This window comes from Arthrobacter sp. MYb227 (assembly GCF_002975435.1).
GTDB lineage: Bacteria > Actinomycetota > Actinomycetes > Actinomycetales > Micrococcaceae > Paeniglutamicibacter.
In genome coordinates this window covers 575,188-632,858 of record NZ_PCPT01000002.1, presented here as the reverse complement: position 1 = coordinate 632,858, position 57,671 = coordinate 575,188, and the positions used below count along the sequence as shown (strand labels likewise).

Sequence of the window (57,671 nt, the reverse complement as noted above, 5' to 3'; positions counted from 1 at the left end):
CCACACATTGCTGCAACGGTTCCGGCAAGCAGCGCCCAGGTAGTAGGGATGGCGCGGAAGCCGAGGCCCACCGCTAACACGCTCAATGCCAGCATGATGGTTCCGGCTAGTCCTATGCGCCGTGCAATCCATGCCGTTCCCGCCCCAGCCACGGCAAAGACAAGCGTGGGGATGGAGGGTAGCAACGCGGCGATCAGTGGACCATAGCCCAAGAAGAGCTGCAGGTCGTGGAACAGTGCCGAAGCACTGGTAATACCGGCGCGTAGATTGAGCCCCACCAGCACCACTGCGGCAAGGGAAAGCAGGGTGAAACCCGTGCGTGAGGTCATGGGCGTTACCGAGGTTGAGGCGTTGGGCATCTTCACAGATTACGACCCTTGCAGGTCTCTCAAGCACGAAGTTACGCGTATGGAGGTCAAACTCACGCACTTACAACCCCCAACTAGCGCGCCGGAGCGTACTCGGTGTTGCCTGTGGCACTAGATACTTGGTTGGCACCGGGTGCATAGTTGAGTGCTAAAGGGTCAGGACCACCACGAGGAAGGGCGCACCACTATGTTGATTATTTCGGTAGTGCTGGGCGGATTGGCAGCATTGATCCATCTATATATTTTTGCGCTCGAGTCCCTGTTCTGGGACAAGGAATCAACTCACAAGATCTTTGGAATCCGCAGCACCGAACAGGCCGCATACACCCGTCAGTTGGCATTCAACCAGGGTTTTTACAACCTATTTCTTGCCATCATGACGGTGGTGGGTGGGGTTCTCTTGTTGCAAGGAACCCTTGGGGCCGGGGCCGCATTGTTCTTGGCAGGTACCGGCTCAATGGTTGCCTCCGGGTTAATTTTGATGATTTCAGCACCAAATATGCTCCGAGCCGCGCTGATCCAACTGGTGGTTCCCGCGTTGGCCGGTGGCTGGTGCATTATTTATCTACGTTCTTAGCTACGGGCACGCATCGGCTCGCGGCACATCAAAATATCTTTTAGAGCTTGTGGGATTGGTTATAGAACCACTGAATGTGTTCTCGCAATCGCTGTGCCGCCTCGGGTCCGTTCCCCACGGCAACCGCCGCATGGATCGCGTGGTGCTGGGTACGTAGCACCGCTGCAATGCGTTCCCAGCTTGCGTCGTCCTCAATTGAATCGCTGACGTAATCACTAATGGATAGGCGCAAGGATTCCATCATTGCCTCGATGACAGCATTTCCTGCCAACGAGGAAAGCAATACATGGAATTGGGAGTCAAGATCGTGGAATTCTTCGCGGTCAAGGCTCGGGTCGTCCATGGCAATTAAGAGTTCGGCGGTACGTTCAAGTACAGCCTTGCTACGCTCCGGATCTGTTCCAAGATCCGCGGATTCCGCTGCCCAGGTTTCTAGCAGTATGCGGGATTCGACGATGTCCCCAACCGAGAGTTGGCGTGAGGCAACATGCAGGCGTAAGGCGGCGGAGAGCCCCACCGCTGGGTTGGAAATGATCACGGCCCCGGAGTTGGGCCCCGAGCCGGTGGAGGTGCGTATAACGCCCATGGCATCAAGGATGCGGATGGCATCGCGCACTGAGGCACGAGAGATTCCGTGGCGTTCGGCCAAGATCCGCTCACCGGGAAGCTGGTCGCCAAGTTTGATCTTCCCCGCGAGTAGGTCTGCCTCGACACTCTTGAGCACCACTTCATAGGCGCGTGCGGGGAGCGCGGGTGTGTTTACGTTGTTTGCCACACAGATTATGTTCGCACGCTTCTTGAAGTTCAAGGAATATCTTGCTGCTTCGGCGATCACAGAATTTCGGAGCCTGGCTCCAGCAGGTCTTTGCCATTACTACCGACAGACAGAGGAACTTACGTCATATTTACGGACTTGCACGCATCGTCAAATGCATATCGCGTGTTCTTCCTACTGTGAAGCCATGAATGCATCACAAGTTGTCAAAGTGGCCGCAGTGCATGCGGCAGCACCTTTCTTGGACCTTTCCGCTGGCGTCGCAAAGACCTGCGAATTTATTCGAGAAGCCGGTCAGAATGGTGCTCGGCTCGTTGCTTTTCCCGAAACGTTCTTGCCGGGTTATCCGTGCTGGATTTGGTCTCACACGGCCAAATATTCCGCTCCATTGTTCGCGCAGTTGCACCACAACTCCATGGAGCTCCCAGGCGTATTTCTCCCCGTCGGGCCAACTCGTTGCCAAACATCGAAAGCTTCACCCCACCAATGCGGAACGAACGATTTGGGGTCGTGGAGATGGTCGCGATGTTTTCGTGGTTGATACGGGATTTGCCAAGGTTGGTGGACTCATCTGCTTTGAGCACAGCATGGATCTAAACCGCTATGCGTTAGCTACTCTGGGTGAACAGATTCATATCGCCGCGTGGCCGGCTATCAATGCCACGCATGCGGATCCCAACGCTGGCGATTTCGATCATTATTCCTCCACGTTGGCTCAGGCCCATGCCATTTCCGCGCAGACCTACGTCATAGTTGTGCAGGGTCGGATCAGTCGGGAAATCGTTGACCGCTTGGATGTACCTGCTGGTCCGGATGCACCGGTAGTGGGTGGTGGAATGACCGGGTTCATTGCCCCCAATGGAAAATGGCTGTCCGAACCTCACCGCGACGACGAAGCAATTATCTACGCAGACCTCGATTTAGGCATCATTCCCTTTGCGAAGTTCTTTACCGATGGTGCAGGCCACTACGCACGGCCCGATGTCTTCTCCTTCGGTATCGATCGCAGGTCCCAGGAACCGTTGACTAACCAGAGCATTGGTGAAATCGCGCCGCTGGTTGCTCGTTGGCAGTCATAGAACACCGCCAGCGAGTAACCCCGGCGGCTTACCTAATGACGATTCAGCCCGTTAGGGACGTGGAATATACAGAGAACTTCGACGGAGCGCATCCGTAGGCGCTTCGGAAAAGTCTACTGAAATTGGCCAGATCCTTGGATCCGCATTCCGTGACGATCTCCGTGATCGTGGTGCCAATACGCTCCCGATCCGTCCTCGGCAAATGCCGAATAAAGGGTACGCCGGGATACACCTAGCAGACCGGCAAGATACTCCGGGATAGTTCCCCATAACGCAATCTGGACGAGGCCATGGCCATGGCGATGGCCTGTTCTCTGAGCACTCGTGGATCACTACGAGGTGATAAACGTGGCCGAACCACCGCTGTAGTCCTCGCGAGGCGGTCCAGAGCGTATTCGTAGTCTGTTGCGGGTAATCCCTCGGCTAATCAATGACGAGCAGACAGATTCGGTGCCCTCTGCGCGTAGTGATGTTGCAGCTATTCGTGCAACCCGTGATGGGGATAGACCCAAAACATCATGTGGAACACGCATGATCACCAGATCCAGGGGCCGGTTGCCGCCTACGCTGTATGGCTCTGAGGTGTCATAATTAGCGATGCTCAGACACATTTCACTTCGTTTTTATGCTCGGTGGACGTACTTCGCTCTACGACCTACTATGGTCTGACCACACAAAAGTCTTCGGCAACGCAGCCGGAAGGGCCACACATGAAAATCGCACTTTTCGCAACATGCATCGTCGATGCTATGTATCCGCAAACCGCGCGTGCCACAGTCAAGATTCTTGAGCACCTGGGCCACGAGGTTATCTTCCCCACCGGCCAGGCCTGCTGCGGACAGATGCACATCAACTCCGGCTACATGGATGAAGCGCTACCGGTTGTCACCAACCACGTCGAGGCCTTCGAAGCCGATCACTACGACGTTGCCGTAGCCCCCTCGGGCTCCTGCGTTGCCTCGGTCAAGCACCAGCACCCCATCCTCGCCGAACGCTGCGGAGATGCAGCACTGAAGGCACGCGCCGAGGCAGTTGGCGCCAAAACCTACGAACTTTCCCAGCTGTTGGTTGACGTTCTGGGTGTCACCAATGCAGCCGAGCAGCTCGGCTCACACTTCCCTCACAAGGTCACCTATCACCCCTCCTGTCACGGCATGCGCTCGCTGGGCTTGGGCGATCGCCAACTCGATCTGCTCAAATCCGTTGGCGGCATCGAATTCACCGATCTTCCCGAGGCCGACCAATGCTGCGGCTTTGGCGGAACCTTCTCCATGAAGAATGCGGATGTTTCCTCGGCAATGCTTGAGGACAAGACCAAAAACATTGAATCGACAGGTGCCTCGCTGTGTTCCGGCGGAGACGCATCCTGCCTCATGCACATTGGCGGCGGGCTCTCGCGCACCAAATCCGACACGACAACACTGCACTTCGCAGAAATCCTCGCAAGCACCATCGATGAGCCAGTCTCGGTCACCGGCGAGGTATTTGTAGGAAAGGGCGGCAAGTAAATGAGCAACGTCTTCATGGGAATGCCCTCATTGCCGGTCTTTGGCGATGGAAACCTGCACATCGATGAGCCATTCCCGGATGCAGCGCACCGCGAACTTGGCAACACGCAAATGCGCGCCAACCTACGCCACGCAACCCACACCATTAGAGATAAGCGCCTGAAGGTCGTTGGCGAACTTCCCGACTGGGAGGAACTACGTGATGCAGGTGCGGCAACCAAGAATCACGTCATGGCCAATCTTCCAGCGCTGCTTGAAGAGTTCGAGAAGAACTTCACGGCACGTGGCGGCGTGATCCATTGGGCCCGCGATTCACACGAGGCAAACAAAATTGTTGCCCAGCTGATCAAGGAACAAGAAACAGACGAGGTGGTCAAGGTCAAGTCAATGGCCACCCAGGAAATAGGGCTCAACGAATACCTCGAAGAACAGGGAATCTCCGCCCTGGAGACAGACCTTGCCGAGCTGATCGTCCAGCTGGGCCACGACAAACCAAGCCATATCCTGGTCCCTGCAATCCATAAGAACCGCACCGAGGTGCGCGACATCTTCCTTGCCGAAATGCCGAACGTGGATCCAAACCTGACCGATGAACCGCGCCTGTTGGCCATGGCCGCGCGTGAACATCTGCGCCGTAAATTCCTCGCCGCCAAGGTCGCCATCTCCGGTGCCAACTTCGCCCTCGCCGATTCCGGAACCCTTGCCGTGGTTGAATCCGAGGGCAACGGACGGATGTGCTTGACGCTGCCCGAAACCCTGATCACCGTCATGGGAATCGAGAAGCTGCTGCCGGGTAAGGAAGACCTCGAAGTCTTTATGCAGCTACTGCCACGCTCCTCAACCGGTGAACGCATGAACCCGTACACCTCGTTGTGGACCGGTGTCACCGAGGGCGACGGACCGCAAAACGTGCACCTAGTCATGCTCGATAACGGCCGCACCGCCGCACTTGCGGATAAGTACGGGCGCACCGCACTGAACTGTATCCGCTGCTCGGCCTGCATGAACGTGTGCCCGGTCTACGAGCGCACCGGCGGTCACGCCTATGGTTCGACCTACCCGGGGCCGATCGGTGCCATCCTCACCCCGCTGCTCACCGGCATTAAGTCCGAGGAAAACAGCTCACTACCCTACGCCTCCTCACTCTGTGGCGCTTGCTATGATGCCTGCCCGGTGAAGATCAATATCCCCGAAATCCTTGTCCATTTACGTGGCGAGGATGTGGATTCCAAGCGTGGTAAGAAGAAGCTCCCAACTCAGATGGATCTGATGATGAAGGGTGCCGGGTGGGCATTCTCTTCGGGGAAGAACCTCGCTCTGTTGGAGAAGGGGCTTCCCTTGGGCAAGCTCGCGGCCGGACGGGATAAGAAAATCAAGCGTCTCCCCGGTATTGCAGCGGGCTGGACCCAGTCCCGAGATATCCCTGCTCCCCCCTCCCAGTCATTCCGTGACTGGTGGAAAAAGGAACACCAGAGCCCAGCTAAGACCGAGCAGGAGAAGTAAAAACGATGAGCGCCAAGGAAGAAATTCTCTCCCGCATCACCTCCGCCCTGCGCGATGCCCCAACTCCGGAACCTGTCCCCCGCGAATACCGCAGGACCTCTGATATGCCAGAAGCCGAGCTCATCGAATTGCTTGTCGACAGGATCGAGGACTACAAGGCACACGTTGATGTCGTTGACTCGGCTCAGCTTGCAGCAACTATTGCCGAACGTCTGAAGGATGCAACAAGCTTTGTGGTGCCGCACGGCATCAACGAAGACTGGCTTGTTGAGGCAGCCCCGGCAAACGATGCGCGTCGCCGCGTCGATGCACCGGGTGCCATTTTGAGCATTCCCGAGCTTGATTCGACCGATGCAGTCTTGACGTCCTCGGCGGTTTCCATTGCCGAGTCCGGAACCATTGTTCTTGACGGAACACCCGATCAGGGCCGCCGCGCCATCTCATTGGTTCCTGATCACCACGTGTGCGTGGTTCCGGTTTCGACGATTGTTCGTTTGCTGCCCGAGGCGCTGCCGCGCATGGATATCACCCGTCCGTTGACCTGGATTTCCGGCCCGAGCGCCACAAGCGACATTGAGCTTGAGCGAGTTGAGGGTGTGCACGGCCCGCGTCAGCTGGACGTCATTGTCGTCAAGGGACTCTAGTACCCCCAGCAAGGCATCCTTCGGGATCGGGCTCCGAGAATGAGTTCTCGATCCCGAAGGGAGCCACACTTCAGGATCGAAGAAACAACTTCGATTCGTTCGCCAACGCTCCAACGAATCCCGATGCCACACCGGCGGACGTATTGCTATGGATGCCCCGCATCTCTCAGGCAACAAAGCCACTACCTGAAGTTGGGCGCCTTTTATGGTGGTCGGACCCGGTTTCGTTCTGATGCCCATACACGCGCGAGACCTCCGCCACACTTCAAGAATACGGCTACGTACATCCAGCTCCGCATAGACTAAGAGTTCCTCAGGAGCCAGAAGCAAGGATGACTATCGTGATTCCGCCGGGACCGCTTGGCACAAGTGGAGGGTCGATCGCGCACCTGCGAGAACACAATCTTTCACGAATTCTATTGGTGCTCGCCACTGATTCTCCACTGTCCCGCGCCCAGATCGCGGGACGCACTGGTCTCGGAATCACGGCAATGACCAAACTCATTGCGGAGTTGCGCGACAGACAGCTCGTAATGGAAGTTGCCGACACCAACCCAGCAACCATGGGCCGCCCGACAAGCCTCATTACTTTGGCCCGGCATTACTGGGCTACCGCGTCTCTGAGTCTGGACAATGGTTCAATCTATGCATCCATTGGTGGGATCGACGGAAAATACAGCACCTCATTTACGGTTGCCACACCAATATCCTTGGAAATCGACGCGTATATCAAGTATGTTGGCTTGGCTCTTGATCGAATCGCCGAGGAATGTCGCAGTGCTGGGCAAATATTACTTGCCGTTGAGGCGTCAGTCCCCGGAGCCGTGAATAACTCTTCGGGAGTCATGATGCGCTCCGTGCTTAATGGCTGGTTCCGCCCATATCCGCTTCGACAGGTGCTCTCGGAGTTGGTTTCGGCCATCGATGCCGGGGTCTCGCCCTCGATACTGGTAGGTATTGACCGCGCCACCAATTACTCATTGCTCTCCCGTTTACAGGATTTGGACTTGCCCGGTGACTTCGAGACCGTGGCGCACCTAGGCGGCCTTTACGCGGTCAGCGGCGGAATCTATAGCCGGTCAGCGCTCGAGCATGGCTCCACCGGGCTTGCCGGAGAATTCGGACACTTCGTCATCGATCCCACCGGCGCCCAATGCTGGTGCGGCAGACGAGGTTGCGTGGAAACTCAGCTGGGCCTGGCCGGCATCTATTCCAGATGCAGCATCATGGACTCCGTCGAGGCCGACCTCGTTCCCCAACTTGCACGGCGACACGAAGAAATGGTCGAAGAGCTCCTAACACGAGCGCGGTCCGGTGAGCAGCAGGTGCTCAAAGCATTGGATCAGGCCGGGTATTGGCTCGGCATTGCGGTCGACACCATCGCCGCAGTAGTCAATCCACGGGTTCTCATTATCGATGGATACCTTGCTGCGCTCCAGGAATACCTTCAGCCGGAGATGCGAAAGCAGCTGGCTTCCATTGGAGCGTTGCCATCCATCACTGACCTAAACATCATCTTCGCAGAAGATCCTTTCACCCCGGTAAACCGTGGCATGCATATTGCCGCGGGACTCGCCGTGGCGCATCACCCAGGCTCGGCCGTGCACTGATTTCTCCCTCAAATGTCATATTAGAAAAACAGTCTCGACATTATCCACGCCGTGGAATAAGCTAACTGTGACGCGCGGCACCCACCTCTTCCGTTTAGAGCCGGGCCCGCAAACTAGATCCCAGCTCACAAGGACCCGGCGATGGACACCCGCATAACTCTCCCGCGCGCTACTGCGCACAAGGCAACCATGACACCTATTGATACTCCCACCGAACAAAAATGGCCGACGCACCGACTGCTGGCTCGCAAACCGGTCATGGCAGCAATGATTTGTATTGCGCTAATTGGAGGAATGCAGGGAGTTGACCCGGCATTACATTCAGTTGCAATGCCGGCAGCGGCAAAAGCCCTTGGTATGAACCCTTCGCTGGCAGCGTTTCTCAAGAGTATTGGAACCATTGTTCTTGCCGCCAGCATGCTCGGCGTTGGAATCATCGGGGATCGACACGGACGCAAGAAAATCCTAGTTGCAGGAATCCTTCTGATGGGCGTCGCGGCACTAGTCACCGCGGCAGCACCAACCCCTATGATCTTCGGAGCAGGCCGTGTACTGATGGGCATCTCCACGGCTATGTCCTTCGCAATGTGTCTGGCACTGATCCCAACTCTTTTTGAAAAGAAGGATTTACCTAAGGCTTTCGGACTCTTCTTCGGTGCTGGTGCCACGTTGATCGTGATTGCAACATCCCTTTCCGGAACAATCCAGAGCGCACTCGGCTGGCGCGCAACTTACGTCAGCACTGCCGTATTGTGCTTGGTCCTGACGCTTATTGCGATCCGGCTCCTGCCAGAAAACCGTTCCGCAGCTCAACGAAAGTTCGATACAGTCGGTGTCCTACTTGCTGCAGCAGGACTCATCGCACTTGTCTACTCAATCGGACAAGCTTCCACTCGTGGTTGGGGAAGTCCTCTGGTCATTGGGGGAATTTTCCTGGCACTGGTAGTTCTTGGCGGATTCGCCTTGTGGGAACGTCGAATTGAAAATCCAGCCTTCCCAGTTGAACTTTTCAAAAAACCGGCGTTCGCGGCAGCATGCCTAGCTGGTGTGCTGTTCAACTGGGCGGATGCATCCTTGTTGGGCCAGTACCCTGCTTTGGCACTGCCCGCCGGTGTTCCGGCTTCGGCCGTCTCGGTGGTTGTCGCGGTCATGTACATCGGGATGATCTGCGGCGCCCCCATGGCAGGTATCGCACAGAAGCGCTTCGGCGCAACGAACCGCACCATGTTCACTAGCGGTCTGCTGCTGTGTGCCGCAGGGCTGGCGAGCCAGATTTTCATGCGAGACCCGCACAATATCGTGTTGCCGGCCTTTGGCCTGTTCGTGGTGGGATTTGCCGTCATGTGGATGCAAAACCCGCAAAGCGCCATCATCATGGGGTCGGCTCCCGCCGACCAGCTTGGTGCTGTGGGCGCGGTCAAGCCCGCCGTTGGACAGTTCGGTTTTGGCTTGGGCTTCGCCCTCGCTGGCCCCATGTCCACCATTTTCATGACCGACGGTGTGATGACCGCTCATGCTTACGGTCTGGGACTCGCGGTCCAGTCCATCATCTTTGTAGTCGCCGCAGGACTGATTTTCCTGCTGTTGACCCCGCGCAACCGCCGTGCAACGGCCTAGTTAGAGAGGCACAACCATGAACGCAACTACCATTCTCCACAATGCCACCATCATCACCGTCGACGAGGATTTCAGTACCGCGGAGGCAATTGCTTTCAAGGATGGCATGATCGTCGCCATCGGTTCGACAGAAAAGGTGATGGGCTTCGCAGGACCGGCCACCGAGATCCACAATATGGAAGGTAGCACCGTCCTGCCAGGATTTGTGGAAGCTCACGGGCACCCTACCGCGGAAATGAACTTCATCGGCCCCGACGCCATAGACATCAGGGCCTCACTTTGCGGAAGCGCAGAGGTAGTGTTGGAGAAACTGCGTGATGCTGTTGCCGAGGCCGAAGCTTCTGGTCCTGGAGCCTGGGTTGCGGCCTTTGGCTGGGATCCACTACTGTTGCCGGATCTCCCCCGCATCAGCGGTGCGTGGCTGACGGAGTTTTCGCCGACGGTTCCTCTGTCGATCATGCATTACTCCGCACATTCGGCGTGGGCCAACGACGCGGCTCTGCTGGAACTAGGGCTCGACCGCAATTCGGAAGATCCCGGTGCCTCGCAATACCTGCGAGATGAGACCGGTGAACTGACCGGTGAAGCCCTGGAAATCCCGGCCGTCATGAACTTCATGGGTCCCAAGATGCATGCGGGTGCAGAGAAGTTTTCGGAGTTTTTGGACTTCGAACTCTATCGCATGGCCGCTGCCGGCGTCACCACCACCGGTGATCTTGCATTCCACCCGGATTCGTATCCACTCATGCAGGAATACCAGCGCACGCACGAGCCACCTGCACGCATCCGGTCCTATGAGATGTCGGGTATCCGCGCAAACATCCCGGCGCCGGGCACCGATCCTTTGATGGGGACCAGTACAGCCATGTTTCGTCCCACTGGGGTCAAGGTGTGGACTGATGGGTCGCCATGGGTCGGCAATATCGAGACGAGCTTCGGCTATGAGGACAGCATTCAAACCGAGGCGATCGGGCTCAACGCCGGTCATCAGGGATGTTCCAACTACACAGAAGAACAGTTGCTGACCATTTGCCGTCAGCACTATGCAAACGGTTGGCAAATGGCATGCCACGTGCACGGAGATATCGCAGTTGACACGGTACTTAGCGTTTTTGAGCAGGTGCAACGTGAATTCCCGCGTGCCGACGGTCGGCTGCGGATGGAGCACTGCGGTTCCATCACCCCGCAACAGGTAAAGCGTGCTTGGGAGCTGGGAGTAGGTATTTCCTTCTTTGTGGCGCACATCCATTACTACGGCGATATCCTCGCCGGACTTTTCGGCGAGAATGCCGAAGCGTGGACACCTGCCGGCGCCGCTGCAGAGGCTGGCATGCGCTTCTCGCTGCACAACGATCCCCCGGTGACCCCGGAATCGCCATTGATTAACATGCAGGCGGCTATTCTCCGGCAAACTCCATCCGGCAAGGTCCTGGGCCCGGAATTCCGTATTGACATTCGTGACGCTATTAAGGCGCAGACCATCGATGCGGCATGGCAGCTCTTCTCGGATCATGAGGTTGGTTCACTGGAGATCGGGAAATTCGCCGACATCGTAGTTTTGGAACGTAATCCACTGGATGTTTCGGCTCACGAGTTGGGAAACATACGGATCCAAGAAACGTGGATTGATGGACGTCGCGTTCGGGCCCACGTCCCAGTAGGAGCCACATCGGACTAAGCGTCCATTCAAGTTCCAGTCATGAGACTTCTTCCAGAGATCGATCTAACGCCAGATTTGACACGAAATTTGCTTTATTCGTCATGTTCTCTCGCAGTTGACGATGGACCACGACGAAGAGCATCTCCTGCACGGTCTACCAGTGGCTAGCTTCACCGGTCTTTGCAGTACGTTTGGTTGCCAAGCCAAGCGTACTCACTATGTCTCGAGGCTAAGACGTAGCTAGGGGGGTGGCCACCAAGAATTTCTTCCGGTGGCCACCCTTCTCGCCATTTTTGGGTTGGAATCGTACGGACTAGTGTCCGTCAATCACTCCCTTTTCGATGGCCTTGGTGACTGCGTCGGCTTCGGCCTGAGTCAGCTTTCCGTCGCTTACAGCGGCATCAAGCTTCCATTTCAGCTCCGTATTCCGTTCAGTCTTTGCTTCTGTGCGAAGTTCTTCCAAGGCGGTGGTGACCTTGGCTTCATCTACACCAAGTGACTTAGCAAGGGATTGCGCAAGTGCCTCACTTCGCTTGGCGAAATCAGGCTTTGCGCCAGCTTCACCACGCTTTGCAGGCTTGTTTACTTTCTTGAAGTCAGCGAGTGCTTCCTTCACCTTTGCTTGGTCCACGCCGAGCTTTTCAGCAAGGGTGGACGCCAAATTGGTCTTTTCGCCGCGTTGCTCACCGTGGTCACCATGTCGGCCGTGCTCTGACGGCGCAGAATTGGTGGTGCTGGTGGTCGTGGTGTCCGAAGAAGGACCCGACGCATTGGCAGTGCTGGCAACTCCCGTGAAACCAATCCCAGCGATCAACGCCAAGGCAGCCGCGGAAGTCCCTAAAGCGATTGTCTTTTTCTTAGCCATGAATTTTCCTTTCGGTGGCCGCCCGCGCGGTACCACTTGGTGGCCCGGCATACACCGCCGGCACTCTTCAAGGATGTGCGTCATTCTTATGACAGAGCTATTTTTGTGCCGCTAAGGGGCTGTGACAGTCCTGCCAATACGCCGATAGCAAGCAGCCAGCTTCATGCGCCCGCTGACTCATGAGGCTGGCTGCTTTGACTTATTCCACGAGCTTGCCAGCTGTTGAAACTTCCTTGATCAGCTCGGCAATTTCGGCAGGAACCTCGGGGATTTCTTCACGAGTAACCCCGCTCTTTGGCGACCATACAAGGTTGACCTCCAATGTGGGATCCATTTCTGGGAAGTCACTGCGGTTATGGCAACCACGAGTTTCTCGGCGTTCAAGTGCAGCTTCCAAAGTGGCACGAGCTGCAAGGGCTGAGCCCAAGAGATCAAAGGCATGAGCCAAGTCTTGGAAACCTGCAATATCAGGATGGATTCCAACTTCCTTAATGCGCGCCTCGATCGCATCAAGCTCGACAAGTCCAGCGTTAAGCCCGTCTTCGTCGCGTACTACTCCGGCGTGGTCGGTCATCACGTTGCGGATGGCTCGCTGTAGTGCACGTACATTTTCCTGCCCATCTGCCGCCAAGAGATTATCGATTTCTGCTCGGGCGTCGGCCAGCGCTTGAGCAGAACGTGGTTGGGAGTCGAGTCCCGAGGAGTATTTGGCCGCGGCGCGTGCCACGATGCGTCCGAAAACCAACAACTCGATTAGCGAGTTGCCACCCAGGCGGTTTGCACCGTGTAATCCGCTTGAGGCTTCACCGATTGCATAGAGCCCCTCGACATCGGTGCTGTGGTCCTCTGGCCGAACCCAAACCCCACCCATCGAGTAGTGAGCGGTGGGCGCGATCTCGATGGGTTCGGCGGTGATATCAAGCATCTGAACTTCCAACATGGTCTGGTAAACCCGCGGCAGGCGTTCCATGATGGTTTGTCGTGGCAGGTGGGAAATATCCAGCCAGACTCCGCCGTTCTCGGTGCCGCGGCCTTCCTTGATTTCCGTGTAGGCTGCAAGTGCCACGCGGTCTCGGGTGGAAAGTTCCTTTCGAATCGGGTCATAACGTTCCATGAAGCGTTCACCAAGGCCGTTGCGAAGAATGCCACCCTCGCCACGGGCTGCCTCGGAAATTAGTGTTCCGGCAGCATTCTCGGGCTCAATAATGCCCGATGGGTGGAACTGGACAAGCTCTGGGTCGCGCAGGCGTGCTCCCGCCTCGACGGCAAGACGGAACGCATCACCGGTGTTCTCATCACGGCGTGAGGAAGTGCGGCGCCAAATGCGAGTGTGTCCACCGGCGGCGATGATTACCGAATCCGCATGGATCAGGTAGCGCTTGCCGCTATTGATATCGAACCCGTAGGCGCCGAAGACTTTGTTGTCCTTGACCAAGAGTTTGGTGATGTAAACGGAATCAAGGATGGAAACTTTTAGCTGCTCAGCCCGGCTGACCAAGCTGCGCTGGATTTCCAGCCCCGTATAGTCCCCGGCGAAGGCGGTGCGGCGGAAGGTGTGTGCACCAAAGAAGCGTTGGGAGATGCGGCCATCGTCTTCACGGGCAAAGCCCATTCCGTAGCGCTCAAGATCTGCAATTCCCTGGGCGGCGCCGCGAGCAACAATTTCTACAGTGCGCGGGTTCGCCAAGAAGTAGCTTTCTTTGATGGTGTCTGCAGCGTGCTGTTGCCAGGAGTCTTCCTTATCCATGGTTCCCAGTGCCGCGTTGATACCGCCTGCGGCTAGCGAGGTGTGTGCGTCGTTGCGTGGGCGTTTGCCCACTGCAAGTACATCCACTCCCATTTCTGCCAATTCAATGGCGGCTCGAAGGCCGGAGCCTCCGGTGCCAATCACTAGGACGGTGGTGGAGATCTGCTGTTCATTGATGATTTTTGCGCTCATGTTTTCAACTATGAGAACTCAGTGACAATACGTCCAATGAATTGTTTGAGTCGTTTCGATGCAGATATGCTATCGGTCATGAACTTGGAACAGCTTCAAAGTTTCGTGGAAGTCGCACGGATCGGTCATTTCACGCGTGCTGCCGCGCATTTGCATTTGGCTCAGCCCTCACTGAGCCGGCAAATTTCAACCCTTGAATCCGACCTAGGTGCGGAGCTTTTTCATCGTGCCCGGGGCAACATCACACTCACCGATGCCGGAGAATCGCTACTTCCATTGGCAAAACGCATGCTTGCCGATGCAGAAACAGTGAGACATGAGATGCAAGAACTTGCTGGTCTGAGAAAAGGACGAGTTCGCATTGGTGCCACCCCCACGTTGTGCCTCAGCCTAGTTCCGGACGTCGTGACTGCATTCCATGCCGCGTACCCGGGAATCGATCTGCATCTGACGGAACAAGGCTCGCGCGGTCTGCTTGAGGAACTTGCCGGCGGCACGCTCGATCTTGCGCTCATTGTCACCGATGAAGATCGATCAGCTCAAACGAGTAGCTTGCAGCGTATTCCACTGCTCACCGAAGAGTTAGTCGTAGTCACCGCAGCCTCCGGCGATCGACTATCCGGACGTATTTCCTTGACCCTTGCCGAGCTGGCCACACTTCCACAGATCACTTACCACCAGAGCTACGACCTGAGAGAAGCAACAACTCAGGCGTTCGCCTCTGCGGGCCTACGTCCAAACATCATTTTGGAAGGCTCGGAAATGGATGCGGTACTCCGTTGCGTCGAACGTGGACTTGGCGTTGCCGTGGTTCCGGCGATGGTCTTGCTTGATCGTCCGGCGCTTCGCTCCATCAGGCTCGAATCCCCCGCACTAAGTCGAACGATCAGTCTTGCGCGTCGCAGCGATGTCTCGGTAACAAAAGCTGCAAAGGCTATGCAGAGAATCATCATGGACACCGCGCATACCTTGGCTGGCTCTTCTGATTCCATGTGCTCTTTGTATGGTGCGGGGTAACTTCGCCCGGGACAAGACGATTGCGCGGCCACAACTTGAAAAGCTGTCACTCGTGTCTTTGCAGATCATCTTTGTTGGGTACGAAAGTACAAGTTTTTAGATCATGAGAATCACAAATTTATGGGGCATGCTCCAAGCAAAGGATGCCGAATCAAGGGGTAAGTCGGTGCCATGATCGGTAACTGACTTGTCGGAGGCATCGGCTAGATTCATTTTTAGGCTCCAATCCAAAGAACGAAGGACGACTCCCTTGATTTCGGATGGCGAATCTTCTAGTGACGACGCTGTCGTGCAGTTTGCCAGTACACCACCAGTCGCTGATCTTCCCCAGTGGTACTCCGAAATGCTCGATTCTGTCAGCGTGATTGTTTCTCAAGGCCAGCAACGTGCCATCCGCACTGCCAATCAAGAATTGGTGAGCACTTATTGGCATATCAGCCAGGAGATTCTCGTTCGCCAAGCGGAACAAGGGTGGGGCACCAAGGTCATCGATCGGCTCTCTGCGGACCTTCGAGACCGTAATCCGGGTATCAATGGATTCTAACCTCGAAACTTGAAGTACATGCGGTCTTTCGCGGAAGCATGGTCTTCGACGGCAATTGTGCAACAGGCTGTTGCACAATTGCCATGGGGTCATATCCTGATTCTGCTGGATAAGCTCAGCGAAGCACCTGAACGTCTTTGGTATGCCCGGCATGCCATCTCTGAAGGCTGGTCCCGCAACGTCAAAGTCCACCAGATTGAAACTCGCTAGCATCAACGTTCAGGCCAGACAGTATCCAATTTCCAAAGAACCCTGCCCCCTTTATCTTCGGACCTCGCACAGAACGCAACCAAGGATCCCAACGTCTTTGATTTCCTGACGATGAGTGATGCCTATGGCGAGCGTGAACTTGAATCCCAGCTCTTGCAACACGTCGAACGATTCATGTTGGAGCTTGGACGCGGGTTCGCCTTCGTGGGACGACAACTACGACTGGACGTGGCCGGAGATGAGTTCTTCCCGGACTTGGTCTTCTATAATTTCATGCTCCGGCGTTTCGTTGTCATTGAATTGAAAGCTACAAAGTTCGAGCTAGGCTTTCTCGGTCAGTTGGGCATGTATATGAGCGCGGTCGACGATCTACTGGCCCAACCCGGCGACGAACCCACCATCGGGCTGCTGCTTTGCAAGACCAAGAACTCGCTCGTGGCCGAGTATGCACTGCGCGGCTACAAATCTCCGATCGGCGTGGCCGAATGGGCAACAGCGATCAAAGACTCGTATCCGGATGAGGTCGCTCAGGCTCTGCCAACCATCGAAGAGCTGGAAGACGAGCTGGTTGGCAGAGAACCCCGCACGAGGCAAGGAACAATGAAATGCTGTGCGATGGTTGCGGCCGCGATGCCGACGAAACAACGTTTGTCCATTTCTTCCGGCTGCCCGATGGAAATCTCAGCTGGGGTATTCAGGATCATGTTGATGATGTTGGGCTGCTTTGACGCGATGTCCATGCCTTGGTCCATGGACCCTACGAAGGCTCGGCTTTGTCAGATAGTTTCGCTCCTGTCCCCGAACGCGGCGAAGGCACCCGTGAAAAGCCTTTGGGGCATGCCTCCCGGTGATCCTTCGACGACTACGCCGTGATGGAATCTGTCCTGCCGATAGGCCCGTTGACCGAGTGGTTCTGTCGCCGTTGCGATACACCGTATGCCGTCGTAGCTAATCCTGAGGACATGGTGGAAAACGACTTGATCGACCCAGTCTCTCTATCGGAGCAGTAGAAGGTTATCCTTCGTTTCAATAATGCTGTGCCCAGCGCAACATCAATCCGGCGCAAACACCCAGCGAAACCCATTAAGCTTGTTGTTGATCCCATACGCACGATGAGGTTTCTGCACCGTGGGCTCCGAGCCGACTTTTGAAGGATTCTCTTGCCGTTCACTCTGGCCCATCCGGCCGCAATCTTGCCGTTCATGCGTCAGCCATTTGTGCCAATAGCCTTGGTTGCCGGCGCGATGGCTCCCGATCTTCCTTATTTCCTGAAGTTACCTGTCAATGGTGGCGGATGGTATGAAGCCCTTTTTGAGCGCAATAATACTCACGACATGGCTCAGATCCTGACCTTTGGCCTTCCGCTGGCGATCGTTCTTGCCGGATTCCTATGGCTGGTCGTTGAACCCATGCGTTGGGCAACGCCAGATAAGTGGCTACCGAACCACAAGAAGCTGGGTCGGGACCCGAGCGCCGCTCGCGTTGCCCTATGGATCTTTTATTCGCTCATGGTTGGACTGTTCACGCATATTGCGTGGGATTCGTTCACCCATGCCAGCGGCTGGGTAGTCCAACAGCTGCCATTCTTATCTTCTGAAGTCATTGCCGGCATTCCGCTGTTCAAGATTTTGCAGCACGGTAGCACCCTCGCTGGTGCGCTCATCTTGATTATTTGGTATCTCAAGCGGCTCAAGGCCAACCCTGCCAAGAACCCCCGCACTCAGGGCAACGGAGTTCGCCTAGCTCTACTAGCAGCGGTTCTCATCATCCCTACAGCAATCACTGCAGGTCTTGCTTTGGCAAATGAAACAGCAACCGGTGCGGCTTCGGTCTTGTGGACCGGAATAACGTATGGCGGGATGGGACTACTGATTTCGCTGACCGTATACGGTGCGATCTGGCAGCTGATCGCGCTGGCCAAGCGCATGTCTGTGGCCAAATAGTTTCTGATTTTGCCGGTGGGAAGCACAACGCATCCCACCGGCATTTTTATGCCCAAAATCAGCGACGAAGCCACCGTCGGTACATTGATTGACTCACTCGTTCCCTCAAGCGTTGGGAAAATCTTCAGCATCCTCATTGATCTGTGGTTTTATGATTTCCACCGCATCAACCCGGACCGAGATGAACTCTTGGCGACACCAGTCCATAAACAAAATTTCACGATGTAGATAAATTATTCCACAAAACTAGTGGCGCAAGTCACTTTTTGTTGCTATGTTGGTGTCTGCCAAAGGCGGACGTCCCCCCTCAACCGGGGGAAGTTAACAACCAGGCGCAACTAATCCATCAGCCGTTTCGAAGGCTGCGGAGTGTCGCCAGGGGCAAAACAATCCACGGCTTCCATACTCCCGACCTTCGTCTGGAGCATAAGGAAGTCGCACCATGATTAGCAACACCCTTTCCGCAGAAAACCTCGCAGAAGCTGTAGCCATTGCCACGGACAATGTCCGCAATGCAGGTGGCCCCTTCGGAGCCCTGATCGTCACCGCTGACGGATCACGCTTCCCAGGCGTCAACCGGGTCACCGCAAATAACGACCCCACAGCCCATGCCGAAGTTACAGCAATCCGCAATGCCTGTGCCGCACTTGGCACCTTCGACCTTTCCGGAGCTGTGCTCTACACCAGCTGCGAGCCCTGCCCCATGTGCCTAGCCTCGGCGCTGTGGGCCCGAGTCTCAAGCGTTGTCTATGCCGCAGATCGGCATGAGGCGGCAGCCGCTGGCTTCGACGATGCGGCATTCTATGAGTTCTTCGAAGGCAGCCCGGCCGAGCGCGACGCGCTCTTGCCGGTGCAGCGCCTTGCCGATAATGGCTTTGACCGCAGTGAACCATTCACGCTCTGGTCAAGCCTCGACACCCGCATCGAATACTAGGGGTCCGGTGAGTCCCATGACCATCACCAATTCAAACCGCAAACAAACCCAAACGCCAGCTAAACCGCCGGTCATCCGCAACACATTGCTGGAGCGCACCTTCAAGATCGGCGAGCGCGGGTCCACCGTCAAACGGGAAATCCGTGGCGGGGTAGTCACCTTTTTCACCATGGCTTACATCGTGGTGCTCAACCCGCTGATCCTTGGAGGATTTAGCCCAGATGCCGCACCGGTAGATGTGGCGGGGAATTTCTTGCCCGCCGCCGCGGTGGGAGCAGCAACCGGCTTGGCCGCCGGTGTCATGACGATTGCCTTTGGCATCTTTGCCAACCTTCCCTTTGGGTTAGCCGCCGGGCTTGGCATTAACTCGTTCCTTGCCGTCTCCGTCATTGGGGATGTCACCTGGCCCGAGGCCATGGGGCTGGTGCTGATCAATGGCATAGTCATCGTGATCTTTGGGCTGACCGGCGCGCGCACAGCGATCTTCCGGGCCATTCCCAAGGATCTGAAGGCAGCCATTACCGTGGGCATTGGTCTGTTTATCACCTTCATTGGTTTTGTCGATTCGGGTTTTGTTACCCGTACCCCGGCAGGCCCGCCCGTACAGCTGGGCAATGACGGTTCCATTTCTTCCCTCCCCACCGTCATCTTTGTCATCGGCGTGGTGGTCATGGGTGGTCTGGTGGCGCGCAAGGTCCAAGGCGGGCTACTGATTGGCATTATCGCCACCACGGTCTTGGCAGTCATTGCCGAGAAGGTCTTGCGCATCGGGGCTTCCTCGGAGGCTAATCCCGGGGGCTGGCACCTGAACGTTCCTGAGCTTTCCGGGCACTTGTTCTCCATCCCCGATTTTTCAATCATTGGGCAGTTCGATCCGTTTGGAGCCTTTAGCCGTATTGGCCCACTTGCAGCGACAATGTTGGTCTTTACCTTGGTGTTCACGAACTTCTTTGATGCCATGGGAACCATGACCGGTTTGGCTAAGAGCGCCAAGCTCTCGAACAAGGACGGCACGTTCCCGCGCTTGAAGTCCGCCTTCGTCATTGAGGGTGCCGGGGCGATCTTCGGCGGGATGACAAGTACCTCGTCGAACACCGTCTATGTTGATTCCGCGGCCGGCATTGGCGAGGGTGCGCGCACCGGGCTGGCCTCGGTGGTCACCGGAACGCTGTTCCTGGGGGCCATGTTCTTGACCCCGTTGACCTCCGTGGTTCCCATCGAAGTTGCTGCCTCCGCGCTGGTGGTGGTTGGCACCATGATGGCCGGTCAGATTCGGGCCATCAACTTCAAACGATTCTCCAGCGGCATGCCGGCGTTCCTAACATTGGTGACCATGCCACTGACCTACTCGATCGCCAATGGCATCGGCGTCGGCTTTGTCTCCTGGGTACTGATCAACACCTTGGCCGGTCGCGGAGCAAAGATCCACCCGCTGATGTGGGTTGTTTCGGCAGGGTTCCTTGTCTACTTTGCGCGCGGCCCCATCTCCCTGATCATGGGCGCCTAGCTTCACACGCAACAACATCCACCCCCCTTGTTTGATAAAGGATGCAAGAAAATGCTCAACCTCCATACGGAGTTGAACACCGCGTTGGTGGCCGCTGGCGAATCATTCGCCGTGGCCACCATCGTGGGCACCGAAGGTTCAACACCACATCCGCTTGGTACCTCAATGCTGATCCACCGGGATGGAACGATCACCGGATCGCTCTCTGGCGGCTGCATTGAAGGTGCGGTGCATGCCGCTGCCTTAGACGCCCTGGAGCACAATCTGCCGCGCCGTGAACACTATGGCTATTCATCCGCCGATGCTTTTGCCGTCGGCTTGACCTGTGGAGGGAACATCGACGTGCATATCGCACCGTTCACCGAGCACTCACCCATGCACCAGATGTTAGAAACCTATTCAAGCTTCAATGCCACCGATCCGGTGGCGATGATCCGCCGCATCGACTTGGGCTCCAGCGGCTCCACCCTCATCCCCAACCCTTCACACTTATCGCTAACCGAACTCGCCCAACTATTGATCCCCGTGGTGGGTAAGGCCGGTAGCTCTTTGGCGGCAACGCTGTGCTATTCACTGATAGTTTCCGGACGCACCGGCACCATCAATCTTGCCCAAGACACTGGTTCCTGTGCCACCGATTCATTAGAGTTGCTCGTTGAGTCCCGGCTCAGCCCACCACGGATGCTGATCTTTGGTGCCAATACCTTTGCCGAAGAACTACTTAAGCTCGCTCCGATGCTCGGGTACACCTCGACGCTGTGTGATGCCCGGTCCTCGTTCACCCTGCAACCACGTTTCAATGCGGCACATGAGATTTCCACGCAATGGCCGCACCTATACCTCGGCGCAGAAATCGCCGCCGGGCGGATCGATTCACGCACGGTGATCTGTGTACTGACTCACGACCCCAAATTTGATATCCCCTTACTCACTCTGGCACTTGCCCAACGAGTTGCCTACCTCGGGGCCATGGGCTCACGCACCAGCCACGATTCACGCATGCGAGATCTTCGCGCCGGAAGCACGCCCGAGTCGGCGCTGCGGGCCTTGCACTCCCCCATAGGTCTTGACCTGCAGGCAATCACCCCGGGAGAGGTTGCCATCAGCATCGCCGCAGAGATCATTGCCCGCCGCTCCTCCAGTGCAACGGGCCAATCACTCAAAAGCATTGCGGGTCCCATTCACGGCAGAGCCAAACCAACCATCAACGCTCCCGAGCGTACTCAGCACCTTACAGACATCGAGGTTCCCTCATGGACATGAACACCATCTCAGCCATGGTGCCCACCACCGATCCCAACGATTTCCGTGACGGGGATGCCTGGCTAGCCGGTGGAACAGTGCTGTTCTCCTACGGTTCCCATTCCCTTAGTCGGCTCCTCGATATCACCGCCGCCGGTTGGGAACCTGTAACCATCACCGAAGCAGGCATCGAGTTCGCTGCCACCTGCACCATTGCCCAGCTCTACGCACTGGCCCAAGACCCCGCGTTACCCACTGCTTGGAGTGCAGCTGACTTGTTCCGCCCGGCCTGCGATTCATTCGTTGCCTCCTTCAAAATCTGGAATCTTTCAACAATGGGCGGGAACATCGCCACCTCATTGCCGGCCGGCCCCATCATTTCGCTGTGTTCGGCACTCGATGCACGCTTGTTGATCCTCTCCCCCGGTGGAAAACAACGCCACGAACCAGTTGCCGAGTTCATCCAGGGGGAGGCCAAGAATTCCTTAGCACCCGGTGAATTGATTCGCTCGATCCTTGTCCCAGCCCACGCGTTAGCCGCCAAAACCGCATTTCGCAGACTCTCACTGAACAATCTGGGACGCACCGGGGTCATGCTCATCGGACGCGTCGACCCCGATGGTCTTTTCACGCTCACCGTCTCTGGCTCCACGCCACGGCCACATCAATTCCGATTCCCCGTTGGAGATTATCCAAGCCCGGCCAAACTCGTGAATTGCCTTGAGGAGAGACTCTCCCCAGACGATTATCACGATGACATTCATGGTCGTCAGCCTTGGCGTCGAGCCATGACCCTACGCCTCGGTGTCGAAATCCTCAACGAATTATTCTCGGCCTCCGGCCCCGGAATCGAAAGGTAGCCAGCCATGTCCATTCAGATTAATGGGATCCCTGCCAGTAACACTCCGGAACCTAGCCAATGCCTACGCACCTTCCTGCGCTCCGAAGGCGCCATGGGAGTCAAGAAGGGTTGCGATGGAGGCGATTGTGGTGCCTGCACGGTTCACGTCGATGGACTGCCCGTGCATTCGTGCATCTACCCAGCGGCCCGGGCCACGGGACACAGCATCACCACCATTGAGGGCCTTGCAGCTGTCCAGGGCGTGGAGGGTTCGCTGGCTCCCATGCAGGAGCAGGTAGTCAAGGCGCAGGGCTACCAATGTGGGTTCTGCACCGCCGGTTTGATCATGACTGCATCAACATTCGATGATGAGCAACTAGAAAACCTGCCACGAAACCTCAAAGGTAATCTGTGCCGTTGCACCGGGTACCGTTCGATCGAGGATGCGGTGCTGGGCCGCTCCGGCGACGACTGTTCACACCCTCCGCAGGAAAGCTGTGCCTTAGACCAGCTACCCGAGGAGCAATCCGATGAGGTAGGTAGCAACGTTCCGGCACCGGCGGCACGGGCAATTGTTACCGGCACCGCCCGCTACACCATGGATATCCCCGAGAAGGAACTGCCCGGGTTATTGCACCTAAAATTGGCCCGCTCACCACATGCTCATGCAAGAATCTTGTCAATTGACGCTTCCGCGGCTCTGGCAATCCAGGGAGTGCATGGGGTGCTGAGTTACCTCGATGATCCCGGGATTCTCTATTCGGCCGCTCAGCACGAAATAGTCGAGGATGATCCCGATGATTCGGTGGTCTTTGATCGTATCGTTCGTTTTATAGGCCAACGCGTCGCCTGTGTCATCGCTGATTCCGTGGCGTTGGCTGAGGCTGGCGTCAGGGCATTGGAGATCGAATACGAGCTATTCGAAGCCGTTCTAACACCCGCCGCCGCACTATTACCCGATGCGCCGCGCATCCATGGAGATAAGGGCGCAGCATCGCGTATTGCCGACCCAGAGCAAAACATCGTTGCCCAGGTACACCACGAGATTGGTAACGTGGCCCAGGCCCTTGCAACAAGCGATGCCGCTTACGCCGAAACTTTCAACACCCAGCGAGTACAACACGTCGCGTTGGAAACCCACGGCGCCACCGCGTGGTTCGATGAGGAAAACGTGCTCAATGTACGTTCCTCAACTCAGGTGCCGTTCTTGGTCAAGCGCACACTTCAACGGATTTTTGCGCTGCCCACCGAGTCGTTGCGGGTGGTTGCGGGGCGCGTTGGTGGCGGGTTCGGCGGCAAACAAGAAGTTCTGGTTGAGGACGTGCTCGCCCTTGCAGCATTGCGTTTTAGGCGGCCGGTGCGCCTAGAATTTACGCGCAGTGAGGTCATGACCGCGACCACCACACGTCATCCCTTTGCGGTGAAGGTGAGCGTTGCGGGAAACAAAAACGGCAAACTCACGGCCCTAGCCATCGAGGTACTCACCGATACCGGTGCCTACGGAAACCATGCGCCAGGAGTGATGTTCCACGGTTGCTCGGAATCCATCGCCATCTACAACGCACCAAACAAACGCGTTGACGCGGTTTCCGTGTACACAAATACCGTCCCGGCCGGGGCCTTTCGTGGATACGGACTGAGCCAAACCATCTTCGCAGTTGAGTCGGCTCTCGATGAGTTGGCACGAAAGCTAGAGATTGATCCGTTGGAGTTCAAGGCACAGGCAATGCTCCGCGAGGGCGAACCAATCCTCTCGCTTCACCCCGAGCCCGAAGAGGACCTCATCTATGGCTCCTACGGCCTTGATCAATGTGTTGATTTGGCACGGAATGCCCTTGAACGCGGTGCCGCACGCGGCGCCGACGGAAGTGAATTAGATGATCAGTGGCTCATTGGGGAGGGCTTTGCCCTGTCAATGATTGCCACGGTGCCCCCGCGTGGACACTATTCGCATTCAAGTATTGAATCTTTAGGAGATGGAACCTTCAACCTTCTGGTGGGCACAGCGGAATTCGGCAATGGCACCTCGACCGTTCACACCCAGCTTGCGGCCGATGCCTTGGGCACCAGCGCCCAAGCCATGATGTTAGGGCAATCTGATACAGCACTGACCGAGCATGACACCGGTGCCTTTGGGTCGGCCGGAACCGTTGTGGCAGGTAAGGCAACATTCGCCGCAGCCACCGACCTGGCACTTGCCTTGCGCAACGTTGCCGCCGAACTCAGCGGCAACAGCCTTGCCGAATGCACACTGGTACCCGAAGGGGTACTGTGTGATGGACAGCTTCTCACCCACCACGAGGTATTGGCTAGGGCTCGACTTGATGGCAGGCATCGTGCCGAGGGACGTTGGGGAGGAACTCCGCGATCTGTGGCATTCAACGTCCATGGTTTCAGGGTTGCGGTAGACCCTCGCACCGGTGAAATACGGATATTGCAGAGTGTTCAATCCGCAGATGCGGGAGTTGTTGTTAATCCGCGCCAGTGCCGCGGCCAGATTGAGGGTGGCATTGCCCAAGCCTTGGGGGCCACACTCTTTGAGGAAGTTCTCATAGATGACACCGGAATGATCGAGACCGATGTGCTGCGTTCCTATCACATCCCCACTTTTGCAGACGTCCCACGCAGCGAAATTTACTTCGCCTCAACCAGTGATGCGTTAGGTCCGCGTGGGGCTAAATCGATGAGTGAAAGTCCCTTCAATCCGGTAGCTCCGGCGTTTGCCAACGCCTTACGTGATGCAACGGGTCTACGTTTTACCCGGACCCCGTTCCGGCGAGATGACATTTACCTTGCGTTGGAGGCAGCGGGTCAGGTCCCTGTTTTATTTGATGCCCAACAAATGGAGGTCATCAATGGTGTCAATATCTAATCCGGAGTCCAAGTCCGAGCAATCGAGAAGGTCAATAAGATCTTCATGCGCGGCCAGATAGGCACGGGCGCCAGCATCTCTGCTGGCCGCCGACGCCGCCGGTCCACGGTGTTCCGGAGCAAAAAGCACCGGGTGCCCGCGACCTAGCTGCGTACCGGCGCGACGGTACCCGGCAGCGGTGATCCGTCCGTCGCGGTGCGCTTGCACTAAGCGTTGGACCAGTTCGGGATTCAGGCCCGGCTGGTCCACCAGTGCGACTAACACCGGTGACTTAGCTGGTGTTTTGGACATGCCTAAGGCAAAGGAAGATCCCATCCCACTGGACCACGCAGCATTGATCAACACCGTGATGCGCTCATCTTTTTCCAGCTGCGCCGAGACTTGCTCGGCTCCGGCACCCAGAACTACCACCACATGGTGGCAGCCACCAGCAAGAAGTGCAAAAAGGGCTGTGGCCAGCAGTGTCTCACCGTTTTTCTTACGCAACAGGGCCTTGGGCCCTAAGCCCAGGCGTGATCCGGAACCGGCAGCCAGCAGTACTCCGGTCACCTGCGCACTGGTGCTGGGCATTTAGGAAAACCTTCGTCGGGGACGTGTAGAGCTCTTGTCTCAAAGCTATGGGGTGCGTCGCGACCTGGCAATCCCACCGAAACGATTAAGGGGCGGGTTGTGGTTTCACATGAAACCACAACCCGCCCCTTGAACATCGCTGAGTAACGCTTACGGCTTTGAAATAAAGCCCTGCGCGACCATCCAGTCAAAGGCAACCTGTGCAGGTTCCTCACCGTAGACATCAACTTGGAGGTTCATTGACTGCATTTCCTCATCGGTCAACAATGGGGAAATCTCGGCAAAGACCTTTTCGATTCCCGGGTTCTCTTCAAGGAATTTTCCGTTGAAGACAGGAACGACGTTATATGCAGGGAAGTATCCGAGGTCATCTTCCAGCACCGTCAAATCCAATGCCTTGATACGACCATCGGTGGTGAAAACTTCACCGAAGTTACAGGCTCCGGCATCGGTGGCGCTGTAGATGGCACCCGTGTCATAAAGACCAACGTTTGAGTCCGGAACCGAATCTGCCGAACCACGCTTGAGCCCGTAGAGCTCTAGCATGGGGTTTAGCCCATCGGAGCGCGAGTTGAACTCCGCATCCACACAGAAGGTCAGGTCCTTGGATGGGAGATCCTTGAGCTGGGAAAGCTTGGTGATATTTCCCAAATCTGACAGTGCTTCGGAACGCACCGCCATGGCATAGGTATTATTTAGCGGAGCACGCTGGCCCCACACAACACCATTGCCGGCATCTTGCGCCTTGACCTTTTCCCACATTTCTTGCTGATCGGAAATGCCGTCTTCATGACCCAAGTAGGTCATCCATGCGGTGCCCGTGTATTCCCACATCATGGACGCCTGACCGGATTTCAGCAGTTCACGTGCGGGCTGGGAGCCTGGCACGTTGGTGAGGTCAACTACCTTAAACCCGGCGGCTTGCCCGGCAAGCACAGCAATCTTTCCAAGCACCAACTGTTCGGTGTAGTTCTTGGACGTAATGGTCATTGTCGCGTTATCCGGCAGGTCAGGAAGCTGTTGAATGCTCCCGGGACCGGCAGGCGGCACGTAGGCTGTGGCCGAGGCCAGCCCACACCCGGTCAGCGCCAGGCCCGCAATGGCTAGCAACGCGGTTGTTTTGAAACGTTTTCCTAATCGCATCTCTAGAGTCCTTTCGGACGGGCAAGCTGTTCAATGGCTCGGCCAATCCAGTCAATGAGCAACGCCAGCAATGCAACTAGCAGGGATCCGAAGATCAGTACCGTGGTCAGGCTCAGGTTCACACCAGTGGTGATCAGAATTCCAAGTCCACCGCCGTTAATGAAAACGGCCAGCGTGGCGGTACCTACAAGAAGCACCAATGCGGTGCGGATACCGGAGAGCATTACCGGAACCGCCAAGGGCAGTTCAACCTTGAAAAGCACCGCCCAGGAACTCATTCCCATACCGCGACCGGCTTCAACAAGCCGTTCATCAACCTGGTTCAGGCCCACCATGGTGTTGGTCAGTACCGGCAAGATTGCGTAGGCAACCAAGGAACCGATGGCTGCCCAGAAACCAAAGCCCAGCCAAAATGCCAAGATGACAATCAGGCCGATGGCCGGAGCAGCCTGGCCGACGTTGGCAATTGCCATGACCGGTCCGCTGTATCGACGCATTGAAGGTCGGGTAAGTAGGATACCCAGTGGCATGGCGATGATCAGCACGATGAGTGCCGCCACCAGGGTCAGCCGGACATGTTCAATCGTGTATCCCCACAGGACACCCGGGGCTAGAGTCATGCGTTCGGTTTCGGTGAGATCTGCATTGTTCAGCCAAATCACCAAGGCTAGGAAGGCAAGCCCAATGCCACCAAGTTGTAGCCAGAGGGCGCGCCAGGGGTGTTCGACCCGCAGCGTCGGAACCTTATCCTGGGCTAGTTCGGTAGTTGCAGCAGTGGAACTCATCGTAAGTCCTCCACGCTTTCCAGCTTATCTTCCGCGCCCCCTCCGCCTTGGCCGTTGGCAGCGATAACGCTTTCAACGGATATTGACGGAATGGCACCGGAGTTCAATCCAACGGGTGCATCACCCTCAGATTCGGCTGCTGCAGCGTGTGCAGCGGAGATGGCTTCCATAATGGTCTTCACATTGATCACGCCCAAGAACGTATCGCGGCGCCCGGTAACAACGGCTGTTTCCGAGCTTGCCACCAGCATGGTGTCAAGTGCGTCATTGAGTGTCGCCTGGTTACCAACCACCGGCATTGAGTCATCAATGGTGTCATCGATGACCTGCAAGCGAGAAAGCTGGCGGCGGGTCAGTCGGCGGATGGGGCGGCGGCGCTTATCAAGAATGACTGCCAGTGATTCTCCGGCACCCTGTACGCGGGAGAGCACGTCACTGGCGAGTTCGCCGGGCAATGCGGTGACAGCTTCGTTAAGCTTGACCTGGTTGACGCGGGTCAATGTGAGCTGCTTGAGCCCGGCACCGGAACCAATGAAGTTTTCAACAAATTCGTTGGCGGGGTTGGCCAGCACGCGTTCCGGGGAATCGTACTGGACCAGCTGTGCGCCTTCATCGAAGACTGCAATCCAGTCGCCGAGCTTCACTGCCTCATCGAAGTCGTGGGTGACCATGACGATTGTCTTTTGCACCTCGGACTGAATGTTGAGCAGTTCGTCCTGCAGTCGCTGGCGAGTGATCGGGTCAACAGCACCGAACGGCTCATCCATGAGCAGTACCGGTGGGTCGGCAGCAAGTGCGCGGGCCACGCCTACACGCTGCTGTTGTCCGCCGGAGAGCTCCTTGGGGTAACGATCGCGGTAGACGCTCGGATCCAACGAGACAAGCTCTAGCAGTTCATCAACGCGCGCTGCGATCTTTGCCTTGTCCCAGCCAAGCATCTTGGGAACGATTGCAATATTCGCGGCAACTGTCATGTGTGGGAAGAGCCCGCCGGCCTGGATCACGTAACCGATGCGCCGGCGCAAGGTATCGCCATCCATCTTGGTGACGTCTTCACCATTGATCACAATTTTGCCGCTGCTGGGCTCGATCAGGCGGTTGATCATCTTCAGGGTGGTGGTCTTGCCACAGCCCGAGGGACCAACGAACATGACGATGCTGCCGGCAGGGATTTCTAGGGTCAAGCCGCCCACTGCGGGCTTTGTTTGACCTGGGTATTGCTTGGTTACTTCATCAAGCAGAATGGATGCGCCAGTAATAGCGCCGTTGGACTCAGACACGGATACCTCGCGGAGTTGTGAGTCGGCCAATGCCGACCAGGATGAGATCGAGAATGAAGGCCAAAATGACTACGCCAATCACGCCGACGAGCACTGATTCGAAGGCTTTGGCACCGCCGGAACGCGATAGTCCGGAGAAAATGAATCCGCCAAGGCCAGGGCCCAGTGCGTAGGCGGCAACTGCTGCAACGCCCATGACCATCTGGGCCGAGACGCGAATTCCTGAAAGGATGACCGGCCAGGCCATGGGAAGTTCGATGGTGGCCAGGGTGCGCATACGACTGATGCCGATACCTCGGGCCGACTCTACGATTGATGGCTCGATTCCTGCGAGCCCGACGATTGCGTTGCGAATGATGGGCAACGCGGCAAAAAAGGTGACGATAATGACCGTCGGTGTCACACCGAATCCGAACGGCACAATGAGAAGGCCGATGGCTGCAAATGAAGGAACCGTCAGACCAATGGCTGAAACGCCGTTAGCCAAAGAAGAAAGAGATTTACTGCGGTACACCAGGGCAGCAATACCCACGGCGATGATCGTTGCCAGGATTAGACACTGAACAACGAGAGAGAGGTGTTGCCAGGAGGCAAACAATATTTGGCGATATCTTTCGCCAATAAATTCAAACACATCAAAACCTGCTTCACATGGGTTACGTAGCTAGCTCTCCATGACCGAAATCGATCTTGGATACTTGCCTAACATAGCCTGCTTGGGCGTGTCGTATCCACCTTAGAGCACTTCAAACTCGATATCGTGATTAGTTTGTAATTGACATACTTTGATGCAATAACGCCTCTCACTAGTGATTTCTAAGGCAATAATAATGGTGACGAATTACTCCAAGAAACTTTGTGAATATTTGCCGACCTTCCACCATCGAGGCAAGGCGCAACACGCCGAAACCCCAGCGTTTACATAGCGATCCGGCGATCGCACAACAACGCTAAAACGGGCCAGAACCTGAACTGTTCCCTGTGATCCACGCCAAGCAATCGAGGCAAAAGTAACGGCAAAACACCTGCAACTATGACCGACTTTGCGGCACTTCACGGTGCAGACTCGAGTAACTCAACTCACACAACGAAAACGGGTATCGAATCTTTCCGCGCAAACATGCGGATCACCTACTAAACAGCGATCCGGACAGCGCAAACTACACATTCTCCGCAACGCATATTTTGTTTCAGCAGGCTCACCAAATCAGTTCCCAAAAATGCCTGCAGTCCCACATCGGCAAACGGGCCTCAGCACAAATTTTGATCTTCCACCGACACCCCACCAAGTGCGCACCAGAAGCCAACTTCCTCGCTCCTTGATGCACTCAGAACACCCTTGAGAAGGGTGCCTCAGCCCGCGAAAAATTGGACGAATATTGTTTGCTCAAACTCGTACCAAGCACTTCGTCAATCGATGCCAAACGGGCGCCATACAGGTCATCTAAGAATTCATAAAGCTATCCCATATCGAATGGTTTCATTTCGCAATATCATGATCTGAACTTTAGCGATCTGAACTCACAAGAATATTTTTCGACCGCGCGTCCGCCAGAAAATAGCGAGTTGGCTATGCCAACTATTTCTGCGTATCAAGCGACAATTTTCTCACCTCCAAGTAGGTGGGCCGGATCCCGGACTTCAACGCTCAGCACGGCCCTTGCCAGCGCGCACGGTTTCAATCAGAGGCACACCAAGACAACCTCGTGGTTCAGCACCATGGTGGCCGGGAGTCCCCCGCCACCACTGCGCTTTGCTCAAGTAAGTACTACGGTTGGCGATAGAGAAGCTACAAGATCACGGATCAAGAGCCTTGCCCAAGCCCGTGTGGGCTCCGGCGCTTGGCCAATATCCAGCAAAAAATACCAGAGCCAGCAATTGCGTCACCGTCCTGATTTTCACAGTTTCACCTATCGAACAGGCTTTCAGTGCGACCTCAGCCCCAGCCCACCGTCATCACCCACACCCGAATCATTGATGGCACCGGTGGACCCGAGTATCTTGGCGACATTGTGCTTGAACACGGTAAAATCACGTCGATTCTTCCACCCGGTTCGTTCATCGATCACTTAGAAAACACCCACGTAATTGACGGCGCGGGACTTATCACCTGCCCCGGGTTCATCGATATGCACGGCGGCTCAGACCTGCAACTCATGAAATCACCCAAGTGCCTCCCAAAAATCACTCAAGGTGTAACAACCGAGGTACTCGGGCAAGACGGCCTATTCTACGCAGCTCTTGAGAAATCGAGTTTCTTTCCATCACCCAAATTACTTGAGGGCTGGAAAACTACGCTGGGCCACTCAAAGTCTTCATTTCCGTCGGTGCAGGACTCACTCAATACCCTTGATGAAGGCGTCGGAGTTAACACAGTTTTCCTCATGCCACACAGCACCCTACGTTTCTTAACGGTAGGAGAAGAAAATGGCGGGCTTTCGGAGTCACAGATCGCAATCTTAGCAAAGCAGGTCGAAGAAGCATTAGAACAAGGTGCCGTCGGAATATCTTCGGGATTCGAGCTTTCCTCGGGTGAATATCCGGAGACCCGGGAGCTCGAAGCCCTATGTGAGGTGATCGCCACACATGGTGCTTTCTATTCATCTGGGCCCCTTTCATTCGGCTCCGACACCACAAAAAACTATGCTGAGCTGCTCAATATCGCATCCAAAACATCGGTTAGCCTGCATCTAACTCACATCGCACCAAAGATTCCCACCTCAGCGGTGGCCGTTGGCGAACTGATTCAGATGCTCGATAGTTCACTTGAGTCAGGAATTGATCTGAGCACAGATATCCATCCATATGTTGCAAACGCAATTCCGCTGGTTTCACTTTTGCCGAGCTGGTCGCGGGAGGGAAGTATCGATGACACTCTTTACAACATCGATGATGAAGAACGTGCCAAGAGAATCCAACACGAACTGAAGTTAGGATCCTCGGATGGTTGCAATGGTGTGCCAATCGATTGGGAAACCATCACCATCTACTCGGTGGCAAACACCCAGCTACGAGTGCTGATCAATCAAAGTATCGCTGCTATTGCTCGAATTCAACGTGTTGAGCCCTTCACCGTTTTTTGTAATATTCTGGGTGCCGATTCGTTGGCCACCGTGGTTTTACACAACCCCGGAAACGAAGAGAATCTCGTGGCGCTAATGAAGCATCGGACGCATACCGGAGGTTCGGCCAGCAAAGTTGAGAGCCTGCGACCCCACCCAAGTGATTTTGGTGCATTCCCGCGCTTTATTTCCCACTATGTGCGAGACCTTGGTGTCATGGAGCTACCGGAAATGATCCATCACCTCACCGGTCGGCCAGCAGCCCGGCTCAAGCTGGCCGAACGCGGCCAAATCCGTGATGGTTATGCCGCAGACCTGGTGATCTTTGATCCGGATTCCATTATGGATATGTCATCATTCAGCGATCCCCAAGAACCCGCGGCCGGAATCAACTATGTATTCGTCAATGGAGTACTTGCACTGAAAGACCGCCACCCCACCGAGGCCTTGGCCGGACGGGCCTTGCGGCGTACCCCTAGCCGTACAGTTCAGGCGCTCTAAAGAAGCGCACCAAGGACAAGATTCCGCTCACTGACTTCACGTCTTTTACACTGCACTTCCCAAGCAGTTGTGGTGAGATGAATTCATGAAACTTGCTACATTGCGCCGCCCCGGCACCCCCGAGATGACTTTCGCCGCCCTCATCGAAGGAGATACAGCCTATGAGCTCTCCGGTTTTGATGATCTTGGCGCGTTTTTGGGGGCACCCGAGGAAGCCCGCATGGATTCGTTGGATTCGGCCCTAGATTTTGGTGAGCAGATTCCCTTGGTCAGTGCGGAATATGCCCCGCTAATCCTGAATCCTGCAAAGGTCTACTGCATTGGGCTTAACTACAGGAACCACATTGCCGAGGTTGGCAAGCAGGAACCCGAGTTCCCGACGGTCTTTACTAAATTTGCTTCATCATTGACCGGCGCCAACGACGAAATTGAAATCCCTGCGGAGGATCACCGCATCGATTGGGAAGGCGAACTGGCAATCATCATCGGAAAACCGGGGCGTCGTATTTCGGAATCGGATGCCGGAAACCACATTGCTGGATTCGCTGTATCAAACGACGTTTCAATGCGTGGCTACCAGGGCCGCACCAGCGAATGGACGCAGGGCAAGTGCTGGGATGCCGCATCTCCGTTGGGACCATGGTTGGTCACCGCCGATGACTTCACCCCCGGTGCCAAGATTACAACACGGGTCAACGGTGAAATCGTTCAAGAGGATTCCACAGCTGACCTAGTATTTTCACCAGCCGCGTTGGTTGCTTACCTTTCGGTATTCAATGAACTACGCCCCGGGGATGTCATCCTCACCGGTACCCCTGCAGGTGTAGCACTGGGCCGGAGAAATGCGGAAGGCCGCCACCCCTGGTTGAAGCCCGGTGATGTGCTGGAAACCGAGATCGAATCACTTGGTACCAGCCGCAACCTCTTCAAGTAGTTCACACAGCACTTACTGCGTTACTGCTACCAAGCGCCCGCGAACATCTCCACCTTCCAGACGGTCAAGACCCGATGCGATGTGATCGAATTCGATCTCTTCGGTGGAGATCTTCAGCTGGCCGGTGCTCAGCCTCTTTTCACTGACCAGCAGATCTTTACTGGACTAGGTGTCGCCACGGCTACCCATGAGCGAGCACACCGCGTAACACCATGCATTCGACTAGCCGAAAACCGTAGTCTTTTGCCATGACCTTTACTACATGCGATCTCTTCGATGCAGATGAATCCCTGCAATCAGTTTCCCTACAAATGGCAAATTTCGGTGCCCACCCAAAATTCTCCGGCCCTATCCGTACGGTGCGCTGCTACCGCGACAATGGGCTGGTCAAATCCCTATTGAACTCCCCCGGAGCTGGCTTCGTTCTGGTTGTTGATGGTGCTGCTTCGATGGAATCGGCACTCATGGGTGACATGATCGCCGCCGCCGCAGTAGCCAATGGCTGGGCAGGAGTCGTCATTAACGGTGTCATCCGTGACCGCGTGGCACTTGCACAGACCAATCTCGGTATCAAAGCTCTTGGCTCAAACCCACGCAAGAGCGCCAAGGACTCGGTGGGCGCAGTAGACATCATTGTTAACTTTGGGGGCGTCACGTTCACCCCCGGTGCGACCCTATACAGCGATGAGGATGGAATCCTCGTTCAAGGCTCATAGGTTCGCTCAGCTTCGCGTGCAGATCATTTTCAAAGTGCCCGAATGTATTGATGCTTAGCTTCAATCGGTGCGTACCGTGTCTTCACGCTTGGCGCCAGAGTCGCGCGCCAGGGCACGAAGTCCTTCTTGCCTGCACCCGAAGAGGCAAACTTTTCGTATAAGGCGCTGTCAGCATGCAATTGAAATACTTTGCAACTTCTATGAACACCCAATATAGGCTCGGCTGATGACACGAGTTCAATGGGGTGCCGCGAGCTGGATCCTCTGCTTGCTGACCTTTCCACTGCAGTTCCTCGCCGCGGCCAAGTGGCCACAACCCTATTCCTGGAGCTCGAACCTCATCAGTGATTTGGGGGTGCTTAGCTGCGGAGTTTTCGATGCCGGAACCCAGGTTGAACGGTATATCTGCTCCCCCGCTCATGTCTTAGCCAACGGTGCCACCCTTGCCAACGGCCTACTACTTGCAATAGGTGCGGTACTGCTCTGGAACGCGTGGCCCAACCGCCGATCAGGGCATATCGCCATGATGCTCATCGCCCTGGGCGGCATCCTTGTCGCATTCGTGGGCGCCTTACCTTGGGATCAATACCCGGACGCGCACAACACGGCTGCACTACTGCAGGCAGTGATCCAGTGGGCAGGAATGTTCTGCCTGCTATTTGCTTTGCGAGGCGCCCCTTTGGCGCGCCGAGCCGAGGCGCTAACCCTTACCTGCTTGATTGTTTCAGTCAGTGGTTTTGCCCTGTTCATTCTCGCACTCGGCGCAGGCTCCACTCACCCACTCGGGCTCGGCACCTCCGAGCGGATAGCCTTCGACATCCTTACCTTGTGGGGCGCAGGCATGGGACTCTTACTGCTCAAAACTCCGCTGAAAGTCACAAATATCAGTGGTACGCTCCCCAAGAGCGCTTCCGGCTCGCAACCTATTACCTCGGCGCGCTAAACAGGCTTTACTCACCATTTGACGTTATTGATGGACTAATTCCACAAATCCTCCACACGAAGGCTGGTAACACCCATGAAGGTCACGATCATTGGCGGTCACGGCAAGGTAGCAATACTCACCGCCGAACTTCTTGCCCAGCGCGGCGATTCGGTCACTTCAATTATTCGCAACCCCGCTCAGGTAGCGGCGGTGGAAAGCACCGGTGCCAGCGCCCTGGTCTTGAGCGTTGAGTCGGCCAGCACCGAAGATATGGCGGCCGCATTTGCCGGAAGTGATGCGATTGTGTGGTCGGCCGGTGCCGGTGGTGGCATTCCGGAACGCACCTATGCCGTGGATCGTGATGCTGCAATTCGCTCAATGGACGCAGCCGAAAAAGCTGGGGTCAAGCGCTACGTGATGGTTTCCTTTGCGACGGCGAGTCCGCAATTTCTGGTGCCAGAAGATGATTCCTTCTTCCCGTACATGGATGCCAAAATCGCAGCAGATCAGTACCTGCGCGCCAGCGCTCTTGACTTCACAATTCTTGGCCCCGGCCTACTCACCTTGGATGCACCGACCGGGCTACTGAACCCGAGTTCAGATCCTGCCGCAGGCCCGGAGGCTTCGAAGACCTCACGTGGCAATGTCGCGTTGAGCATCATTGCCACGCTGGATCAGCCGGCAACCATTGGTAAGACAATCAACTACTCCGATGGGCAGCTCCCGGTAGCCGAGGCAATCCTGACGGACGGAGACAAATAATCAAACGCACGCTGGCACCGAGTTTCTTGACATGATCCCAAGTGTCACGAAAGACTGTGTGATCCAGTTCATACCAATCTTGGAGTTGCCGCAGTGAACACTCAGCTTGCCAATGTCACACTTTCCGTTGCCGCAATTCTTGCCGAGTCGGCACGTCGGCACACAGACCGCCCGGCAATCACGTTTGGTGGAGTAACTACCAGCTACGGCGAACTCTGGGAGCAGACCCGTGCCTATGCCGGTGCCCTGCGTGATGCAGGAATTGGCGAGGGCGACCGTGTCGCTGTGTTGATTCCCAATGTCACAGATTTTGCCCGGGTCTATTATGCAATACTTTCTCTTGGCGCCATTGCAGTGCCCATCCATGCACTGCTCAAGCGTCACGAGATCGAATACATGCTCTCGGACGCCGAAGTAAAGCTCATGATCTGCGCAGCTCCGCTTTTGGGTGAGGGAGCACCTGGAGCACAAGCAGCCGGCGCCTCGATCATCACCGTCCTTGCACCCGAGCCCGGCCAATACCCTCGGATTGAAGAACTCGCAGCGGCGGCAACCCCCATTGACACCTATCTGCCACGAAATCCACTGGATATCGCAACAATCCTTTACACCTCCGGCACCACAGGCAAGCCTAAGGGCGCCCTCGGCACCCACCTAGCCCTTGTTGAGCAGGTAAACGTCATCCTGCTCAACACCTTGGATATTCGGGTGGGAGACAGGATCTTTGGTGGACTGCCGCTCTTCCACACCTTTGGGCAGACGGTAGTGCTCAACGCGGGGCTGCGCGCCGGGGCAGAAATTCTCTTGATGCCCAAGTTCTCCGGTGAGGCTGCGCTCTCGCTACTGATCGATGAGGGAGTACAGATTTTCGTGGGTGTACCCACCATGTATGTGGGCCTCTTGGAGGCAGCAAAGACGCGGACCGAGCCAGCACCCAAACTGCGCTACGCGGTCTCCGGCGGTGCCTCACTCCCCCTAGCCGTCTTGGAGGCCTTCAACGCGCGTTTTGGCGCCCTGATTCATGAGGGCTACGGGCTCACCGAAACCTCACCCGTTGCCAGCTTTAACCACGTGGGACAGACCCCACGCCCCGGCACCATTGGGCAACCTATTTGGGGGGTTGAAGTTGAAATTGCCCGTACCGAACTCCACGATTCTATTGAATTGCTACCGCGTGGAGAACTTGGCGAGCTGGTGGTCCGCGGCCACCTGCTCTTCTCCGGTTACCTCAACCGGCCCGAAGCCACAGCAGAGGCAGTAGTCGATGGTTGGTTCCGCACCGGAGATTTAGGAACCAAGGACGAAGATGATTATCTAACAATTGTTGACCGCAAGAAGGACATGATCCTGCGCAATGGTTACAACGTGTACCCGCGCGAGGTCGAAGAAGCCCTGATCACTCACCCGGACATCGTCAACGTTGCCGTCTTTGGAGTTCCGGATGAAAAACACGGTCAGGAAATCGCTGCAGCCGTCACTCTGGTATCCGGAAGCACGCTAACCGGCGAACAGATCAGCGCCTATGGCGAATCACGACTCGCCGCCTACAAATTCCCACGCATAGTTGAGATTCTTTCAGAGTTCCCCTTGGGTCCTTCCGGGAAGATCCTCAAGCGTGAACTCGTAGCCAAGTACGAGGGCAACTAAGTCAACTATCGCTAGTTCACATTGAGTTGGGGGGCTGCGGTGCCTTGCGTATTAGTCGCGCACCGCGGTCCCCAAGCTCAAGGCCCCCTCGATGCGTGATATTCCCGGCTGATAGAACGTCTGAAGCCCGGTGACCCGAAACCCTGCCTCCGTGAGCAGAGAGTCGTGAGAACGGGTCAGGTGGCAGCCGCCGGCGAAGAACTTTTGTGCCGGTTCAATGCGGTGTTGCCACCGCCGGATATTCTCATTCGGAGCCAACCCATGTTCAAGAAAATGTACTGTTCCACCGGGTTTGAGAACCCTACGCAATTCGATTAATGCCGCATGTGGATTCGGGATGCTGCATAGTGTGAAGGCACTCAGTGCACCATCAAAGCTTTCATCCGCCTCGCGCAGCACTTGCCCATCTAGGGAACCGCGCACAATATTAGTTCGGGCTCCCTGACGAAGCGTTGTAGAAAGTTTCCAAGCATAGTCGGAAGGTTCGATCCCCACTACGCGGTTCACCTCTGCTGGATAGTGAACAATATTGGTTCCCGAACCAAAGCCAAGTTCGATTACTTCTCCATAGAGCCCCGCGCAGAGTTTGTCGCGCAGCGGATCAAGCACCGCGTTTCCACAGGATACTGAGATCAACTTTGGCAGAATAAAACGTTCATACAGATTCGACATGGTCGTTGGCTCCTTGAATGCCTCTCACGGTTCAAGTCTCCTCGCCTCACAGCATCGGAACAAGCCACGGGGTGCAGAGAAACCTCAGGGCCGCATCACGCTTGTTTGTTTCCACGGGGTGTTGAAACAAACAAGCAGATACGGCCCTGTTCAGGGAGCGAAGGAGTATGCCTCTGCTAAAAAATATTTAAGCGTTCCACAGACCGTAAGAGTCTGCAAGGTCCGCGATCTTCTGTGCACGGGCAAGACGTGGCAGGTAGGACCCATCGCCAACAGTAGCTCCCGCAGCGTGTGCGTCCAGCATGTCGTGTGCCCAATCCAGCTCATCGGTGCTCGGGGAGAGTCCAATGTTGATCTCATCGACCTGGGTACGGGAGAGCGCCAGCTTTCCAGTCATGCCCATGGATGCTGTGACAGCGGAGTCTGCGAGTACTTCATCGTGTCCGGCACCCGGTGCCGGTGGACCATCGATGGCACCGGGGAGTTTACCCACACGTGAGGCAACAACGAGCTTGCCGCGAGCGTAGGCGAGAGCCAGCGGGTCACCGGAAACGCCGGTGTCCTTACGGAAGTCGTTTACGCCAAAGGCCAGACGGAAGGTGCCCGGGGCCGAGGCAATTGCCGTTGCGTTCTCGATACCGAGGGCCGATTCAACAAGTGCAAGCACCGGGGTGCCTGCCTGCAGGCGCATGGCGCTGTAGGTGACTTGTTCGGGCTTTTCGGTCATGGCAAGCATGATGCCGCGCAAGCCAGGAGTCTTGGAAAGAGCGGCAAGGTCCTTGGCCCAGAAATCGGTGTCGATTCCGTTGACGCGGACCCATGCGGTCATGCCGGTGGAGAGTGCTTCGACTACTGCGTCGCGGGCCTGATCTTTTTTGTCGTCAGGGACCGCTGCCTCCATATCGAAAATTACGGAGTCTGCTTCGGAGGCCAGTGACGGTCCAAAGTCTTCTGGTTTGGAAGCGTTGACGAGCAGCCAGGAGCGCGAAAGTTTGGCTGGAAGGGAAGCTGCGCGACGGTTACGGAATGCCATATCAGATAGCCTACCGAGTTCGGGACCAAACCTTCCACCCGAGCGCAGTATGTCGAACGGGTTGTTATTGACTTTCGAGCACGGGCGTCCCCTCCTTTTACGTAGGAAACCGCCATGGCGGTTCCTTGCGTGCACCAAATCGTAGGGCCGCAGAGTGGACATCTGAGCATGGCCGGTCAGCAGGAAGCTCGACCTTAGGCCCGAAAACAACACGGCGGAAAGCACTTCTCCGCGCCTACAACGCGGGCTTACGAACCGCCGCATTCAGCCCATTGCCATGAGCTGTGCCATCGGTACCGGATTATTCATGGGGAGCGGAAAAACCATTTCGGCGGCCGGTCCTTCTGTGATATTTGTCTATATGATCATTGGGTTCATGCTGTATTTCGTGATGCGCGCTATGGGCGAATTATTGCTCAGCAATCTCGCATAGAAAAACTTTTCTGACTTCGCTGGAGATCTTCTAGGTCCTTGGGCCGCGTTCTTTACGGGCTGGAGGTATTGGTTCGGCTGGGTGGTCACCGGGGTTGCGGATATTGTTGCAATCGCCCACCACGTTGCTTTCTGGTGGGGAGATCTTGCGTTGTGGATTCCGGCGCTTGCCTCAATCTTGTTGCTTGTCGGGTTGAACTTCCCCTCTGTGAAAGCATTTGGTGAGACCGAACTCTGGTTCTCCTTGATCAAAATCGTGGCAATTGTTGCGCTGATCATTATGGGTTTGGTCATGATCCTTACCGGCTTTGAACACACTGGAACGCAGGCCGCGTTCTCTAATTTGTGGGATAACGGCGGATGGTTCCCCACCGGGGCTGCAGGTTTTATTGCCGGTTTCCAGATTGCGGTTTTCGCATTTGTTGGCATTGAGTTGGGGGAACCACCGCGGCCGAGACGGCCGATCCAACTAAGTCGCTGCCCAAAGCCATTAATTCGATTCCGATCCGTGTATTGCTCTTCTATGTAGGTTCGTTGGTCATCTTGATGGCCGTACAGCCGTGGGATCGGTTCGATGCCGAGAATTCTCCCTATGTTGGGGATGTTCGCCCTTGCCGGATTGGCCGGGGCTGCTGGCATGGTGGACTTTGTCGTTTCGACCTCCGCCGTTTCAAGTGCAAACTCGAGTATTTATTCAACTTCCCGGATGGTCTACGGACTAGCCCAGGAGGGAAACGCACCCATGACTTTTGGCAAGCTTTCGCGTAGCAAAGTTCCGGCAAATGCTTTGCTCTTCTCCTGCATGTTCTTACTTGCAGCAGTGGTGCTGCACTATGCAGGTGGATCTGTCTCCGAGGCATTCACCATGGTCACCACGATCTCGGCACTGTGTTTCATGTTTGTGTGGTCAATCATCCTGATCAGCTACATTTTCTTTCGCCGACGTCGCCCACAGCTGCACCAGGAAAGTAAGTTTAAAGTTCCCGGCGGTGCGTTCATGCCATGGGGTGGTGCTTGGATTCTATGGGTTGAACTTGTAGGCCCTGAGCTTGTAAAACGATACGCGGCTGGCCCTGATGCTCACCCCCCCATCTGGTTTACCCTCGTGGGCCTCGGATACGTGCTGGTACGTAGTAAACCCGGGCATCAAACTTTGCGCATTACGCACAAACAGAAGGTAGCTGCCGAGAATGCAGCACTGAAAAACCGGGCCGCTGCCAAGGGCACTGCGGGAGTGTAACCGGTACTGGGCGCGGCTCATCGGCTCCGCAATGTAGGAGCCCAAATTAGCGCTACGTTCCAAAACACTGGTACTGATTGGTATGTACCCCATCCCGAGTGGCCGAGAGACCTGGCTCTTTGACGCCGCAGCAACCGATCCCGCCGAAGATTTCCTTCCGAAACGGAAACGGTGCTACCGCCAGGACCGATGGAAAGGTGGCTTTGCCATGTCTTCTGAGAAAACCGACCACATTCTAACTACCCATGCCGGTTCCTTGCCGCGTACCCCGGAGCTTTTGGCGGCTAACGCCGCCAAGGAAAATAACCCCGAGGACGTCGCAGGATTCAGCGAACTGCTCAGCAACGCTGTGGTGGGTGTCGTTCAGGCGCAGCGCGATGCCGGAATCGACATCCCCAATGACGGGGAATACGGTCATACGATGTCCTCTTCGGTTGATTACGGTGCCTGGTGGAACTACTCATTCGCACGTTTGGGCGGTCTCGAGGAAACTACCGTTGATCGCTGGGCCGAAACAGAAGTCAAGCGTTCTTCCCCGGGCAACGTTGTGCTCACCTCGTTCCCGGATCGCCGCGACCGCCAGCGTTTTGCCGAGGCCTACTCCGATCCGACCTCTGGGATTCTTGCACACCGCAAATCCACCACGCAGCCAAAAGTTGTTGCTCCGCTGACTTACACGGGTCACGAACTTGTAGCCTCGGATATTAATAATCTGAAGGCTGCCATGGAACAGACCGGTACCGAGCAGGGTTTCCTTGCAGCACTGTCCCCTGCCTCCTGTGCGCGTCTTGCAAATGATTTTTACACTAATGATGAGGAATACCTTTACGCGGCAGCCGATGCCATGCGCGAGGAGTACAAGGCAATCCTCGATGCTGGCTTGACCCTGCAGATCGATGATCCTTCACTTGCCGAGTCTTGGGATCAAATCAACCCTGAGCCGAGCCTTGAGGATTACCTCAAGTTCATTCAGTTGCGTGTCGAAGCAACCAACTATGCGCTGCGTGATTTACCCGCCGAGAAGATCCGACTGCACGTGTGCTGGGGTTCTTGGCATGGTCCACACACCACAGATATTGGCTTTGCCGACATCTTGGATTCGGTGCTCTCCATCAACGCGAACATGATCTCCTTCGAGGCAGGAAACGTACGCCATGAACACGAATGGCGCATCTGGGAAACTCGTCAGCTTCCCGAGGGTAAGATCTTGATCCCCGGTGTAGTCTCGCACGCGACAAATGTTGTTGAACACCCGGAATTGGTCGCGGACCGCATTGAGCGTTTTGCCAACCTGGTGGGCCGCGAAAATGTCATTGCCTCCACCGACTGCGGCCTAGGCGGTCGAGTGCACCCACAGATTGCCAATGCCAAGCTCGAAGCTCTTGGCGAGGGCGCACGCATTGCTACAAACCGTCTGTTCTCACGTTCGGCAACCCGAGTCTAAAAGCCACCTTTGAAGCCCGGCCGATTTACCTTGTTTAGTTCAGGCAAATCGGCCGGGCTTCAAGGCGTTCAGGCGGGTACGCTTCTCAGGCAATCGCCTGAAGTAGCGTGAACTCGCTGCCGTAGAGACCCCAGAGAATATCGCACAGACGTATATAACGGATTTCAAAGATCAGCTGAACCAACTGCGTATCGATGCGAGTCTTGTCCCCCTCATTCCTGGGTTGATCATGCTCTTTCATGAGCAAGACCAGCTCGTTCAGTATCTCGGGACCGCCGTCTGGAATCTGTCCAAATTCTTCCACGACGAGAACAATTTCCGGAAAAACCCTGGTGCGTCATGCCAACGGAGTAACAGCACTCTTGACGTTGCCCCGGATCCTGATCCCCCGCCATGTTGCAGTAACCAAGGATTTCAACGTGTTCAAGTCCATGGCGAAACTTTGGATAATCTCGCGGATTCGCCAGCGGCTGGAAATACATCATTCCTTCCCGGCGATCTGGGTAACGGGTGTGGCAAAACCATTGAGCAGTCGTGCGTTTCCTTCAAATCCACGCCACGAACCAAGAATTCTGGTTCGCCCTTGGCGGTGAGCCCCATGGTGTATCCAAAACACTTTGCGGGACTGGGATCTTCAACGAGTTGTACACTCCAACCAGGGGTGTAGATGTCCGCATTTATTAGGTACCGCACCTGATTCTCCGTGTAACCATCACACATTAAGCACATCTTCTTCAATCCCCTTTGGTTGTTCACGGCGGGTACCGGGACATCCACGTGTTTGCCGCTTTGGCCTTGCTCGGGGACAGAAAGGTGAAAATTATGGATAACTTTTCGTTGCGCGGTTATATCGTGTCTCACGCCTAGAACCTTTGACGCATGAAAAAGGGAGCGAAGCCGGCTCATATTCCGGTTTCGCTCCCTTTGCCTGCTGCGTGGGTCTTACTCGGTGGCCGCTGCCTGCACTGCAGCAGAAACCGCCGGCATAACCCGTGGATCAAGCGGCGAAGGAACGATGAAGTCACTCGAAAGATCGTCCTCGGCCAGCGCCGCAATGGCACGGGCGGCAGCAATCTTCATCTCCGAGGTAATCCTGCGTGCACCTGCGTCCAGTGCTCCGCGGAAGATGCCGGGGAAGGCCAAGACGTTGTTGATCTGGTTTGGGAAATCCGAACGCCCGGTGGCGACGACTGCAGCATACTTGCTTGCAACATCGGGCATGACCTCAGGATCCGGGTTGGACAGCGCGAAGATGATCGCGTCGTCATTCATCCGTGTCAGGTCTTCTTCGGCGAATTTAGAAGAGGAAACACCAACGACTACGTCGGCGCCATCCAATGCCTCACCAATGCCACCAATGATCGAGTCCGTGTTGGTCACCGCCGCGTATTTGGCCTTGATGGCGTTCAGGTCATCGCGGTCGCGGTGAATGGTTCCCTTTGAATCGACCAGGACGACATCTCCAACACCGGTGGTGATCATGATTTCGGCGATGGCAATCCCTGCGGCGCCGGCACCGGAAATCACAACACGCAGATCTTCGAGGCGTTTGTTGGCGACCTTTGCGGCGTTGAACAGCGCGGCAAGAACTACAACGGCCGTACCGTGTTGGTCATCGTGCATGACCGGGCAGTCAAGTGCCTCGATGAGTCGGGCTTCGAGTTCAAAGCAACGTGGGGCCGAGATGTCTTCGAGGTTTACAGCACCAAAGCTGGGGCGTAGGCGCACCAACGTTTCGATGATTTCATCGACGTTTGTGGTATTGAGGACCAATGGAATCGAATCGAGTCCGCCAAATTCCTTGAATAGTGCGCTCTTGCCTTCCATCACTGGCAGCGATGCAGCAGCACCGATATCGCCCAGACCGAGAACAGCGGTTCCGTCGGAGACCACAACTACCAAACGCGATGCCCACGTATGTGTTGCAGCGAGTGAAGGATCCGCGGCAATCGCACGGGATACCTGGGCAACGCCAGGGGTATAAGCAATAGAAAGATCTCGCTTGGAAGTCAGCGGCATTTTGCTCTGTACCGAGAGCTTGCCACCAAGGTGAGCATCGAAAATATCGGCTTCGGTGATTGAAGCTGCGGCGTTAATAGAGGTATCGATAGACATGAAACGTCTCCTTGAAAGTTCTGAATAAAGAAGAAGCGAGGAAACGAAAATTAGTCGTTGGGCTTTGAGAGCTGTGTTCGCACGTCGTCGTGCCGAACGCTCAATCTTTGCCTCGCTGTGCGTCTGCCGTCCCAGGTGAGGGACTTCGGCGTCATTGCACTGGTCAGTACTTTCTTTAGACCGTGGGAACCACCCTACTGCATATTTCCGCCTCTTGGCTAGAGTTCGCGTAACAAACTCGTTGCTAGGAGTACAGCTAAACGCTGAAGACGGTAAATCTCGAGGCATGCGCTTCACCCCCCTGACCGGAACACACCTCAGGGCGCAAAATCATCGTCTTGCTTCGACGGATACGATAGTGAACATGGCTACTCCTTCCCTGGCAAAGTCCGCGTCCTTTCCTGCGTTAGATCCCCGGACCGCAACCAAGCTTGCTCATGCCTTGGCCGAATCTGCGGACACAACCGTCTTTGTTAACGGCACTACATTGCAGCTTCCGCCGACCGCTCACGATGCATTGATTGAGGTGTTGCATCGGATGGCGCGCGGCGATGAGGTAAGCATCAGTACCGTTGAAGAACTGCTCAATACCTCACAGGCAGCACAGATGGCAGGAATTTCCCCGAGCTACCTGCGTAAGCTCACCGATGGTGGAATCATTCCCGTCGAGTATCGAGGTACCCACCGCCGGATTCGCCCGGCAGCCATTGAAGCATGGCTAGCAACCCGCGAACAGCCAGCCGCCACCGGCACCGGCACTCAGTAGCCAAACCGCAACCAAACCGAGCTTCTCTGCACCGGCGTTTCCTTCTTAGAGTTGAAGCAACGACTCAATTCGTTTGCTTCACATGGGAGGACACAATGTTACAGAACCCAGAAACCCGCAGGTCCCTTGCCTTAGTGGTGGCACTCGCCGCCGGAATTTCCTTGAGCGCTTGTTCGTCTCCGGAGCCCGCACCAACGCCCGGCATCTCAAGTACAGCCCCGAGTAGCTCCTCGGCTCCGGAGCCAAGTGCCTCACCGACGAATACTCAAAGCAGCGCTCCAACGTCAAACGTTACTCAGCAAACCACCGCAGCGCTCACGATTTTCTATGTAGCAGTTGATGATCAGGGCAAGTCCGGTCCAAAAATTGGGTGTGGGGATTCGTTGGTGGCCACCGAGTCGGCGCCCGAAACCTTTACCAATCAGGTTGAGGCCTCACTCAAGATGTTACTCAACGACAAGAGTTCCGAACATGGTCAATCCGGGCTCGTCAATGCCCTAGCCGCCTCCGATTTACGCTTCATTGATTCAACAATCAGTGGCGATGAGGTTGCCGTCGATCTCTCCGGTTCGGTTTCCTCGGGCGGCACGTGCGATGATCCACGGATTATTGAGCAGTTGAAATATACGGCAAAGGTCGCCGCGGGCGTTGGGTCGGCGCGGATCTTGGTTGATGGGATCGATATCGAAAAAATACTCAGCCAAAAATAATCAAAACTGTTGACCTATAGACAACAAAAGTTGATAAGGTTCGGGTGTGGAGTCACAGAACATTGCGGAGACAATCAGCGAATCCGAGCTGGCATTGGCACGAGCACAGTCGCTGGCCCGACACGAAGAATTATTCTCCGATCGGGCCGGGCACATCAAGCAGTCTGCCGTGCGTGATGTCTTCGAACTTTCGCTTGACCCCACACTCGTTTCACTGGCCGGCGGCAACCCCTATCTGCAGTCCCTCCCCTTGCAGAAACTCGGCGAGATGGCCAATAGGCTCATCGTTGAGCACGGCATGGAAGCGTTGCAATACGGCAGTGGTCAGGGAACCGACGAGCTGCGCACCCAAATTTGCGAGGTCATGGCCGCCGAAGGCATCACCGACGCTCGCCCCGAAAATGTCGTCATCACCACCGGTTCACAGGCAGCCCAGGATGTTGCCTGCAAGGTCTTCTGCGACCCAGGAGACACCGTGCTATGCGAGGACCCAACCTATGTTGGTGCGCTAAACACCTTTGAAGCCTACGAGCTCAAGGTCGAGCCAATTAGCACCGATGAGCACGGGTTGATTCCCACTGCCCTTCAGCAACGCATTACGGAGCTGAAGGCCGCCGGCGCAAGGATCAAGTTCCTTTACACAATTCCGAACTTCAATAATCCCTCGGGCATCACGCTGGCCGCCGAACGACGTCAAGAAATCGTTGATATCTGCAAGGCAGAAAATATCCTAGTGCTCGAGGACAATCCCTATGGAATGCTGCGCTATGCAGGAGAGCCTATTGCTCCATTGCGTGCCGGAAACCCGGATCACGTCATTTACATGGGGTCATTCTCCAAGATTTTAGCTCCCGGGCTGCGCATTGGTTGGGCACTGGTTCCGGGGCACCTATTCCGTCGTTTTTACCTTGCAGCAGAGGCAGTCTCACTCTGCCCGGCAACCTTGAACCAGATGCTGATTAGCGAATACCTCAAGGGGCATGACTGGCGCGGGCAGATCGATGAATACAAGGCACTCTATGCGGGCCGCTGCGAGGCAATGCTCGAGGCACTGGATCAGTTCATGCCCGATTCCGTAAGCTATACACGCCCCGAAGGCGGCTTCTTTATTTGGGTCACCCTGCCAGAGGGAATCGATACCTACAAGCTACTGTCCAAGGGCATCGAAGCCGGCGTGGTGTTCATCCCTGGTGCCGCTTTTAGCCCCGATGATGCTCCAAGCCATCGCTTGCGTTTGGCCTTCAGCGCCGTTCCCGAAGAGAAGATCCGCGAAGGAGTCAAGCGCCTGGCTCCGGTGTTGAAGCAGGCAATCGCGGCAAACGCCGCGCGCTAAACACCGAATAGTTCGCCGCCCAAAGAACATGGTTCATGATGGAGCCATGTTCTTTGGATGGATTCAATTCGATATCTTGCTCGGCGATGTTCAATCTCTCAAAGAGAAACGCTCCGTGGTACGCCCGATTATTTCCGAAATCAAACGCAAATTTGAGGTTTCGGTTGCCGAAACCGGGGAACTAGACCTATATCGCCGTGCCGAAATTGCCGCGGGCCTGGTGGCAACGGATGCCGCTCACGTGATCGATGAACTCGATGGAATCGAGCGTTTGGTTGCCGAACGTCCAGAGATACAGCTGCTCAGTGCCGGGCGGCGGATTCATTCTTCAGAAGATGACTGAGGGAAGTTGTTAGTGAATCAGCAGGGTCACTACGCCCAGTAGTGAACAGACGATTGCCAGCAGAATCGCCAGCTGTGGCGCAATCCATGCAGTAACTTCTTGTTCGCTTGGGTGTTCGACGCTGGAGTCTGATTCCCTGCTGGGGTCAAGAGCGGCCATCTCATAGGCAAGCAGCATGCGGGAGGGTGCGAGCATTGTTGCCATGGAGGCTGTCACGTTGGTAACCGCGGCCAACTGCAGAACCGAGGATCCGAGCGCGAGTGCCGCCTGTGCCTGGGTTGCTCCGAGCATTGAGTTCGCTGCAGTGTTGGACCCTGAAATGAATCCGGCAAATCCACCCGCGATCGGACCAACAACCAGATATCCTTGGCCCATTGAAGCAAGTGCCGCACCGAGCATCTGCCCCATTCCCGAAAGTGCAAGGATCGCGCCAAGCACCGTGAATGCACCGGTGGTCACGCCCACAGGAATCCATGATTTATAAGCAGCTCCCACGCGCTTAGACAAAGATCCCTCTGGTGTCTTCGCCCCGGGGGCAAAGTAATGGGCAACCAAACAAGCGACAAGCAACCACACTCCCCCGCTGACCAACCCCCGGCGCAAGAGCGAGACATCCATTGCCGAGGTGGACAAACGAGCCAGCAACAACCCAAATGTTAGTACCGCGTAAGGAAGTAGCGAACGCATGACCGCGGGCCCGGCAACCGCGAGCGTGCCGGCAAATTTGAACACCACAAGGTGCACCAAAATTACTATCAGCGAGCCAACAATCCCTGCCGGAGGGGTGCCCATGGCGAAGTTTGCGCCAAGAATTCCTGCATTGAGCAACAGTGCCGCGCCCAGCAGGTGGGCCAGTAGGCGTCCGGGGCGTTGGGCCTCGTGACGTAGGACCAGCCAGCAGGTGATTGCCGATCCGAGCATCACGGGAACGCTCATCACTGCGGATCTGATGCCAATCTCAAAAAGCGACACTCCGGCAAGATCGGCACCCACCAAGGTTCCGGGTCCAAGAGCGCCCCACGGCACAGTAACCAGGCCCAGCAGACTCAGTAATGCCGAGCGTCGCACACTGTGGCCCAGGCGCAGCAGCAGTGGCACTCCTACGGTGACGCCAATGCCAAAACCGGTGACGGATTCGGCGAAGGGAACCAGGCCAAAGACGACAAGTACCGTGCCAGCCTGCATATTTGAGGCGCTGGCACCCAGCCAGCCAGAAATATTAGACATGGCACCGCTCTCGGTAGTGATGCGTGAAAGCAGCACCCCACCAAAGAGAATCAGTAGTACCTCAAGGACTGTTGGACCAAAGAGTGCCCCGGCGTCCAACCATGCGGCAGGCTCAACACGGAAGAACACAAGTGCCACCAGCAGACCGGTGAGCAGGGACCACAGTGCCATGTAGATGGCCTTGGCACGGAACAAAAATAATGCCAGTGCAACCATGATTGGCAGTGCCGCGGCGAAAACTAGCAATCCCTGAATTCTCTTGACCATTCTTTCAGAGCTGGTGGGAGGTTATATCCCCAGAGACTACCGGCGAGCGCCAATAAACCATTAGTTGGTTTCTTCGCTTACTACCTGTGCTAAGTTTCCCGGGGCTCGGGGCCTTTGAAATTAGCCGTCGTGCAGTGCGTCATAGGTGTCTCGGGCTTCAAGAATTTTCTCAGCGTGATCTTGTGACCAAAGACGAAGAATTTCCATGGGTTCTAGGACGCTGCGTCCAAGCTCGGTGAGTTCGTATTCGACGCGGGGTGGCACCTGCGGATAGATGGTGCGGGTCAATAATCCGTCACGTTCTAGGGTGCGCAATGTTTGGGTGAGAACCTTAGGTGTGACTCCACCAATGCGTTCGCGGATATGAGAGAAGCGTTGCGGGTGTTCTTGCAGGGCAAGCAGTACCAGCGGTGTCCATTTATCACCAAGGCGTTGCATGATGAGCCGCGAAGGACAGCCCAGTGTCATGACGTTAAACTCGGGAGTCACGGTATCCATGCGGTAACCCTATTACGTTGAGGTGCTTGGTATCAAGAAGATACTATTGGGGCATTGAATCAGCGAGTCATCATCAAGACCCGCAGCAATCATTGAAGGGAACACCAAAAATGAAGATTGCAGTTTACGGAGCCACCGGTATGGTTGGCAGCCAGATTGTCACCGAGGCCTTGAGCCGCGGCCACGAGGTCACAGCTGTAAGCCACTCGGGCAAGACCGTTGCAGGTACAGCCAGCGCGACCGCGGATTTGAGCGACACTGCCGCCTACCGCAAGATTGCAGCGGACCATGATGTTGTTGTCATTTCTATCCCGCCCTCACGTACCGGCGAGGATCATCAGGGCTTTATCGATGCTCATGAGGAAATCTCCGAGACGTTGGTCCCGGCGCGCTTGTTCATTGTTGGTGGAGCTGGAGCTACCGAGCTCAATGGCGTGCGCTTGTTCAATACCCCGGGTTTCCCCGAGGAATACAAGCCAGAGGCCCGCACCATGGGTGAGGTCCTCGATTTCTACACCTCGGCTTCGGGGCTTGACTGGACCATGTTGGCGCCAGCTCCGGAGATTGCGCCGGGCCCGGCATCGGGAAGCATTGTCTTGGGCAATGACTCCCCCGCCGGTGAGCGCGTGAGCACCGGCGATTTTGCCGTTGCAGCACTTGATGAAATTGAAACACCGCAGCACCTGCACCGCCGTTTCACGGTGGCAAGCGCCTAACAGCCTGCGAATATGGGCGTGCGCCTTGCCTTAACCAACCGCGCACGCCCTTGCAGGAACCAACTATCCAAATCTCTTCCGGCGGGGATAGACGTTAGGTCAATACGGCGCCTATAACGGAAGATGAGTGGCCCAGGGTGCGATTGCTTCACGTGCCCGCATTAGGTAGGCGCTTCGCTCGTCACCGAAGAGTCGGTAAATCTCCAAAACGAGAAGACTGGTCGCCCCGTAAACAAGCAGAGCATTTCCCGTGCTTCCGATGCTCTCCTGCTTTTCGGCGGACAGCTCGTCCACGTCCTGAGACTGAAGCCACCCCATGAACCAAGCTCCACCGACAACCATCGCTGCAGCCATTGCACCAAATAACTGTTCACCTGCGAACACGAGGAGAACTATGGGAGGCAAAAACGACAGCACAATTGCAATGGGGTAGGCCAATCCCCCGATTGATTTTGCTTTGAGTCTTTTTATACACTTTTTCCCGAGGAAAACGAGTTCACTGAGTACAAAAGTCAGAACAATGGCAATCAGAACCAGCATCGACAGGTACTGCCACAGTGGAACAAGAGCCGGCCATGGCACATAAGCCAAGCCAACTGCCAACGCCAGCACGGCAAGAGCTCCACGAACAAGTAAGCGACCGACGGCTTGGCTCCAGACAAGCCTTCTTCCCCTACGATTTCGCCCATTTGCCTTAGTCGCTCCGTGCAGGCTGCCATGACTCAAAGTATCCTGCTCCGCACAGCCCAGCCGGTCCACTCCGTCAACAACAGCGGCACCCTTGCCAGTAGCACCTTTCACCGGCTTTACCTTATAAGCCACCACAAAAGTTGAAATCAACACGAGGAGCAAGGCCAAGACGCTGGAAAAGATCGCTGTTGCATTCATTTCATCAATACTATTGCGCCTACAAAAACCCAAGGTTCATCCAAAACCACCTACGTGCCGCAGCGAGGCCACCCTCAAATAGATAATTTTACTTTTGTAAATTTTCAGGACTTGCAGCATGCATAGCTCCGCCACAACGTAACTATTGTCGGCATTCCCAAGCAGGATACTTCCAAGCAAGCGTGCCCCGTTCTTTGCAATCAGTATTACTCATGGCATACAGACATAATTTATGGTGCGCGGCAACGCAGCAGCACTGGTGCAAGCACCGATCAGTCCCGAACCCGCGATGAGTGAAGTCAATAATTCAGCAAAATCCTTCTACGTTGCTTTGCACTGAAAGGTCGATCACTACAATTTCTTAATTAGTTCATGAAAAACGAACGCTGCACGGTGCCATGAAGTGGAAAAATATTCAATAACCCAGCACCCATCGGCATTATGACCTCGCGCACAGTGAGGGCTTGGGAGCCGCCCACTGTTCTATGGTTGATGCGGTGAGCGCGCCGTCACAGTGCCGTGCTTGCCGCACCCTTAGTCATCCTCAGCATGCAGGAAGTTGTTCAATTGATTCACGCCCGCACCCTGGCACCACGCGTTCTGACCACGAGCGCCATCCTTGTAGCATCCCTCATCCTTGCCGGTTGCTCCTCAAATCCAGCACCAGCCCCGGGAGCCAGCAATGACGCCGGCACCCCGGTGAGTGGTGGAACCCTCGTCTATGCCTCCGGCGATGCCGAGCCTAGCTGCTTGGATCCGCACGTTGGCGGAAACTATCCACAGGCACTTGCCTCCTCGCAGTACCTTGAGACCCTGTACACCAAGGATGAGCAGGGAGAGCTGATTCCTTGGCTAGCTTCCGATTCCACGGTTTCCGAGGACGGGTTGACCCGTACCGTCAAAATCCGTGAGGGCATCAAGTTCACCGACGGCACCGCACTTGATGCGCAGGCAGTCATCGCTAACTTCAAGCACCTGTTGGATCCGGCAACGGCATCTTCAACCGGTTACCTGGCTTTGGGCAAGATCAAGGATATGAAGGCAGCAGACTCTTCAACCCTTGAGCTGACCCTTTCCACTCCTGATAACTCGCTGCTCGAGTCATTCTCCATGCCATGGGTTGCTATCCAGTCCCCCGAGGCGCTGAAGCGCACTCAGGAAGAAAACTGCGTCGCCCCGGTAGGTACCGGCCCGTTCAAGGTTGAATCCTGGAAGAAGCAGGACTCGGTAAACCTTGTACGCAATGCCGACTATGTGCGCCCCGTAGCAAACCCCGAACACGAGGGTCCGGCCTACCTTGAGGGAATCACCTGGCGTTTCATCCCCGAGGCAGCAACTCGTTATGCGGCGTTGCAGGCCGGCGAGGTACAGATCATTGACAACGCGCAGCCCGACACCATCGCCGCCGCAGTCAAAAATGACACCATCAAGCACCTTGATGCCCCACGTCCCGGAGCCTCAAACCGCATTGAGTTAAATTCTTCAAAGGCACCGTTCGACGATCAGCGCGTGCGTGAGGCATTCATTCACGCAGTTGATGTCAATGCTGGCGTCGAATCACTCTTCTTTAATACAACTAAGCGTTCCTACTCACCGCTTTCAAGCGTTGAACCGCTTGGCTACTCCGATGAATCGCTTTTCGGTTTTGATCCGGCCAAGGCAGCCGAACTACTGGATGCCGCGGGTTGGAATGAACGCGATGCCGATGGTTACCGCACCAAGGATGGCAAACGCCTCTCACTGACCTTCCCGGTCAGCACCAGCCAGTCGGTTCCCGCAGAACAGTCGCTCTTTGAGCAGTTGCAGGCAACGGCCAAGGAATCTGGCTTTGAAATCAAGATCAACCTCCTTGATCTCTCCAGCTGGTATGGAGCCTTGGCCGAGCACAACTACAACCTGGTCTCCGCCCCGTACACCAAGGTCGGCCCGAGCGTGCTGAGCATCCTCTTCCACTCGGCCTCAACAGTACCTGCCCCGTCGGGTTACTTTGCTAACCTCTCACAGGTGAAAAACCCGGAACTAGATACGTTGCTAGAAACCGCCGGTGCCACCAAGGATGAGGCAGAACGCAAGGATCTCTACGCCAAGGCGCAGAAGCTTGTCCTCGAGGGTTACTACCTGTTGCCGCTCTATGATCAGCAGAACCATTTCCTGTACTCATCCAAGACTCAGGGCATTGGCGCAACAACCGCAGTGGCTTCCCCGGTCTTCTTTGATACGTGGCTCAGCAAGTAATTTGCAGGTAACTTAGCTCTACAACACCAAGAACAAGGTCCCCCCGCTTCGCGATGACTCCCGGCACACACACCAAACCGGTACGGCGGCTCTCTCGAGCCGCCTACTGGGTGCTGGGAAAATTCGGCGGCGGGGTCTTTGTGCTTTGGGCCGTTGCCACGGCAATTTTCTTTGGTATCCGGATGATTCCCGGAGACCCGGCCGAGGCCATCATGGGTGGCCCCGGCTCGCAGGCTTCGGCCGAAGCCTTGGCTCAGGCCCGCGCGGACTATGGGTTAGATCAGCCGCTGGTAGTTCAGTATTTTTCTCAGCTCCTACGGCTTGTCACGGGAGACTTGGGAACCTCGTACTCACTCAAATCTCCGGTGGCCGAGGTGCTCACCGAACTAGTTCCACCGACAATTACTCTTGCAGTGCTCTCGTTGATCGTTGCATGGATCATTGCGTTGTTTGTTGCCATGGCCTCGATCCGCAGTGGACCCGTGGGACGCGCGTTGGCCTCGGGACTTGAGATTGTTTCGGCAGCCGTCCCACACTTTTGGCTAGCCAGCGTGCTGATCATGCTCTTTTCCACTTCCCTTGGATGGTTCCCACCGGTCAGCACCCAAAGCGCCACCGGGTTAGTACTCCCGGTGACAACACTTGCACTGCCTTTGGCAGGGTTCTTGGGCCAGGTCATGCGCGATTCAATGCTCGATGCCCATACTTCAGCCTTTGCTCTTTCCGCGCGTGCCCGCGGCGAAAGTGAGGGAGGGGTGATGTTGCGTCACGCGCTACGTCATGCCGCGTTGCCCGGCATTGCCCTGTCCGGGTGGGCCTTTGGCTCTTTACTCTCCGGTGCAGTAGTTGTCGAAGCAATTTTTGCGCGTCCGGGTTTGGGCCGCAGCTTACTCTCGGCCGTCACGGCCCGCGATGTTCCAATGGTCACAGGTGTTGCCCTACTTTCTGCGGCGGCTTACGTGATCATCATGGCCTTCTCCGATCTGGCCGAACGAATTGCAGATCCCAGGATGCGTGCCTCATGAGTTCACATTTACAACAACTCACCCCCGGTGATCCGGTTCTCAGTCCACACGCCGCCCGCTCAACCGGTTCCGGAACTGGAGTGTGGAAGCATCGGCTCAAGCTCGTGTTCCCGGTGCTTGTCCTGGGGTTCTTCACCCTTGCAGCGATCGCCCCCTCATGGCTAGCCCCCTTTGATCCGCTGGCCATTAACCCAGCCGATTCGTTCTCCCCGCCGGGCCCCGGGCACCTGCTTGGCACCGATGAATCCGGGCGTGATATTTATTCGCGGATTATTTATGGGGCAAGACCCTCGCTGCTCATTGGCGCCGCCGCCACAGCAATAGGTGTTGGTTTGGCGCTGATCCTTGGCACGCTTGCCGGCTTTGGTGGACGTTGGCTCGACGCCGGAGTCGGGCGCATCCTTGAGGTACTCTTCGCACTACCTGGTCTGCTGCTGGCGCTGGTATTCATTGCCTTGGCGGGTCCGGGAGTTGGCACCACCATTATCGCCGTCGGCCTCACCACGGCTCCCGGTTACGCACGGCTGATCCGTGGCCAGTTACTGACACTACGTCATTCACCCATGGTTGAGGCGGCAACGGTACTGGGTCGCAGCCGCGCCAAGATCCTCACCACGCATTTATTACCCAATGCGTTGACCCCCATTGCGGTGCTTGGCACTTTAGGCTTGGGCCAGGCAGTTGTTTGGGCCGCATCGCTCAGTTTCTTGGGTTTGGGGGCTCCACCACCGGCACCCGAATGGGGTGCAATGCTATCTGCCGGGCGTACCTATTTGTCGTTGGCCTGGTGGATGACGTTCTTCCCTGGCCTTGCCATCGTGCTGGTAGCCGCGGCCGCTACAGTACTTTCACGAGTGCTCAATCAGGGAGAGAAGTCTTGATTTCACCTCAGGTGCCATTGCTCGAGGTGAAGAACCTCAACGTTTCTTTTGGCCACCACCACGTGGTGCAAAATGTTTCCTTCACGCTCACCCCAGGTTCGTGTTTGGCCTTAGTGGGTGAATCTGGTTCCGGAAAATCGGTGACCGCGCGTTCCCTCATTGGCTTGGCCGGAAAGCATTCCAAGGTTTCTGCTCAAACCCTTGCTTTCAAGGGAACAGATCTCCTGTCTTTGAATCAACGTACGTGGCGTAACCTGCGCGGCAAGGACCTTGGATTCATCCTCCAGGACGCACTGACCTCACTTGATCCATTGCGCAAGATCGGGCGAGAAATAGATGATGCCCTGCGCATCCATACGCAGCTATCCCCCACGACTCGTGCCGAACGGGTCATTGAACTTCTCATGTCCGTGGGCCTCGATGACCCGGAAGTGCGTGCAGGGCAGCTCTCCGGCGAGTTATCCGGGGGCATGCGCCAACGTGCGCTCATTGCCTCGGCGATCGCGTTGGAACCGGGACTGATCATTGCCGATGAACCCACAACGGCGCTTGATGCAACAATCGCGGCCCAGGTATTAGACCTGTTGGGAGCTTTGCGCCAGCAAGGTTCGGGAATGTTGCTCATTAGCCACGATCTAGCCGCTGTGTCACGGGTTGCCGATGATATTGCCGTGATGCACAATGGCCGGATCCTCGAATCCGGTTCCGCCGAGCAGGTCCTTGGCAATCCTCAACATCCCTACACCCAACGTTTGCTAGCCGCCGTGCCTGCCGGGAAGCCACGCCATACACGGCTTTCCGTACAACCTCTCATCAAGGTTCCCGGACTGGAGCCCACACCTCAGGTTGCTGTGGCACCGGACGAGCCCCGCTACCCGGTACTTACTGCCCATAACCTCTCGAAGAGCTTCAAGATGCCAAACGGCGCGAGTTTCACCGCCGTTCATAAGGCAAGCTTTGAACTTTTACCCGGCAAGACCCTTAGCGTTATCGGAGAATCCGGTTCCGGAAAGACAACCACGGCCCGCATGGTGCTGGGACTTTTGAAACCAGATACCGGTGCCGTGACACTCTTTGGTTCCCCGTGGAGCAAACTTTCCGAAGCCCAGCGCCGCCCGCGACGTCCGCAACTTGGTGCTATTTATCAAGATCCGCTCTCCTCGTTTGATCCGCGTTTCAATGTTGGCCAGCTCCTTGCCGATGCCTTGAGTTTTGGGGCGACTCGGAGTTCACGCAAACACCTCACCCGCATCAAGGAATTGCTCAACCTTGTGGGGCTGGAATCCGGGTTCATCACCCGAAATCCAGCGACGCTATCGGGCGGGCAACGGCAACGCTTGGCCATTGCCCGGGCTCTTGCACCCAATCCCCGCGTGCTGATCTGCGACGAGCCTGTCTCTGCCCTCGATGTATCCATCCAGGCGCAAGTTCTTGACCTACTCGATGATCTGCAGCGGCAGCTAGGGCTTTCCTACGTGTTTATTACCCATGATCTATCTGTTGCACGGCATATGAGTGATGACGTTGTGGTGATGCGTAGGGGAGCCCTCGTCGAATCCGGGCCTACCGAGGAAGTTTTTACCGCTCCGGCGCACCCCTACACACGAGCCTTGCTTGCCGCGGCGCCCGAAGTCTTGCGCTCTTAGGAGTCGGGCTTAGGATTATCCTCATGGCCCGCTCAGAAGCTCCAGCACAACGCCTCAAATCACTCATGGTGGAAGCCGTATGAAAAATCTTGACTGGTGGGGACGCTTTTTCTGGGTAGGAATCTTTGCCAAGGGTCTAGACGGGCTGGTTGAAATCATCGGCGGAATATTATTGCTGTTTGCTTCGCCCGGAGCATTGAACAATCTGGTGGTGCTACTGACCAGAGAAGAATTATCCGAAGATCCAAGCGACTTTATTGCAACTCATCTCTTGCACGTTGCAAGTGGTCTCACGGATCAGGGAATCGCCTTTGCCGCGGTGTACCTGCTGATTCATGGGGTGGTCAAAGTGGTGTTGGTGGTGGCCTTGCTGCTCAAACAGTATTGGGCTTATCCCTGGATGATTGGAATGCTTCTGGCGTTCATTGTGTACCAAGGCTACGAACTTGTTGTTGCACCCACCGCTGGATTGTGGGCACTGACCATCTTCGATATTGCCGTAACGATTTTGACGTGGCATGAATACAGACGACACAAGGCGCGGCAGGACCTAGTACGGCACCATTCAGGTGCTCCGCACAAGCCAACTTCCAGCTAGGCGAAGCGCTCTACTCCGCGGA

51 protein-coding genes, 3 pseudogenes and 1 riboswitch (2 of these 55 only partly in view) are annotated in these 57,671 nt (G+C 56.0%); of the genes and pseudogenes, 37 read left to right on the top strand and 17 right to left on the bottom strand.

Annotated elements, in window-relative coordinates:
* Positions 1-359: the beginning of an MFS transporter gene (locus CQ018_RS06775; RefSeq protein WP_258142420.1), read on the bottom strand. The gene continues 880 nt to the left of window position 1, outside the view; the window shows 359 of its 1,239 coding nt (coding positions 1-359); it begins with the start codon at positions 357-359; the stop codon falls past the left edge of the window.
* 196 nt (positions 360-555) lie between these two features.
* Between CQ018_RS06775 and CQ018_RS06770 the strand changes: the two genes are divergently transcribed.
* Entirely contained in the window at positions 556-945 is a 390-nt protein-coding gene (locus CQ018_RS06770) for a DUF1304 domain-containing protein (protein WP_105549209.1), read from the top strand.
* Between the two features lie 40 nt (positions 946-985).
* Here CQ018_RS06770 and CQ018_RS06765 read toward each other — a convergent pair whose 3' ends face one another.
* Positions 986-1,720 carry a FadR/GntR family transcriptional regulator gene (locus CQ018_RS06765; protein WP_105549351.1) on the bottom strand — a complete coding sequence of 245 codons (735 nt, stop codon included), beginning with the start codon at positions 1,718-1,720 and terminating at the stop codon, positions 986-988.
* Between the two features lie 7 nt (positions 1,721-1,727).
* On the opposite strand from CQ018_RS06765, the pseudogene CQ018_RS20775 reads away from it, so the two are divergent.
* The 8 genes and pseudogenes from CQ018_RS20775 to CQ018_RS06730 form a co-directional block, all read left to right on the top strand.
* A pseudogene (locus CQ018_RS20775) lies at positions 1,728-2,111 on the top strand (nitrilase-related carbon-nitrogen hydrolase); the annotation flags it as partial.
* Complete coding sequence (locus CQ018_RS06760) at positions 2,020-2,799, top strand: nitrilase-related carbon-nitrogen hydrolase (RefSeq protein ID WP_181149769.1); 780 nt, start codon at positions 2,020-2,022, stop codon at positions 2,797-2,799. The pseudogene CQ018_RS20775 and the gene CQ018_RS06760, both read left to right, overlap by 92 nt.
* Positions 2,800-3,509: 710 nt before the next feature.
* Complete coding sequence (locus CQ018_RS06755; RefSeq protein WP_105549207.1) at positions 3,510-4,307, top strand: (Fe-S)-binding protein; 798 nt, start codon at positions 3,510-3,512, stop codon at positions 4,305-4,307.
* Complete coding sequence (locus tag CQ018_RS06750; protein ID WP_105549206.1) at positions 4,308-5,810, top strand: LutB/LldF family L-lactate oxidation iron-sulfur protein; 1,503 nt, start codon at positions 4,308-4,310, stop codon at positions 5,808-5,810.
* A gap of 5 nt (positions 5,811-5,815) precedes the next feature.
* Entirely contained in the window at positions 5,816-6,454 is a 639-nt protein-coding gene (locus CQ018_RS06745; RefSeq protein WP_105549205.1) for a lactate utilization protein C, read from the top strand.
* 332 nt (positions 6,455-6,786) lie between these two features.
* The gene (locus tag CQ018_RS06740) at positions 6,787-8,064 is read left to right on the top strand and encodes an ROK family protein (protein WP_105549204.1); all 1,278 of its coding nucleotides are present in this window, start codon (positions 6,787-6,789) and stop codon (positions 8,062-8,064) included.
* A gap of 141 nt (positions 8,065-8,205) precedes the next feature.
* Positions 8,206-9,681, top strand: a complete 1,476-nt coding sequence (locus CQ018_RS06735; protein ID WP_105549203.1) for an MFS transporter — start codon at positions 8,206-8,208, stop codon at positions 9,679-9,681.
* Positions 9,682-9,697: 16 nt separating this feature from the next.
* Positions 9,698-11,359, top strand: coding sequence for an amidohydrolase (locus tag CQ018_RS06730; RefSeq protein WP_105549202.1), 1,662 nt, complete (start codon positions 9,698-9,700; stop codon positions 11,357-11,359).
* A gap of 295 nt (positions 11,360-11,654) precedes the next feature.
* Here CQ018_RS06730 and CQ018_RS06725 read toward each other — a convergent pair whose 3' ends face one another.
* Both CQ018_RS06725 and CQ018_RS06720 read right to left on the bottom strand, forming a co-directional pair.
* Positions 11,655-12,206 (bottom strand): hypothetical protein, encoded by a 552-nt coding sequence (locus CQ018_RS06725; RefSeq protein WP_105549201.1) that lies wholly within the window; start codon positions 12,204-12,206, stop codon positions 11,655-11,657.
* Between the two features lie 199 nt (positions 12,207-12,405).
* Positions 12,406-14,145: an L-aspartate oxidase gene (locus CQ018_RS06720; protein WP_105549200.1), complete on the bottom strand. Its 1,740-nt coding sequence runs from the start codon at positions 14,143-14,145 to the stop codon at positions 12,406-12,408.
* 78 nt (positions 14,146-14,223) lie between these two features.
* Here CQ018_RS06720 and CQ018_RS06715 point away from each other — a divergent pair, with 78 nt between their 5' ends.
* The 10 genes and pseudogenes from CQ018_RS06715 to CQ018_RS06675 all read left to right on the top strand — a co-directional run bounded on the left by CQ018_RS06715 (position 14,224) and on the right by CQ018_RS06675 (position 25,255).
* Entirely contained in the window at positions 14,224-15,162 is a 939-nt protein-coding gene (locus tag CQ018_RS06715) for a LysR family transcriptional regulator (protein WP_105549350.1), read from the top strand.
* Positions 15,163-15,505: 343 nt separating this feature from the next.
* Positions 15,506-15,916 (top strand): annotated as a pseudogene (locus CQ018_RS20435) (DUF1016 N-terminal domain-containing protein).
* Positions 15,917-15,958: 42 nt separating this feature from the next.
* Positions 15,959-16,789: a DUF1016 domain-containing protein gene (locus tag CQ018_RS20430; protein WP_258142443.1), complete on the top strand. Its 831-nt coding sequence runs from the start codon at positions 15,959-15,961 to the stop codon at positions 16,787-16,789.
* 287 nt (positions 16,790-17,076) lie between these two features.
* The gene (locus CQ018_RS06705) at positions 17,077-17,859 is read left to right on the top strand and encodes a DUF4184 family protein (RefSeq protein WP_105549199.1); all 783 of its coding nucleotides are present in this window, start codon (positions 17,077-17,079) and stop codon (positions 17,857-17,859) included.
* A gap of 15 nt (positions 17,860-17,874) precedes the next feature.
* On the top strand, positions 17,875-18,087 hold the full coding sequence (locus CQ018_RS20035; protein ID WP_181149768.1) for a hypothetical protein: 213 nt from the start codon (positions 17,875-17,877) through the stop codon (positions 18,085-18,087).
* A gap of 217 nt (positions 18,088-18,304) precedes the next feature.
* Positions 18,305-18,793 (top strand): nucleoside deaminase, encoded by a 489-nt coding sequence (locus CQ018_RS06695; RefSeq protein WP_105549349.1) that lies wholly within the window; start codon positions 18,305-18,307, stop codon positions 18,791-18,793.
* A gap of 16 nt (positions 18,794-18,809) precedes the next feature.
* On the top strand, positions 18,810-20,300 hold the full coding sequence (locus CQ018_RS06690; RefSeq protein ID WP_105549197.1) for an NCS2 family permease: 1,491 nt from the start codon (positions 18,810-18,812) through the stop codon (positions 20,298-20,300).
* A gap of 51 nt (positions 20,301-20,351) precedes the next feature.
* Positions 20,352-21,563: an XdhC family protein gene (locus CQ018_RS06685; protein ID WP_105549196.1), complete on the top strand. Its 1,212-nt coding sequence runs from the start codon at positions 20,352-20,354 to the stop codon at positions 21,561-21,563.
* Complete coding sequence (locus tag CQ018_RS06680) at positions 21,560-22,402, top strand: FAD binding domain-containing protein (RefSeq protein ID WP_258142419.1); 843 nt, start codon at positions 21,560-21,562, stop codon at positions 22,400-22,402. The genes CQ018_RS06685 and CQ018_RS06680 overlap by 4 nt, the downstream gene beginning before the upstream one ends.
* Before the next feature lie 6 nt (positions 22,403-22,408).
* Positions 22,409-25,255, top strand: coding sequence for a molybdopterin cofactor-binding domain-containing protein (locus CQ018_RS06675; RefSeq protein WP_105549194.1), 2,847 nt, complete (start codon positions 22,409-22,411; stop codon positions 25,253-25,255).
* Here the strand turns inward: CQ018_RS06675 and CQ018_RS06670 are convergent.
* The 5 genes from CQ018_RS06670 to CQ018_RS06650 form a co-directional block, all read right to left on the bottom strand.
* Entirely contained in the window at positions 25,208-25,825 is a 618-nt protein-coding gene (locus tag CQ018_RS06670; protein ID WP_105549193.1) for an NTP transferase domain-containing protein, read from the bottom strand. The genes CQ018_RS06675 and CQ018_RS06670 overlap by 48 nt on opposite strands.
* A 150-nt stretch (positions 25,826-25,975) precedes the next feature.
* Entirely contained in the window at positions 25,976-26,968 is a 993-nt protein-coding gene (locus tag CQ018_RS06665; RefSeq protein WP_105549192.1) for a glycine betaine ABC transporter substrate-binding protein, read from the bottom strand.
* Between the two features lie 2 nt (positions 26,969-26,970).
* Positions 26,971-27,753 (bottom strand): ABC transporter permease, encoded by a 783-nt coding sequence (locus CQ018_RS06660; RefSeq protein ID WP_105549191.1) that lies wholly within the window; start codon positions 27,751-27,753, stop codon positions 26,971-26,973.
* Complete coding sequence (locus tag CQ018_RS06655) at positions 27,750-29,033, bottom strand: ABC transporter ATP-binding protein (protein ID WP_105549190.1); 1,284 nt, start codon at positions 29,031-29,033, stop codon at positions 27,750-27,752. Before CQ018_RS06655 ends, CQ018_RS06660 begins: the two co-directional genes overlap by 4 nt.
* Positions 29,026-29,667 (bottom strand): ABC transporter permease, encoded by a 642-nt coding sequence (locus CQ018_RS06650; protein WP_105549189.1) that lies wholly within the window; start codon positions 29,665-29,667, stop codon positions 29,026-29,028. Before CQ018_RS06650 ends, CQ018_RS06655 begins: the two co-directional genes overlap by 8 nt.
* Before the next feature lie 1,294 nt (positions 29,668-30,961).
* Between CQ018_RS06650 and CQ018_RS06645 the strand changes: the two genes are divergently transcribed.
* The 6 genes from CQ018_RS06645 (at position 30,962) to CQ018_RS06620 (ending at position 37,580) form a co-directional block, all read left to right on the top strand.
* Entirely contained in the window at positions 30,962-32,596 is a 1,635-nt protein-coding gene (locus CQ018_RS06645; RefSeq protein WP_105549188.1) for an amidohydrolase family protein, read from the top strand.
* Positions 32,597-32,681: 85 nt separating this feature from the next.
* A complete protein-coding gene (locus tag CQ018_RS06640; RefSeq protein WP_105549187.1) occupies positions 32,682-33,530 on the top strand; it encodes a fumarylacetoacetate hydrolase family protein in 849 nt (282 codons plus the stop codon).
* 248 nt (positions 33,531-33,778) lie between these two features.
* Positions 33,779-34,246, top strand: coding sequence for a ribonuclease E activity regulator RraA (rraA, locus tag CQ018_RS06635; RefSeq protein WP_105549186.1), 468 nt, complete (start codon positions 33,779-33,781; stop codon positions 34,244-34,246).
* A 226-nt stretch (positions 34,247-34,472) separates the two neighbouring features.
* Complete coding sequence (locus tag CQ018_RS06630) at positions 34,473-35,189, top strand: DUF998 domain-containing protein (protein WP_105549185.1); 717 nt, start codon at positions 34,473-34,475, stop codon at positions 35,187-35,189.
* A 75-nt stretch (positions 35,190-35,264) separates the two neighbouring features.
* Positions 35,265-35,933 (top strand): SDR family oxidoreductase, encoded by a 669-nt coding sequence (locus CQ018_RS06625; protein WP_105549184.1) that lies wholly within the window; start codon positions 35,265-35,267, stop codon positions 35,931-35,933.
* 93 nt (positions 35,934-36,026) lie between these two features.
* The gene (locus CQ018_RS06620) at positions 36,027-37,580 is read left to right on the top strand and encodes a long-chain fatty acid--CoA ligase (RefSeq protein WP_105549183.1); all 1,554 of its coding nucleotides are present in this window, start codon (positions 36,027-36,029) and stop codon (positions 37,578-37,580) included.
* Positions 37,581-37,631: 51 nt separating this feature from the next.
* Here CQ018_RS06620 and CQ018_RS06615 read toward each other — a convergent pair whose 3' ends face one another.
* Positions 37,632-38,252 (bottom strand): class I SAM-dependent methyltransferase, encoded by a 621-nt coding sequence (locus tag CQ018_RS06615; RefSeq protein ID WP_105549182.1) that lies wholly within the window; start codon positions 38,250-38,252, stop codon positions 37,632-37,634.
* A 187-nt stretch (positions 38,253-38,439) separates the two neighbouring features.
* Positions 38,440-39,285: a CoA ester lyase gene (locus tag CQ018_RS06610; RefSeq protein ID WP_105549181.1), complete on the bottom strand. Its 846-nt coding sequence runs from the start codon at positions 39,283-39,285 to the stop codon at positions 38,440-38,442.
* A 262-nt stretch (positions 39,286-39,547) separates the two neighbouring features.
* Between CQ018_RS06610 and CQ018_RS06605 the strand changes: the two are divergent.
* Both CQ018_RS06605 and CQ018_RS06600 read left to right on the top strand, forming a co-directional pair.
* Positions 39,548-40,957, top strand: a pseudogene (locus tag CQ018_RS06605) (amino acid permease).
* Positions 40,958-41,043: 86 nt separating this feature from the next.
* Positions 41,044-41,153, top strand: a riboswitch (SAM riboswitch).
* Positions 41,154-41,165: 12 nt separating this feature from the next.
* Complete coding sequence (locus CQ018_RS06600; protein ID WP_105549348.1) at positions 41,166-42,401, top strand: cobalamin-independent methionine synthase II family protein; 1,236 nt, start codon at positions 41,166-41,168, stop codon at positions 42,399-42,401.
* Between the two features lie 85 nt (positions 42,402-42,486).
* Here CQ018_RS06600 and CQ018_RS06595 read toward each other — a convergent pair whose 3' ends face one another.
* Together CQ018_RS06595 and CQ018_RS06585 are read right to left on the bottom strand one after the other, a co-directional pair.
* Entirely contained in the window at positions 42,487-42,705 is a 219-nt protein-coding gene (locus CQ018_RS06595; protein WP_105549180.1) for a hypothetical protein, read from the bottom strand.
* Positions 42,706-43,343: 638 nt separating this feature from the next.
* Positions 43,344-44,516 (bottom strand): NADP-dependent malic enzyme, encoded by a 1,173-nt coding sequence (locus tag CQ018_RS06585; RefSeq protein ID WP_105549178.1) that lies wholly within the window; start codon positions 44,514-44,516, stop codon positions 43,344-43,346.
* A 364-nt stretch (positions 44,517-44,880) separates the two neighbouring features.
* Here CQ018_RS06585 and CQ018_RS06580 point away from each other — a divergent pair, with 364 nt between their 5' ends.
* The 4 genes from CQ018_RS06580 to CQ018_RS06565 all read left to right on the top strand — a co-directional run bounded on the left by CQ018_RS06580 (position 44,881) and on the right by CQ018_RS06565 (position 47,668).
* Positions 44,881-45,282, top strand: coding sequence for a helix-turn-helix domain-containing protein (locus CQ018_RS06580; protein WP_105549177.1), 402 nt, complete (start codon positions 44,881-44,883; stop codon positions 45,280-45,282).
* 95 nt (positions 45,283-45,377) lie between these two features.
* Positions 45,378-45,992 carry a GerMN domain-containing protein gene (locus CQ018_RS06575; RefSeq protein WP_105549176.1) on the top strand — a complete coding sequence of 205 codons (615 nt, stop codon included), beginning with the start codon at positions 45,378-45,380 and terminating at the stop codon, positions 45,990-45,992.
* 61 nt (positions 45,993-46,053) lie between these two features.
* Positions 46,054-47,325: a PLP-dependent aminotransferase family protein gene (locus CQ018_RS06570; RefSeq protein WP_374954180.1), complete on the top strand. Its 1,272-nt coding sequence runs from the start codon at positions 46,054-46,056 to the stop codon at positions 47,323-47,325.
* A 46-nt stretch (positions 47,326-47,371) separates the two neighbouring features.
* A complete protein-coding gene (locus CQ018_RS06565) occupies positions 47,372-47,668 on the top strand; it encodes a DUF503 domain-containing protein (protein ID WP_105549347.1) in 297 nt (98 codons plus the stop codon).
* Positions 47,669-47,677: 9 nt separating this feature from the next.
* On the opposite strand, the gene CQ018_RS06560 is transcribed toward CQ018_RS06565, so the two are convergent.
* Positions 47,678-49,162: an L-lactate permease gene (locus CQ018_RS06560; RefSeq protein ID WP_105549174.1), complete on the bottom strand. Its 1,485-nt coding sequence runs from the start codon at positions 49,160-49,162 to the stop codon at positions 47,678-47,680.
* Between the two features lie 120 nt (positions 49,163-49,282).
* Positions 49,283-49,660, bottom strand: a complete 378-nt coding sequence (locus tag CQ018_RS06555) for a helix-turn-helix domain-containing protein (RefSeq protein WP_105549173.1) — start codon at positions 49,658-49,660, stop codon at positions 49,283-49,285.
* Positions 49,661-49,770: 110 nt separating this feature from the next.
* Between CQ018_RS06555 and CQ018_RS06550 the strand changes: the two genes are divergently transcribed.
* Entirely contained in the window at positions 49,771-50,376 is a 606-nt protein-coding gene (locus CQ018_RS06550; protein WP_105549172.1) for an NAD(P)-dependent oxidoreductase, read from the top strand.
* Positions 50,377-50,487: 111 nt separating this feature from the next.
* Here the strand turns inward: CQ018_RS06550 and CQ018_RS06545 are convergent, their stop codons facing one another.
* Positions 50,488-51,264, bottom strand: a complete 777-nt coding sequence (locus CQ018_RS06545; protein ID WP_105549171.1) for a hypothetical protein — start codon at positions 51,262-51,264, stop codon at positions 50,488-50,490.
* 549 nt (positions 51,265-51,813) lie between these two features.
* Between CQ018_RS06545 and CQ018_RS06540 the strand changes: the two genes are divergently transcribed.
* The 5 genes from CQ018_RS06540 to CQ018_RS06520 all read left to right on the top strand — a co-directional run bounded on the left by CQ018_RS06540 (position 51,814) and on the right by CQ018_RS06520 (position 57,649).
* Positions 51,814-53,499: an ABC transporter substrate-binding protein gene (locus CQ018_RS06540; RefSeq protein ID WP_105549346.1), complete on the top strand. Its 1,686-nt coding sequence runs from the start codon at positions 51,814-51,816 to the stop codon at positions 53,497-53,499.
* A 53-nt stretch (positions 53,500-53,552) separates the two neighbouring features.
* The gene (locus CQ018_RS06535; RefSeq protein ID WP_105549170.1) at positions 53,553-54,524 is read left to right on the top strand and encodes an ABC transporter permease; all 972 of its coding nucleotides are present in this window, start codon (positions 53,553-53,555) and stop codon (positions 54,522-54,524) included.
* The gene (locus tag CQ018_RS06530; RefSeq protein WP_105549169.1) at positions 54,521-55,405 is read left to right on the top strand and encodes an ABC transporter permease; all 885 of its coding nucleotides are present in this window, start codon (positions 54,521-54,523) and stop codon (positions 55,403-55,405) included. The genes CQ018_RS06535 and CQ018_RS06530 overlap by 4 nt, the downstream gene beginning before the upstream one ends.
* Positions 55,402-57,051, top strand: a complete 1,650-nt coding sequence (locus CQ018_RS06525) for an ABC transporter ATP-binding protein (RefSeq protein WP_308729021.1) — start codon at positions 55,402-55,404, stop codon at positions 57,049-57,051. The genes CQ018_RS06530 and CQ018_RS06525 overlap by 4 nt, the downstream gene beginning before the upstream one ends.
* A gap of 79 nt (positions 57,052-57,130) precedes the next feature.
* Entirely contained in the window at positions 57,131-57,649 is a 519-nt protein-coding gene (locus tag CQ018_RS06520; protein ID WP_105549168.1) for a DUF2127 domain-containing protein, read from the top strand.
* A 10-nt stretch (positions 57,650-57,659) separates the two neighbouring features.
* Here CQ018_RS06520 and CQ018_RS06515 read toward each other — a convergent pair whose 3' ends face one another.
* Positions 57,660-57,671: the 3' end of a phosphoribosylanthranilate isomerase gene (locus tag CQ018_RS06515; protein ID WP_105549167.1), read on the bottom strand. It continues 612 nt past the right edge of the window; 12 of the gene's 624 nt are visible here — the last part of the coding sequence; the start codon falls outside the window, past its right edge; the stop codon is at positions 57,660-57,662.

Bases quoted from the DNA above. Each gene is read 5' to 3' on its own strand.
- CQ018_RS06760 (WP_181149769.1), top strand. From the start codon at position 2,020: ATGGTGCTCGGCTCGTTGCTTTTCCCGAAACGTTCTTGCCGGGTTATC.
- CQ018_RS06725 (WP_105549201.1), bottom strand. From the start codon at position 12,206: ATGGCTAAGAAAAAGACAATCGCTTTAGGGACTTCCGCGGCTGCCTTG.
- CQ018_RS06580 (WP_105549177.1), top strand. From the start codon at position 44,881: ATGGCTACTCCTTCCCTGGCAAAGTCCGCGTCCTTTCCTGCGTTAGAT.
- CQ018_RS06555 (WP_105549173.1), bottom strand. From the start codon at position 49,660: ATGGATACCGTGACTCCCGAGTTTAACGTCATGACACTGGGCTGTCCT.
- CQ018_RS06750 (WP_105549206.1), top strand. From the start codon at position 4,308: ATGAGCAACGTCTTCATGGGAATGCCCTCATTGCCGGTCTTTGGCGAT.
- CQ018_RS06670 (WP_105549193.1), bottom strand. From the start codon at position 25,825: ATGCCCAGCACCAGTGCGCAGGTGACCGGAGTACTGCTGGCTGCCGGT.
- CQ018_RS06770 (WP_105549209.1), top strand. From the start codon at position 556: ATGTTGATTATTTCGGTAGTGCTGGGCGGATTGGCAGCATTGATCCAT.
- CQ018_RS06625 (WP_105549184.1), top strand. From the start codon at position 35,265: ATGAAGGTCACGATCATTGGCGGTCACGGCAAGGTAGCAATACTCACC.
- CQ018_RS06715 (WP_105549350.1), top strand. From the start codon at position 14,224: ATGAACTTGGAACAGCTTCAAAGTTTCGTGGAAGTCGCACGGATCGGT.
- CQ018_RS06610 (WP_105549181.1), bottom strand. From the start codon at position 39,285: ATGGCATTCCGTAACCGTCGCGCAGCTTCCCTTCCAGCCAAACTTTCG.
- CQ018_RS06550 (WP_105549172.1), top strand. From the start codon at position 49,771: ATGAAGATTGCAGTTTACGGAGCCACCGGTATGGTTGGCAGCCAGATT.
- CQ018_RS06540 (WP_105549346.1), top strand. From the start codon at position 51,814: ATGCAGGAAGTTGTTCAATTGATTCACGCCCGCACCCTGGCACCACGC.
- CQ018_RS06720 (WP_105549200.1), bottom strand. From the start codon at position 14,145: ATGAGCGCAAAAATCATCAATGAACAGCAGATCTCCACCACCGTCCTA.
- CQ018_RS06730 (WP_105549202.1), top strand. From the start codon at position 9,698: ATGAACGCAACTACCATTCTCCACAATGCCACCATCATCACCGTCGAC.
- CQ018_RS06640 (WP_105549187.1), top strand. From the start codon at position 32,682: ATGAAACTTGCTACATTGCGCCGCCCCGGCACCCCCGAGATGACTTTC.
- CQ018_RS06740 (WP_105549204.1), top strand. From the start codon at position 6,787: ATGACTATCGTGATTCCGCCGGGACCGCTTGGCACAAGTGGAGGGTCG.
- CQ018_RS06575 (WP_105549176.1), top strand. From the start codon at position 45,378: ATGTTACAGAACCCAGAAACCCGCAGGTCCCTTGCCTTAGTGGTGGCA.
- CQ018_RS06735 (WP_105549203.1), top strand. From the start codon at position 8,206: ATGGACACCCGCATAACTCTCCCGCGCGCTACTGCGCACAAGGCAACC.
- CQ018_RS06690 (WP_105549197.1), top strand. From the start codon at position 18,810: ATGACCATCACCAATTCAAACCGCAAACAAACCCAAACGCCAGCTAAA.
- CQ018_RS06630 (WP_105549185.1), top strand. From the start codon at position 34,473: ATGACACGAGTTCAATGGGGTGCCGCGAGCTGGATCCTCTGCTTGCTG.
- CQ018_RS06520 (WP_105549168.1), top strand. From the start codon at position 57,131: ATGAAAAATCTTGACTGGTGGGGACGCTTTTTCTGGGTAGGAATCTTT.
- CQ018_RS06565 (WP_105549347.1), top strand. From the start codon at position 47,372: ATGTTCTTTGGATGGATTCAATTCGATATCTTGCTCGGCGATGTTCAA.
- CQ018_RS06685 (WP_105549196.1), top strand. From the start codon at position 20,352: ATGCTCAACCTCCATACGGAGTTGAACACCGCGTTGGTGGCCGCTGGC.
- CQ018_RS06530 (WP_105549169.1), top strand. From the start codon at position 54,521: ATGAGTTCACATTTACAACAACTCACCCCCGGTGATCCGGTTCTCAGT.
- CQ018_RS06600 (WP_105549348.1), top strand. From the start codon at position 41,166: ATGTCTTCTGAGAAAACCGACCACATTCTAACTACCCATGCCGGTTCC.
- CQ018_RS06680 (WP_258142419.1), top strand. From the start codon at position 21,560: ATGAACACCATCTCAGCCATGGTGCCCACCACCGATCCCAACGATTTC.
- CQ018_RS06615 (WP_105549182.1), bottom strand. From the start codon at position 38,252: ATGTCGAATCTGTATGAACGTTTTATTCTGCCAAAGTTGATCTCAGTA.
- CQ018_RS06535 (WP_105549170.1), top strand. From the start codon at position 53,553: ATGACTCCCGGCACACACACCAAACCGGTACGGCGGCTCTCTCGAGCC.
- CQ018_RS06560 (WP_105549174.1), bottom strand. From the start codon at position 49,162: ATGGTCAAGAGAATTCAGGGATTGCTAGTTTTCGCCGCGGCACTGCCA.
- CQ018_RS06585 (WP_105549178.1), bottom strand. From the start codon at position 44,516: ATGTCTATCGATACCTCTATTAACGCCGCAGCTTCAATCACCGAAGCC.
- CQ018_RS06545 (WP_105549171.1), bottom strand. From the start codon at position 51,264: ATGAATGCAACAGCGATCTTTTCCAGCGTCTTGGCCTTGCTCCTCGTG.
- rraA (WP_105549186.1), top strand. From the start codon at position 33,779: ATGACCTTTACTACATGCGATCTCTTCGATGCAGATGAATCCCTGCAA.
- CQ018_RS06745 (WP_105549205.1), top strand. From the start codon at position 5,816: ATGAGCGCCAAGGAAGAAATTCTCTCCCGCATCACCTCCGCCCTGCGC.
- CQ018_RS06755 (WP_105549207.1), top strand. From the start codon at position 3,510: ATGAAAATCGCACTTTTCGCAACATGCATCGTCGATGCTATGTATCCG.
- CQ018_RS06660 (WP_105549191.1), bottom strand. From the start codon at position 27,753: ATGAGTTCCACTGCTGCAACTACCGAACTAGCCCAGGATAAGGTTCCG.
- CQ018_RS06665 (WP_105549192.1), bottom strand. From the start codon at position 26,968: ATGCGATTAGGAAAACGTTTCAAAACAACCGCGTTGCTAGCCATTGCG.
- CQ018_RS06675 (WP_105549194.1), top strand. From the start codon at position 22,409: ATGTCCATTCAGATTAATGGGATCCCTGCCAGTAACACTCCGGAACCT.